Annotated in this window: 41 protein-coding genes (2 of these 41 cut by a window edge); 18 read left to right on the top strand and 23 right to left on the bottom strand. The window is 65.5% G+C overall.

Going from position 1 to position 57,671, the window contains the following annotated elements; all coding sequences use genetic code 11:
- From FRC98_RS15555 to FRC98_RS15535, 5 genes are all read left to right on the top strand, one after another.
- Positions 1 to 201: the 3' portion of a ribonuclease R family protein gene (locus FRC98_RS15555; protein WP_146982361.1), read on the top strand. The gene continues 1,923 nt to the left of window position 1, outside the view; only the last 201 of its 2,124 coding nucleotides appear in the window; its start codon lies beyond the left edge, outside the window; the stop codon is at positions 199 to 201.
- An 89-nt stretch (positions 202 to 290) separates the two neighbouring features.
- On the top strand, positions 291 to 635 hold the full coding sequence (locus FRC98_RS15550; protein WP_146982360.1) for a hypothetical protein: 345 nt from the start codon (positions 291 to 293) through the stop codon (positions 633 to 635).
- Positions 636 to 809: 174 nt separating this feature from the next.
- The gene (locus FRC98_RS15545; RefSeq protein WP_146982359.1) at positions 810 to 4,589 is read left to right on the top strand and encodes a serine/threonine-protein kinase; all 3,780 of its coding nucleotides are present in this window, start codon (positions 810 to 812) and stop codon (positions 4,587 to 4,589) included.
- Positions 4,590 to 4,681: 92 nt separating this feature from the next.
- Positions 4,682 to 5,500, top strand: a complete 819-nt coding sequence (locus FRC98_RS15540) for a 2-oxoacid:acceptor oxidoreductase family protein (RefSeq protein ID WP_146982358.1) — start codon at positions 4,682 to 4,684, stop codon at positions 5,498 to 5,500.
- On the top strand, positions 5,500 to 7,032 hold the full coding sequence (locus tag FRC98_RS15535; RefSeq protein WP_146982357.1) for a radical SAM protein: 1,533 nt from the start codon (positions 5,500 to 5,502) through the stop codon (positions 7,030 to 7,032). The genes FRC98_RS15540 and FRC98_RS15535 overlap by 1 nt, the downstream gene beginning before the upstream one ends.
- Before the next feature lie 20 nt (positions 7,033 to 7,052).
- Here the strand turns inward: FRC98_RS15535 and FRC98_RS15530 are convergent, their stop codons facing one another.
- From FRC98_RS15530 to FRC98_RS15490, 9 genes are all read right to left on the bottom strand, one after another.
- A complete protein-coding gene (locus FRC98_RS15530; RefSeq protein WP_146982356.1) occupies positions 7,053 to 7,838 on the bottom strand; it encodes a DUF3108 domain-containing protein in 786 nt (261 codons plus the stop codon).
- A gap of 104 nt (positions 7,839 to 7,942) precedes the next feature.
- Positions 7,943 to 8,275, bottom strand: a complete 333-nt coding sequence (locus tag FRC98_RS15525; RefSeq protein WP_146982355.1) for a hypothetical protein — start codon at positions 8,273 to 8,275, stop codon at positions 7,943 to 7,945.
- 23 nt (positions 8,276 to 8,298) lie between these two features.
- Positions 8,299 to 8,715, bottom strand: a complete 417-nt coding sequence (locus tag FRC98_RS15520) for a Bor/Iss family lipoprotein (RefSeq protein WP_146973101.1) — start codon at positions 8,713 to 8,715, stop codon at positions 8,299 to 8,301.
- A gap of 285 nt (positions 8,716 to 9,000) precedes the next feature.
- On the bottom strand, positions 9,001 to 9,687 hold the full coding sequence (locus FRC98_RS15515) for a superoxide dismutase family protein (RefSeq protein WP_146982354.1): 687 nt from the start codon (positions 9,685 to 9,687) through the stop codon (positions 9,001 to 9,003).
- Positions 9,688 to 9,799: 112 nt separating this feature from the next.
- Complete coding sequence (gene gshB / locus FRC98_RS15510; RefSeq protein WP_146982353.1) at positions 9,800 to 10,744, bottom strand: glutathione synthase; 945 nt, start codon at positions 10,742 to 10,744, stop codon at positions 9,800 to 9,802.
- Between the two features lie 81 nt (positions 10,745 to 10,825).
- Positions 10,826 to 12,199 (bottom strand): DUF4340 domain-containing protein, encoded by a 1,374-nt coding sequence (locus tag FRC98_RS15505; protein WP_230467671.1) that lies wholly within the window; start codon positions 12,197 to 12,199, stop codon positions 10,826 to 10,828.
- A 12-nt stretch (positions 12,200 to 12,211) separates the two neighbouring features.
- Complete coding sequence (locus FRC98_RS15500) at positions 12,212 to 13,945, bottom strand: GldG family protein (RefSeq protein WP_146982351.1); 1,734 nt, start codon at positions 13,943 to 13,945, stop codon at positions 12,212 to 12,214.
- 56 nt (positions 13,946 to 14,001) lie between these two features.
- Complete coding sequence (locus tag FRC98_RS15495) at positions 14,002 to 14,712, bottom strand: ABC transporter permease (protein WP_146982350.1); 711 nt, start codon at positions 14,710 to 14,712, stop codon at positions 14,002 to 14,004.
- A complete protein-coding gene (locus tag FRC98_RS15490; RefSeq protein ID WP_230467670.1) occupies positions 14,705 to 15,895 on the bottom strand; it encodes an ATP-binding cassette domain-containing protein in 1,191 nt (396 codons plus the stop codon). The genes FRC98_RS15495 and FRC98_RS15490 overlap by 8 nt, the downstream gene beginning before the upstream one ends.
- A 189-nt stretch (positions 15,896 to 16,084) precedes the next feature.
- Between FRC98_RS15490 and FRC98_RS15485 the strand changes: the two genes are divergently transcribed.
- Positions 16,085 to 16,642 (top strand): tetratricopeptide repeat protein, encoded by a 558-nt coding sequence (locus FRC98_RS15485; protein WP_146982349.1) that lies wholly within the window; start codon positions 16,085 to 16,087, stop codon positions 16,640 to 16,642.
- A gap of 95 nt (positions 16,643 to 16,737) precedes the next feature.
- Entirely contained in the window at positions 16,738 to 18,072 is a 1,335-nt protein-coding gene (locus FRC98_RS15480) for an ABC1 kinase family protein (protein WP_146982348.1), read from the top strand.
- Between the two features lie 71 nt (positions 18,073 to 18,143).
- Here FRC98_RS15480 and FRC98_RS15475 read toward each other — a convergent pair whose 3' ends face one another.
- Both FRC98_RS15475 and FRC98_RS15470 read right to left on the bottom strand, forming a co-directional pair.
- Positions 18,144 to 18,908 (bottom strand): MBL fold metallo-hydrolase, encoded by a 765-nt coding sequence (locus FRC98_RS15475; protein ID WP_146982347.1) that lies wholly within the window; start codon positions 18,906 to 18,908, stop codon positions 18,144 to 18,146.
- Positions 18,909 to 19,117: 209 nt separating this feature from the next.
- Positions 19,118 to 20,047, bottom strand: coding sequence for a hypothetical protein (locus FRC98_RS15470; protein ID WP_146982346.1), 930 nt, complete (start codon positions 20,045 to 20,047; stop codon positions 19,118 to 19,120).
- A 201-nt stretch (positions 20,048 to 20,248) separates the two neighbouring features.
- On the opposite strand from FRC98_RS15470, the gene FRC98_RS15465 reads away from it, so the two are divergent.
- Together FRC98_RS15465 and FRC98_RS15460 are read left to right on the top strand one after the other, a co-directional pair.
- On the top strand, positions 20,249 to 21,058 hold the full coding sequence (locus tag FRC98_RS15465) for an AAA family ATPase (protein WP_146982345.1): 810 nt from the start codon (positions 20,249 to 20,251) through the stop codon (positions 21,056 to 21,058).
- Between the two features lie 61 nt (positions 21,059 to 21,119).
- Positions 21,120 to 22,298 carry a vWA domain-containing protein gene (locus tag FRC98_RS15460; RefSeq protein WP_146982344.1) on the top strand — a complete coding sequence of 393 codons (1,179 nt, stop codon included), beginning with the start codon at positions 21,120 to 21,122 and terminating at the stop codon, positions 22,296 to 22,298.
- Between the two features lie 33 nt (positions 22,299 to 22,331).
- Here FRC98_RS15460 and FRC98_RS15455 read toward each other — a convergent pair whose 3' ends face one another.
- From FRC98_RS15455 to FRC98_RS15440, 4 genes are all read right to left on the bottom strand, one after another.
- Entirely contained in the window at positions 22,332 to 26,210 is a 3,879-nt protein-coding gene (locus tag FRC98_RS15455; protein WP_146982343.1) for a tetratricopeptide repeat protein, read from the bottom strand.
- On the bottom strand, positions 26,207 to 29,872 hold the full coding sequence (locus FRC98_RS15450) for a DUF3857 domain-containing protein (RefSeq protein ID WP_146982342.1): 3,666 nt from the start codon (positions 29,870 to 29,872) through the stop codon (positions 26,207 to 26,209). Before FRC98_RS15450 ends, FRC98_RS15455 begins: the two co-directional genes overlap by 4 nt.
- 188 nt (positions 29,873 to 30,060) lie before the next feature.
- Positions 30,061 to 30,705, bottom strand: a complete 645-nt coding sequence (locus tag FRC98_RS21640; protein ID WP_230467669.1) for a hypothetical protein — start codon at positions 30,703 to 30,705, stop codon at positions 30,061 to 30,063.
- 50 nt (positions 30,706 to 30,755) lie between these two features.
- A complete protein-coding gene (locus tag FRC98_RS15440; protein WP_146982341.1) occupies positions 30,756 to 35,978 on the bottom strand; it encodes a hypothetical protein in 5,223 nt (1,740 codons plus the stop codon).
- 296 nt (positions 35,979 to 36,274) lie between these two features.
- Between FRC98_RS15440 and FRC98_RS15435 the strand changes: the two genes are divergently transcribed.
- From FRC98_RS15435 to FRC98_RS15410, 6 genes are all read left to right on the top strand, one after another.
- Entirely contained in the window at positions 36,275 to 38,284 is a 2,010-nt protein-coding gene (locus FRC98_RS15435) for a zinc-dependent metalloprotease family protein (RefSeq protein WP_146982340.1), read from the top strand.
- A gap of 97 nt (positions 38,285 to 38,381) precedes the next feature.
- On the top strand, positions 38,382 to 39,080 hold the full coding sequence (locus FRC98_RS15430; protein WP_146982339.1) for a HEAT repeat domain-containing protein: 699 nt from the start codon (positions 38,382 to 38,384) through the stop codon (positions 39,078 to 39,080).
- A gap of 231 nt (positions 39,081 to 39,311) precedes the next feature.
- Entirely contained in the window at positions 39,312 to 40,259 is a 948-nt protein-coding gene (locus tag FRC98_RS15425; protein WP_146982338.1) for a GGDEF domain-containing protein, read from the top strand.
- Positions 40,260 to 40,807: 548 nt separating this feature from the next.
- The gene (locus FRC98_RS15420) at positions 40,808 to 41,782 is read left to right on the top strand and encodes a hypothetical protein (RefSeq protein ID WP_146982337.1); all 975 of its coding nucleotides are present in this window, start codon (positions 40,808 to 40,810) and stop codon (positions 41,780 to 41,782) included.
- A gap of 56 nt (positions 41,783 to 41,838) precedes the next feature.
- Positions 41,839 to 42,693: a formate dehydrogenase accessory sulfurtransferase FdhD gene (gene fdhD, locus FRC98_RS15415; protein ID WP_146982336.1), complete on the top strand. Its 855-nt coding sequence runs from the start codon at positions 41,839 to 41,841 to the stop codon at positions 42,691 to 42,693.
- Positions 42,694 to 42,737: 44 nt separating this feature from the next.
- Positions 42,738 to 45,026, top strand: coding sequence for an FdhF/YdeP family oxidoreductase (locus FRC98_RS15410; RefSeq protein WP_146982335.1), 2,289 nt, complete (start codon positions 42,738 to 42,740; stop codon positions 45,024 to 45,026).
- A gap of 43 nt (positions 45,027 to 45,069) precedes the next feature.
- Here the strand turns inward: FRC98_RS15410 and FRC98_RS15405 are convergent, their stop codons facing one another.
- Positions 45,070 to 45,609: a hypothetical protein gene (locus tag FRC98_RS15405; protein WP_146982334.1), complete on the bottom strand. Its 540-nt coding sequence runs from the start codon at positions 45,607 to 45,609 to the stop codon at positions 45,070 to 45,072.
- A 456-nt stretch (positions 45,610 to 46,065) separates the two neighbouring features.
- Between FRC98_RS15405 and FRC98_RS15400 the strand changes: the two genes are divergently transcribed.
- From FRC98_RS15400 to FRC98_RS15390, 3 genes are all read left to right on the top strand, one after another.
- The gene (locus FRC98_RS15400) at positions 46,066 to 47,034 is read left to right on the top strand and encodes a sigma-70 family RNA polymerase sigma factor (RefSeq protein ID WP_146982333.1); all 969 of its coding nucleotides are present in this window, start codon (positions 46,066 to 46,068) and stop codon (positions 47,032 to 47,034) included.
- Between the two features lie 285 nt (positions 47,035 to 47,319).
- Positions 47,320 to 48,330: a sensor histidine kinase gene (locus tag FRC98_RS15395; protein WP_230467684.1), complete on the top strand. Its 1,011-nt coding sequence runs from the start codon at positions 47,320 to 47,322 to the stop codon at positions 48,328 to 48,330.
- Between the two features lie 115 nt (positions 48,331 to 48,445).
- A complete protein-coding gene (locus FRC98_RS15390; protein ID WP_230467668.1) occupies positions 48,446 to 51,589 on the top strand; it encodes a penicillin acylase family protein in 3,144 nt (1,047 codons plus the stop codon).
- A gap of 178 nt (positions 51,590 to 51,767) precedes the next feature.
- Here FRC98_RS15390 and FRC98_RS15385 read toward each other — a convergent pair whose 3' ends face one another.
- The 7 genes from FRC98_RS15385 to FRC98_RS21635 form a co-directional block, all read right to left on the bottom strand.
- Positions 51,768 to 52,739: a hypothetical protein gene (locus tag FRC98_RS15385; protein WP_146982330.1), complete on the bottom strand. Its 972-nt coding sequence runs from the start codon at positions 52,737 to 52,739 to the stop codon at positions 51,768 to 51,770.
- A 295-nt stretch (positions 52,740 to 53,034) separates the two neighbouring features.
- The gene (locus FRC98_RS15380; protein ID WP_146982329.1) at positions 53,035 to 54,114 is read right to left on the bottom strand and encodes a hypothetical protein; all 1,080 of its coding nucleotides are present in this window, start codon (positions 54,112 to 54,114) and stop codon (positions 53,035 to 53,037) included.
- Positions 54,111 to 54,536 (bottom strand): hypothetical protein, encoded by a 426-nt coding sequence (locus FRC98_RS15375; protein WP_146982328.1) that lies wholly within the window; start codon positions 54,534 to 54,536, stop codon positions 54,111 to 54,113. Before FRC98_RS15375 ends, FRC98_RS15380 begins: the two co-directional genes overlap by 4 nt.
- Before the next feature lie 84 nt (positions 54,537 to 54,620).
- Complete coding sequence (locus tag FRC98_RS15370) at positions 54,621 to 55,484, bottom strand: hypothetical protein (protein ID WP_146982327.1); 864 nt, start codon at positions 55,482 to 55,484, stop codon at positions 54,621 to 54,623.
- Between the two features lie 129 nt (positions 55,485 to 55,613).
- Positions 55,614 to 55,928 carry a rhodanese-like domain-containing protein gene (locus FRC98_RS15365; protein ID WP_146982326.1) on the bottom strand — a complete coding sequence of 105 codons (315 nt, stop codon included), beginning with the start codon at positions 55,926 to 55,928 and terminating at the stop codon, positions 55,614 to 55,616.
- A gap of 43 nt (positions 55,929 to 55,971) precedes the next feature.
- Positions 55,972 to 57,366 (bottom strand): 30S ribosomal protein S12 methylthiotransferase RimO, encoded by a 1,395-nt coding sequence (gene rimO / locus FRC98_RS15360; RefSeq protein ID WP_230467667.1) that lies wholly within the window; start codon positions 57,364 to 57,366, stop codon positions 55,972 to 55,974.
- A gap of 118 nt (positions 57,367 to 57,484) precedes the next feature.
- Positions 57,485 to 57,671 carry the final stretch of a flagellar basal body L-ring protein FlgH gene (locus tag FRC98_RS21635; protein WP_230467666.1) on the bottom strand. 329 nt of this gene lie beyond the right edge of the window, so the window shows 187 of its 516 coding nt (coding positions 330-516); its start codon lies off the right edge, out of view; it ends in the stop codon at positions 57,485 to 57,487.

The raw sequence follows: 57,671 nt of genomic DNA, 5'->3' as shown, positions 1-57,671 counted from the left end.
GAAATAAAAGACGAACGGGCCGGACGAGCTTCTGTCTTTGTCGAAGAGTGTGCTTACAGATCCAATTGTAGCCTGAAGCAGAAGGCCGCCGTCGGCGATCGCATCGAAGTGGTCGCTGATCGGGTGGACGCACGTGGCGATCGACTCTCGCTTCGCCAGCACATCCCGCCCGTCGAGTCTCAGGAAGCAAGCGCCGACTGAGGCTTAGGGCCCGGTGTCCTGACGCTTCTTCACCGCGCGAGGTCCAGCAGTCATCGCGTCTTACCATCGTCTCCTACGGAGGTTCGACCATGACGTATCAAAACAGCTACGAGCTGGAGCTCGACATCGGCTTCGCCCTGCTCGAACAACTCGAAGGCCCCCAGGGCGCAGCGCGCTACCGCTCTGCGCCTGACGAAGACGCCTTCACCTCCCTGATGCTCAGCGGCGTCTACGGCGGTCAAATCGACCCGGATCGCTCCCAGGAGTTCTGGGTCTACAACATCGTGCTGCCCGAAGACCTTGATGAGCTCGACGAAGACCTTAAATCTGTGCTTCGCGAGGAGCTCGACAGCCTCTTTGAGGGCTGGGTCTTCGACGAGCGCCGCGGCAAAGTCTACATCCTGGCCGACGGGGAGTCGGCCACCCTCTCCTGAGCTCGCCACGCCATCTTCGCCGCCGCTTCTGCCCGCGCGCGGGCCGACGGCGGCGCATTCTTTACGGGTGAAAAAAACTCCGCGATGGGTTAGTGTTGCCTGGACTTAATTTCCACCTGAGCTGACGCCTGCGCACCCGTGCGTCAGCCTCCAACCGCGGCATGCTCGACGTTCATGGCCATTCTCACTGAAGGAACTGAAGTCGCCGGACGTTTTGTCATCGCCGAGAGGATCGGTGAGGGCGGCATGGGCGCGGTTTACCGCGCGTTGCAGACCTCGCTCGATCGCGAGGTCGCGCTCAAAGTGCTGCACTCCGATGCGGCCTTCACGCCGCGCGCGCGCCGACGCTTTGGTCGAGAAGCCCGGGCGGTCGCCCGCCTCAACCACCCGCACATCGCCAGCGTCTTTGACTTTGGCACCGACAACGATGACCAGACCCTGTGGCTGGCCATGGAGCTGGTCGATGGCCACGGGCTCTCGCCACTCAAACGCGAGCCCATCGACATCCTGCGCATCGTCTCGCTCAGCGATCAGATCTTAAGCGCGCTCAGCGCTGCCCACGCACGCGGCATCATTCACCGCGACTTAAAACCCTCCAACATCCTGGTCACCCGCGACGACGCCGGCCGCGAGATCATCAAGCTGGTCGACTTCGGCCTGGCCGCCACCCGCTCCGGCGACGACAGCGGCCTGGGCCTGGCCGGCGCCCCCGGCGGCCTCGACGACGAGGACAGCGAAACCGCCGCCGGAAAACGCGTCATCCTGGGCACCCCGCGCTACATGGCCCCGGAGCTCTTCCGCCGCCAGCCGGTGGAACCCCGCGTCGATCTTTACGCCCTGGGCATCATCCTCTTTGAGATCTTCTCGGGCATGCCCCCCTACCCCGGCGATGAGCCCCGCGAGGTGATGCGCGGCCACCTGCGCGCGCCCATCCCCCGGCTGCGCTCCCGCGAGGGCGACCTCCCCGCAGAGCTTGAGCGCACCATCTACCGTCTGCTCGCCAAGAACCCCGCCGAGCGCTACCAGACCGCCGCCGAGGTGCGCGACGCGCTGCAGGCGGTCATCAACGAGTTCAGCTACGTGCCCTGGATGGTCACCGGCCCCAGGCTCGGTGATCCGGGCCTGGGCGCCCACCCCGGCAACCTCTCCCACGCCGGCTTTTTGAGCGGCTACGGCGGTCAGACCATCCCCCCCTCCCACCTCCTCGCCGGCGACACCTCCCGCCACGGCCCCGGCGGCGTGCCCCAGGCCCCGCTGGTCGGCCGCGAACGCGAGCGACGCCTCATCGAGCGCCAGGTCCGACAGACCGTCAGCGTCGGCCAGGGCGGCGTCCTCTTTCTGGAGGGCGAAGCCGGCATCGGCAAAAGCCGCCTGCTGGAGTGGGCCCGCGTGCGTATCGAAGAAGCCGGCGTCATGCGCGTGGCCTCCGGCTCCCACGCCCGGGGTAACGCCAACTTCGGCGGCATGCGCCAGATCCTGCAGACCATCCTGCAGACCACCGACATCCCCGTCGACAACCTCGCCGAACACCTCGCCGCCCGCCTGGGCCCCTGGGGTTTCTCGGCCGAAGAAGCCGACCTCTGCCTCCAGCTGATGAGCCCCGGCGGCGAGAGCGCCATCTTCGAAGAACGCGACTCTGGCGAGCGCCGCCTCTCCGTGCAGGAGCGCGTCTTCGCCATGATCGAGCGCGTGCTGCGCGAGGCCGGCAAAGAAAAACCCTGGCTCCTCGTCCTCGAAGATCTACATTACAGCGGCGATGAGACCTTCGCCTTTCTGCAGCACCTCGCCGTCGGCATGCACCTCGATCCGATGCCCGTGCTCATCGTCGCCACCCTGCGCGCCGAAGAGGTCGACCAGGTCCCCGAGATGCGTTACGCGCTGGAGCGCCTGGAGCGCCTCGGCCCCGAAAACGTCCTGCGCATCCCGCTCACCCACCTCGACCCCTCCGACGCCAGCTCGCTGGTGCTCAAGATCGCCCCGGTCGACGACGCCCTGGCCCGCCAGATCGCCCGCCGCGCCAGCGGCAACCCCCTGCACATCACCCAGATCCTGGGCTACCTCCAGGAGAGCGGCAAACTGCAATGGGAGAGCGGCGAGTGGAAGTTGGCCCCCGGCGTCGACATCCAGCACGAGCTCCCCGAAGAGCTCGCCGAGCTGATGCGCTACCGCCTCAACCGCCTGGCCACACGCAGCGAAGACGCCGAGGCCACCCGCGCCATCCTCGACCGCGCCGCCATCCTCGGCGCCGGCTTCGACTACGCCCTGCTGCGCGCCTTCCTCGGCGCCGAAGACAACGCCCCCTGGCTGGGCCGCCTCGACGACGTCCTCGAAGCGCTGGTCGAAAAGGGATTTCTGCGCGAAGTCGGCAAAGGCGGCCGCGACGTCCTCGAATTCGCTCACGTGGTCATGCGCGACGTGCTCCTCAAAGAGATGGAAGGCCGCCGCAGCCTGCGTCACCTCCACCGCCTGGCCGCCGCCGCCAAAAAGACCTACTACGGAAAGCGCGCCCGCGAGCGCGCCATGGAACTCGTCGACCACTACCGCCACGCTCGCGAGCCCTCCGGCGTCTACGCCTTCACCGTCAAGGCCGCCCGCGCCGCCGCCGAAGGCGCTGACCTCAAACGCGCCATGGCCCTTTACCGCGACGCCAAACAGCTCGCCGACACCGACCAGATCTCCATCGAGAGCCCGCTGATCCAGGACGTCTCCGGGGTCTTAAGCTCCGAAGAAGTCGCCCTGGAGGTCGCCCACCTGGAACGCCGCGTCGGCGAGTACGACTCCGCCCGCGAGCACTACCGACGCCTGCTCGGCGACCAGAGCCCCGCCGTCGCCCTCTGGGCCCGCTGGGGTTTGGGCGAGCTCGGCCGCCTGCAAGGCGACCTCGACGAGGCCCGCACCTGGTTTGAAGCCGCGCGCCGCGAAGTCAAAGACATCTGGCAGACCCTTCGCACCCGCGACATCCGCCAGACCCTCCAGATCGTCGACACCTACGCCCTCTTCGGCCTGGGCCGCCTGGCCCACGCCCAGGGACTTCTGCCCGAAGCCCAGCGTCTTCTCGAAGACGGCCTGGAGCGCGCCCAGAAGATCCAGCACCGCGTGCTCGAAGCCTCCATGCTCCGCCTGCTCACCGACGTCTTCTGGCGCCAGGGCAACGCGCGCCGCGCCGAGGTCTTCTTCCGCCGCGCAGCCATCCTCGAAGAGAGCCTGGGCGACGTCGAAGCCATCTCCTTCGGTCAGCGCCTGGCGGCCGACTTCTTGCGCGAGGTCGGCCAACCCAAAAAAGCCCTCGACCTGGCCACCCGCGCCCTGGAGCAGGCCGAGAGCCTCGGCCAACGCCACGACGCCGCCTACTGCCAGCTCACGCTTGGCAAACTCGCTTACTCCCGCGCCGACTTCAAAGCCGCCGCCAAACACCTGCGCCACGCCCACACCACCTTCGAGGCCATGCGCGACCGCCACGGCATCGCCCACTGCAACCGCGCCCTCGCCATGCTCGCGTTTGCCGTCGACCGCCACCGCGAAACCCACACCCTGATCAGCGAAGCGATGGAAGGCTACCGCGCCTTAAGCGATCGCCACGGCCTGACCTGCGCCCGCCTGCTCCTTGGTCGCCTGGAGCTCGCTGTCGACAAACCCGATCGCGCGCTCAAAACACTCACCGACGCCGTTCAGCACTTTGATCGCATCGGCGAGCGTCGCCTGGTGAACTGCGCGCGCGCCTTCTACGCCCTGGCCCTCCTGCAGAACGGCGTCAACGGTGAGGCCATGCTCGTCGTCGACCAGCTCCTCAACGACGCCCCCGAGCTCGCGCTCGCCGAGGAGAGCTTCGCCGACGCTTTTGACAAAATCGCCCCCCTCATCGAAGATGAGCGCCCCGATCTGGCCGCGCGCCTGCGCGAGCTCGCCACCGAGACCTCCCAACGTCTGGGACGACCGGTCGCCGCCACGGTCTAAATCACCCTCGCACTCCTCGCCATGATGCAGCCCCCCTCGTCTCCGATCTCTACGGCGACGTTTCCTTTTGTTTTGACCTGAGAGCACCCCCGATGAATCAGGATCAGCTCGAACACAAGCTCATCCCCTACGTGCTCACCACCGCGCGTAACCTCCCCTTCCTCGATCTGGAAGTCGACATCGGCCGCCCCCTCGAGGTGCTCCGCGTCGAAGACGATCAAAATGGCGAGTTTTGCTCGATCCTCAACCGCTCCAACCAGGAGGCCTTTGGCGGACCCGACTCCATGGGCATGCCCCTGTGGGTGATGCTCGACTGCGCCATCCTCCCCTCGGCCGTCATCGGCTTTATGCTGCCCCGCGCCGACACCCCTCCCTCCATCCTCGAAAAACTCGACGTCGACGATGACTACGAGGGTTTTGTCCCCATCTCCGAATACTGCGCCTGCCCCACCGTTGAGGCCGACTGCGTCAGCGGCTTCTCGCTGCACAGCCACCTGATGGGCCAGGGCATCGCCACCCGCACCAAAGCGCTGGCGCTGGCCATCTACAAAGCCCGCTACCAGGTCGGCGTGACCCAGTTCTACAACCCGGCCATCCGCGTGCACGTGCGTTTTGGCGCCATGGAGATGTCCATCCACCGCCCCAGCGTGCACACCTACCCCGAAGACAGCTTCGTCTACCGCCTGGAGCTGCCCTCGCGCGAAGTCCTCATCAACATGGCCCGCGGCGCCGACGTCTTCGGACAGAGCAAGATCCCCGAAGGCGTACGTTGGGAGTTTGATCCCAATAACGAAATGATGCAGGGCCGCCTTGCCCGCCATCTTCAGGAGGGTGGCCGCGCCTGGCTGATTCCGCCGGGCTGGCGCGCCAGCGACGACGGCTGCGAGCTTCACATGGTCCTGGACGCTTAATGGCCACCAGCTACGAACTTAAGCAACACGTCGAAACCCTGCTCGATGACGAGCGCGGCACCATCTTCAAAGAGGCGCCGCACCGCGTCGCGCTCGTCTACCCCTCGCCATACCGCGTGGGCATGAGCTCACTGGGCTTTCAGACGATCTACCGCGTGCTCAACCAGCGCGAAGACATCGTCTGCGAGCGCAGCTTTTTGCCCGACGATCCCGACCTCTACCGCCAGTCCAACACCCCGCTCTTCACCTACGAGTCGGAGACTCCGGTGGGCGACTGCGACGTCATCGCCTTCTCGCTCTCCTACGAGCTCGAGCTCATCGGCATCATGACCTGCCTGGAGCTCGCCGCCATCCCGGTGCGCGCCGCCGACCGCGGCGAAAACTGGCCGCTCGTGATCATCGGCGGCCCCATCACCTTCTCCAACCCCTTGCCGGCCGGTCCCTTCGCCGACGTCATTGTGATGGGCGAGGGCGAAGAGCTCATCAACGTGCTCATCGACTGGTGGAAAGACTACGACGATCGCGAACGCTACCTGCGCGACGTCGCCGCTCTGCCCGGCGTCTACGTGCCCTCGATCCACGGCGAAACCTTCCGCACCGTGGCCCAGGCCCGCGACACCTGCCTGCCGGCCTACAGCCCCATCATCACGCCGCATACCGAGCTCAGCTCGATGCACCTCGTCGAAAACGGACGCGGCTGCCACCGCGGCTGCTCCTTCTGCGTGATGCGCCGCACCACCAACGGCGGCATGCGCCCGGTCGCCCCCGAACGTGTGCTCGCTACCGTCCCCGACTACGCCACGCGTGTGGGTCTTGTGGGCGCGGCGACCAGCGACCACCCCAAGATTCTTGATATTTTATGCGCACTTGTAGACTCCGGCCGCGAAGTCGGCCTCTCCAGCCTGCGCGCCGATCGCCTCAACGACGACTTCATCGCCCTGCTCGCAAAAGGCGGCGCCCGCACCCTGACTGTGGCCAGCGACGGCTCCAGCCAGCGCATGCGCGACCTGGCCAAAAAACACATCAAAGAAAAACATCTTCGCCGCTGCGCCGAGCTTGTGCGCGACCACAACATGAAGCTGCTCAAGCTCTACATGGTCATCGGCTACCCCGGCGAAACCCTCGACGATATGGACGAGATGATCGACTTCATGCTCGAACTCTCCTCTATCTGCAAAGTCGCACTCGGCATGAGCCCGCTCGTCGCCAAGAAGAACACCCCCCTCGACGGCTCACCTTTCGAAGACCACAAGAGCCTGGAGACCAAGATCAAACACGTTCACAAAAAGCTCGGCCGCAAGGTCGACATCCGGGCCACCTCGGTGCGCTGGTCCTGGATCGAGCACGAGATCTCCCAGGGTGGTTTTGATATGGCCGACGCCGCCGAAGCCGCCTACCGCAATGGCGCAGGCTACAGCGCCTGGAAGCGCGCCATCCGCGACCACAAAAAGGGCATCACCCCGCTGCGCATCCCCGAGAGCGAACGCCTCCAGCCCGGCGCCATCCTCCCCGACGAGCTCGCCAGCATCTGAGCGCAAATAAGCGCAGAGCCTCACTCGCAGCCTGCGTCCTGATGCGCCTGCAACGCGATACGCACCCGACCGATCGGCGCCTCAAAGGCCATCTCCACCGGCAACGCACGCTCCGAGAGCTCGATCCAGATCGCTCCCAGCTCCTCCGCCCCCTGACCCGAGGGCCGCGCGACCTGCTCGGCGCCATGACTTAAATACGTCCGCCGCAGCTCAAAACGCTGCGCCCGCACCGCCCCCACAGGCGTCCAGCGCTCCTCCACCTCGGCCGGGAGCGCATCCAGGTACACGAGCTTCCAGCCGTCCCACACCACAAAACGCTGCCGCGCCTCCAACGCCTCCCCACGCCCCACCCTCTCCCGCAACGCCAGCATCCAGCTCAACAAGTCGTGGCCACGCCCCGGCAAGAGCGCCTCCTCGCGCCGCGTCACCCCCCGAAACTCCCACTCCGTGCGCACCCGCGGCTCCTCGCCAAAACGACTGCGGTAGCGCCGCGGCACCCCATCTTCTTCAATGAACGTCTGCGCCTTAAGCGACCCGGCTCCCTTCGCCCGGACCGTATCCAACTGCACCCGAAAGGGATGCACCTGGCTCGCCATCCCCCGGCTGCGCGCAAAAAGCCGCCCCCGCTCCTCCTCCGCCCCCTCACACCCCACCTCCAGCGAAAGATCCGCCAGATGCGCCGGCCCGTAACTCACCCGGTAGCGCGCCCTCTCCCCGGGCTCCGCCCCTTCAGCAACGCTCGGAGGCAACACCCAGCACGCCAGCAGCGCCAACGCCCCGATCACCGCACCCCGCCTTGCTCTCATCCACGTCTCTGAGCGCACACTTCGCCTCACTGCCCAACAAAAAAGCGGGCAAGCCCGCGAGAAACTCGCCGCTTGCCCGCTCCTACTTCAGACGAACATATCGCTCAGTTCTTCAACGCCGCCAGCGTATCCGCCGAATCTGCGCCGGCATCCGCCGCAACCGTGTTGCAGTAGACGCGGGTCTGGGAGAACGTCAAAAACTGGATCCCGAAGAGCATCCGGCTCTCCAGCACGCCGGCCCCGTTGGGGCAGGTCGCCTCAAGATCGACTGGACCGTTTATCGAGAAGAGCCCCAGGATGTGAATACGAAGCTCTTCGGCATCCGGCGTCGACTTCGACGGGTTATAATCCGGCGAGGTCACGATGCGGTTGTGGAAACACCCCGTGGAGGGGAAGGCCAGAGCCGCGACGAGCGCAAGCATAACAAAACGTGCCATGATACTACCTCCTCGATGGTGGGTTAGATGAAGTCCGACTTGAACTCGCTCTGCATGACTTCGCCGGTGTCGCCATCGACGACCTCATGTCCGACGACGGCGTCGTCTTCATCGAGGTAGAAGTTGTGCGCGGTGCCCGAAGCGCAGGTCACCCGCACGGTATTCGGCGTGTAGATCGAAAGCGTGATGCAGCCGATGCACTGGTTCCCGAAGGTGTGCACCGTCTCCACGCTCTTCACCGGACCGTTGCAGAGCTCATGGCCCACCACAGGACGATCGTTGCGATCAACCAGCCCGTAAATCAGGAAGGTGCGCGACTCTTCCATCACGCGACCATCGGCCTGACGGCTGGGGTAATCAAAGGTGTTGCTGTAACACCCGGTGGAGCCGACGAGCAAAAGCGCCAGCATCGCCACCATCATCAGAACATTTCGATTCATGGTGCCCTCATTTCATCGTGGACGACAGATCGAGCAGGCTCGATCCAACTTCAACATCAGAGAAGACGCCGCGCCCGAACTCGGACCTCGCGCGCTTCGTCTTCGATTCCCAAACACTGCGTACTTACAGGTCGCGTTGATACCATGCGGGTGATCGGGGTGTCAAACTGGCCCCTCCCACATCGCCTTCGCCCAAACAAAACGCGCCCCACCCCTTCCAGGGTGCGGCGCGTTTGCATGTCAAAAGCAGCATCGAGAGGAAAACCTCCCGACACGCTTCAGGTCTTACTCAACCAGCGTGATCACCGCACAGCCCGCACGCGCGCCGGCGGCACCGGTGGGCTGGCTGACCAGGTCATCTTCGCCTTCGTGCACGATCATCGCCTGACCGACCACGTTGTTCTCGCCCTCGCTCAGGCTGATCATCGTGTCGACAAAGCTGAACTCCGCCACGCCATCTTCGTTGGCGGTGATGTTGCCAAAGTCGCCGGCATGGCGTGCGCTATGCTCGTTGGCCGGCCCACCATGCTCGTGCGAGGCCGGGTTGAAGTGACCACCGGCCGAGGTGAAGTCGGGCGCCTCGCACACGGTGTTCTCGTGCACGTGGAAGCCATGCAGCCCGGGGGTCAGACCGCTGACCATGCCCGAGACCTGCACGCCGCCGCCGGCAACTTCTTTAAACATCACCTGGCCAATCTCTTCGCCTTCGCCATTGATCACGCGGGCGGTGGCTTCAATCAGCTCGCCTTCGGCGGCCTCTTCCTCGGCGGGCGCCTCGGCCATCGCGCCGTGGTCGTCGCCCTCGGCGTGCTCCATCTCACCACCTTGCACACCTTCTTCAGTGGCGCTCTCCTCGGTGGCAGGCTGCTCGCTCACGCTCTCATCTTCGGTGGGCTGCGAAGAGCTGCACGCCGCGCTCGCAAACACGCCGGCGCTCAGAAGGCTCATCATCAAAAGTCGCATCATCTTCATACTTACCTCTCCAGGTCATGGGTACTTCGATGGTTCATCATCATCAATTGCGGGCGCACCTGTTGTTAAACGCCTACTCACATAAAGCAAGTCGTGCGCCCTGGCGCTCGTCTCAAGTCGCAAGCCTATCTTCGATCCAGCGCATCACCACGTCGGGCCCGTCGATGCCGTCCAGCCGGCTCATCTCCTGAATGCCGGTGGGGCTGGTGACGTTGACCTCCGTCAGGCGCTCGCCAATCAGATCAAGCCCCACAAAGTAGAGCCCGTCTTGTTTGAGGCGCGGTCCCACCGCCTCGCAGATCTCGCGCTCTTTCGCGCTGAGCGTCGTCTTCTCCACCCGCCCCCCCACGTGAATATTGCTGCGATGCTCCTGCTCCAGAGGCACGCGCAGAATCGCGCCGAGCGGCTCTCCGTTGAGCAGGATCACGCGCTTGTCGCCCTGGCGCGCCGCCGGCAAATACTCCTGCACCATCACCCGTTTCGTGCCCCCGGCGGTGGAGACTTCGATCATCGCGTTGAGGTTGCGATCCTCGCTGCCGATCACAAAAATCCCCGAGCCACCGTGCCCGTCCAGAGGCTTGAGCACCGCGCGCCCGCCCGTCTCCTCGGCGAACTTCTTGATCGCCTCGGCGTGGCTCGACACCAGCGTTTTGGGCGTATGATCGCTGAAATGCAGCGCGTAGAGCTTCTCATTGGCGTCACGCAACCCACGTGGGCGGTTGAGTACCAGCGTTCCGCGCTCCTCGGCCAGCTCCAGCAGCATCGCCTCATAAAGGTACGTGTCATCAAAGGGCGGATCTTTGCGCATCCACACCGCATCGACCTCATCGAGCGAGACGTGGCGCGCCTCCCCAAAACTCACGGCGTTGCCGGGCTCCTGACGCAGCTCCACCGGCTGAATGGTCGCAAACGCCTCATCGCCACGCGCCTCCAGCGACTCCGGGCGCACATAAAAGACCTCGTGGCCGCGGGACTGAGCGCCCAGCATCAACGCAAAGGTCGTGTCCGCAAAGACGTTGACCTGGCTTAAAGGGTCCATCACATAGGCGATCTTCATAGATCCTCGTGTCTGCGCATCGCGCGCCCGTTGAAGGCGCGTGGGAAGTCGGGGCGAACGTATCGCCCCAAAGAGTTAGACTTAGCCATCGCTCGGCGCCGCAAAGGCGTCGGCGTCTTGCGTAAGACGCCGCAACGCGCTCTCGGGTAACACAAAGATCGCCGGGCTCGAAGCCACACGCGCATAACGCCCACCGCTGAGATCATCGACCGAGGCGCCCAGATAAAGAACCTCTTCGCCATCGGCCGCGCTCACCCGCACCGAGCTTCGCTGCCCCGGGCTCAGGCCCGCCTCGCGCTCTTCCACATCCTCCACCCAGCGCTCCGCGCGCAGCGCCCCCAGCCAGCTGGCCATCGCCGACGCCTCATCCTGGTCGACCTCCACCCCGGCGGGGCGCGCCATCGTCCACTGGCCTCCCTCGTCTTTGACCAGCCGCACACGATCGTCGCCCGCGAGCTCAATGCTCGTCATCGCGTCGGAGGCAATCGGCATCACCGCGCGATCCTTCACGTCGAGCATCCGCGCCAGAAGCGCTGTACGTGCGCTGCCGGCTACTTCAAAGACCTGCCCATCACCCGCGCGGCGAACATAGAGTTTTGCCTGATCCCCCTCCCCCTGGCGCACCACCTGAAGCTCCGCCTGCTTCGAGCCCGTCTCCAGAGTTACAGTGACCGCCGGCGCATCGAAGTCCAACGCCTCAAGCTGCGCATCGCCCTCATCCACAAAATCACGCGCGTTCAGCCTCGACAGCGTGTTCACAAAACGCCCCACACTCGCCGCATCCAGCGCCATCTCGACCTGCGGACTGGCCAGTTTCCAACGTGTCTCACTGCTATCCGCTGCCGGCTCGATCTTTAGAAGATGCCCGTCGACATGCGACCACTGCACCGAACGCAGCTCCTCATCGCCCAGAGAGACGATGCTGCGCGAGCGAAGATCATCGACCCGCCGGCGCACAAGATCGCCCAGCGCTGCCTGCAGGCGGTAAATCTTCTCTTTACCCTCAACCTGCGCAAAGGTGCGCGCCACCCCGGTTCCCGGCACCTGAATCTCCTCACCGATCCTCAGCCGTGTGGTCGGATCACTTTGACCTGCCCCGAAGATCGCGACGTTTACCGCCTCATCTTCTGCAAGCCCAAAGGTGCGATCGTCGCTCATCTCAAAACGAAGATCATCGGATTTGAGCGTCTGGCCAAACGCCCACTCAACCTCATCGCCCACCTGCCGACTTAGCGGCGCCTCCACAGGTGAGGTCAGCCACCAGCCGCTCTCCCTCGACTCCAGCACCACGCGATCGTCTCCGGGCCGCTCCCACTCCAGCCGCCCCAACGTTGTGGGCGCCTCCAGCACCAACGCCGAATCCACCTGCGTCGGCGGCTTGTCGCGAGTCACGAAAAACGCCCCCACCAGAAGCACCAACACCCCGGCGGCAATCCACACATGTTTCTGTACCATCATCGACCTCCCTTACGACTCGGAGCTCATCCACTGGCTCAGCGCCTCTTTACGACGCCGACGCCGCCCCATCATGAAGATGCCCAGAAGCGCAAAGAAACAGGGCACGATCACGATGTTGGCAAACTGAATCGAGCGCTGCTGCTCCCGGCTCACCTCCCCGATAAGCCGGGGCATCGCCTTGCCGCGAATCTCCGAGAGCGCGCTGTCCTGCACCAGCCACTCCACCGAGCTCAAAAAGAACTGCGCTCCCAGCCCGGCCAGCCGCTCATCGAAACCCGTCTCGCGCTGCGGCCCTAAGAAGTCGCCACTTCCCACCACCAGCACGCGCCCCGCCTGCGTCTCACTCACAAGATCCGACTCCGCGCGTCCCTCCGGCAGCGGGTTATCCGAATAATAACTCGGAAGCTCCCCCTGCGCGGTCGCCGCCACCACAAAAGGCCCGGCCTCCTCGCTGGCCGCGGGCTCCATAAAGGTCTCATAGCTCATATCGCTCGGCGGCGAAGGCAGGCGCGTCGAGCCCGGCGAGGTGCGTAGAACCTCGTGAAACTCCAGGTCTTCGTTGCCGCGCAGCGCCTCGTCGATCACAAGGCTCGAAGGCACCGGCAGCGCCATCGTCGAGAAGCCGCGCATAAAGGGCAGGCTCGTATCGATGTCGGTGATCGAAAAACTCCCCGGGTGACTCACCCGCGCCAGCCCCTGGGGCGTGGCCACAAGGCTAAAGGAGAGCGCGCGCTCCCGGTCGATCACCGTGTCGGCGCGCAGCGTGATGCCGTAATGCGAAAAAAGCTCAATGAGGTTCGAGTCAAAACGCTTGCGCATCGTGGGCAGCTGACCGGCAAACTGCGGGTTCTGCTGCAGCTGCTGCATCAACTGGCGCTGCATCGCCTCATCGACCACCGAGCTGCTCTGGAACCACCCCACGCTGCCCCCACGCTGCAGAAACTGGTCGATGGCAAAGAGCGCCTCCTCGCTCACATCCCCCTGCACGTTGAGCAGCACCAGCGCGTGCACATCGTCCGGCACCAGCTCACCGCTGCTCAGATCGTAGGTCGTCGCCTCAATGAGGCTCCCGTAAAGCTGCGAAAAGACCTGCTCCAGACTCTGCACAAAACCCGGCTGCGCCACCGGGCCACCCGCGCCGCTGGCAAAGGCCACGCGCCGGGGCTCAGGCCGCTGCAGGTTGAGCAGGGCCTTGGTGAACTCATACTCGAAGTTGTCGAGCTCGGGCTGGCCGGTGGTCTGAAGATCGCGAATCACCTCGCTCTGATCGCCCTTAATAAAAGCCACGCCTTTGTAAATGGCGCGCAGCGACATCTCCGACTCGCTCTGCTGACCGATCGCCACCTGCTCAATCCCAAAGCCGGCGGCGGCCTCCTCACTCTCCGCGCTGTCTTCGGGCGCGATGATCTTGAAAGAAAGCTGCCCGCCGCTGGCCGCCTCGTACTCCGAGAGCAGATCGGCCACATCCTGGCTCAAGTTATGAAAAGGCGCCGGAAGATCCGGCGAGATAAACGCCCGCACCTCCACCGGCTCATCGAGGTCTTCGACGGCGGCCAGGCTCGGCTCACTCAGGGTGTAGATCTGATTTTCGGTAAGATCGATCCGCCAGAAGGTCTGGCTCATCAGGGCGTTGGCGGCCACCGCGATCAGCACCAGCAGCACGCCCATCACCACCGCGTTGGCCCCGCTCACCGCGCGCCGGCGCTGGCCCGGGGCGTTGGATTTGGATTTCGATTCACGCATCGTATCGCTCCTCAACCATCTCAAAGTTGCTTAAATACTCGTCCTCACCACCCTTCTCACCAGCGACGAGCGCCCACGCTCAGCGTGGCCACGCCCAGGCTCACCGCCATCAGCGAGAGGTAGTAAAAGACGTCGCGCATATCGACGACCCCGCGGGCGATGTTCTCAAAGTGGTAGCTCGTCGAGAGGTACTCCGCGGTGCGCGCCGCAACGCCGGAGGCCTGCCCCACAAGCTGATCGATGAGGTAGAGGAAAAAGCAGATCGAAAAGGCCACGAGAATCGCCACGACCTGGTCGCGCGTAAAACTCGACGCCATCAGCCCCACCGCCGCATAGCTCCCGCCCAGCAGCATCAGCCCGATGTAGCCCGCGGCCACCGCGCCCCAGTCCAGATCGCCCAGCATCGAGAGGGTCAGCGGATAGACCAGCGTCATCAGAAAGACGACCGCCAGCAGCCCCAGCGCCGCCAGGAACTTACCGACCACGATCTGAAGATCGCTCACCGGCATCGTCATCAAAAGCTCCAGCGTGCCCGAGCGCTTCTCGCTGGCCAGCAGCCCCATCGTGATCGCCGGCGCAAAAAACGCCAGAAAGAGCGGCGCCTGCGAGAAGAAGCCGCGCAACGACACCACGCTGATTTCTTGGAAGAAGTTCAGCCAGAAGAGCGCCCCGGTGATCACGAGAAACAAGATCACCACAATATAGGCCACCACCGAGTTAAAATACGTCCCCAGCTCTCGCCGGGTCACCATCCAGATCTTATCCACGGGAGACCTCCTCCGGCTCAGATGTTTCGTCCATGGCCGCCGCGTCCTCGGCCATGCTCTCCGCAACCTCCGCGTCGCTCGCGTTGAGGTTTTCTGCCGAAGCCTCAACAGGCGCTTCGCCGCGCTGCGCAACGACTTCGTCGCCTTTAACCGAAGCCGCCGAAGCGCTTACCGGCACGCTCAAAAGGCTCGCCCCCTCCTCGGTCTCCCCGCCGGTATAGAGCCGAAAAATCGCCTCCAGCGTGGGCTCGGCCTCGCGCAGCTCCAACAGCTCACGGGCCACCCCGGGCTCTCCGGCCAGCAGCGCGCGCCGCGTGGTGGCCTTGTCGAGGGTTTTGAGCCGGTAGGTGCAGCTCCCCGGCCGGCCGCCTACCGGCGCCACGCCCTCCACGCCGGCCAGGCCTGCAAGCCAGGCATAGAGCGCATCGGTGGCCTCCCCCTCATACCTGACCACAAGCCCCGGCTCGGCGTTGGCCACCCGCTCTTCAAGCTCGTGCAACGAGCCGTCGGCCACGATCTGCCCGCGGTTGATGATGATGATGCGATCACAGACCGCGGTGACTTCCTGCAAAATATGGGTGGAGAAGATGATCGTCTTCTCCTTTCCGATCGTCTTAATGACGTCGCGAATCTCGATGATCTGATTGGGGTCGAGGCCGGTGGTGGGCTCATCGAGCACGATCACATCGGGCTCATGAATGATCGCCTGGGCCAGCCCCACCCGCTGGCGGTAACCCTTGGAAAGTTCGCTGATGGTGCGCCCCATCACCTGCCCCAGCCCGGTGAGCTCGGCCACCGCGCGGATGCGCTCCTCGCGCCGACCTTTTGCAACGCCGCGCAACTCTGCGACAAAACGCAGGTAGTCAAAAACGATCATCTCGTCATAAAGAGGCACGTTCTCGGGCAGGTACCCCACGCGCCGGCGCACCTCGGTGGAGTCCTTCTGCACATCGAAGCCGGCCACGCGCGCGCTGCCGCCCGAGGCCGACATAAAGCAGGTCAGGATCTTCATCGTGGTCGTCTTGCCGGCGCCGTTCGGCCCCAGAAAACCCACGATCTCCCCGGGTTTGATCGAAAAGCTGATGCCGCTCAGCGCCTCAAAGTCGCCGTAGCGCTTTTGCAGGTTCTCCACCACGATACTCTCAGCGCCTGTGGCGCCGCTCGTCGAGCTCGTCTCCATCATCATCCTCAATACTTACAGGTCCATGAAACGATCGCGTTCGTCGATAGAGTTTTTCGGGCGTCCGCCTTGCCGCGAACGCCTGCTGGCGCGACATTCCGCCGCGCGCTAAGGGTGTGCAGGCCGCGTAATTTCGACGCCGCACTTTTTTATTCCAGACGATCATCTCTACCCTGACCTTAAAGCCCGCTCATGTCGATCCCCACCTTTTTTGAGCCCGACGCGCTCCGTGAGATGCCCGGTGATGAGGCTCAGCTCCAGCGCGTGCTCAGCGAGCTTGAGACCACCGCCCGGGCCATGCGCGACAACCTCCATGGCGAGCCCTCCGAAGAGAACGTCGCCCACCTGGGCCGCGCGCTGCAGAAGTTGAGCGAGGCGCAACGCCTGGCCAACCGCTTTGAAGAGGCCCGCGCCTCGAAAGCCGAAGCCATCGCCATATGGCAAAAACTCGGCCGCGCAAAAGCCCACTTTTTATGCCGGATGAAACTCGCCATGATCGACCATCAGGCCGGCGAGTTTGAGCGGGCCGCCACTGCGCTCGAAGCGCTGGAAGATGAGCTTGATCAGGGCTTTACGATATACACCGACTTCCTGGCCGAAGCCCGCGCGCGTTGCTACCACGCGCTGGGCCGCCGCGATGCAGCGACCGCGCAGATCCAGCGCGCGCTCAAGGTGCGCCTTGCCCGCGGCAACGCTCGCCACATCGAGGTAACTCGCAACATCGAGGCGATCATCACCTCCGGCGGATGAAACCTGCACGCTTACCCGTTACCCTGCCGGCATCGCCTCAAGCGCGCAGCGCCCGCACCTTGCACCCACCGCACCTCCCCTGATTGAGCCGTACCATGTCTGAAAATAAAGGCCCCGTCTCCCGCTCCAAACGCTTCGCGCGCCTGGCCACGATGACCGCCCAGGTCGCCTCGAACTACACCCGCGAGCGCGTCTCCTCGGTGTTTCGCAACGAGGAGGCCAACGAACAGGCCCGCCAGGCCACCAACCTCGCCAATGGCGAGCTCATCGCCAAAACGTTAGGCGACCTTAAGGGGGCGGTGATGAAGATCGGCCAGATGGCCTCGGCCGGCTCCGATCTTCTGCCCAAAGAGCTCTCCGAGCCTCTAAAAGCGCTGCAAAAAGACGCCCCGCCGATGCCCTACGAGGTCATCGCCGAGCAGATCGAGCGCGAGCTGGGCCAACCTCCCGAGCTTCTTTTTAAGAGCTTTGAGAAAGAACCTTTTGCCTCGGCCTCGATCGGCCAGGTCCACCGCGCGGTCACCGACGATGGCCGCGATGTCGTGGTCAAAGTCCAGTACCCGGGCGTCGATGAGGCCTGCGACTCCGACTTAAAGCAGCTCAAATTTGTCCTGAAACTGACCGGCATCAACCGCAACCACCGCCGTGCTTTCGATGCGCTTTTTGAGGAGATCAGCGACCGCCTCCACGAAGAGCTCGACTACTGCAACGAGGCCGATAACGTGCGCCTCTTCGCCGAGCTACATAAAGACGACGACTACATCGTGGTCCCGCAGGTCGTCGGCGAACGCAGCTCGCAGCGCGTGCTCACCCTGACCTTTGAGGGCGGCGACCGCCTCGAAGAGCTCGCGGCCTACCCGCAGGAAACACGCGACCAGATTGGCGAGCGCCTCTACCGGATGTCCCTCTCCCAGATCTTCCGCCACCGCGCGGTGCACGCCGACCCCAACCCGGGCAACTACGCCTTTCGCCCCGACGGCACGATCGTGCTCTACGACTTCGGCTGCGTAAAACACGTCTCCGAAGACGTCGCCCGCGACTTTGCCGACATCATCGCCGCCGGCATGAACGAAGACTACGACGCGATGGAAGACGCCATGGTGCGCATCGGCGCCCGCCAGGTCGATGGCCCCCCGGTCCCGCAGGATTTTTACGTGGCCTGGCGCGAAGACATGATGACCCCCTGCGTCAAAGAACATATCTACGACTTCGCCAGCGCCGACCTGCACGAGCGCGCCCCGAAGCGTCTGCGCGCCTCCATCAAATACATCAACAGCTTCCAGCCACCGGTGCAGATCGCGTATCTCAACCGCGTCGTCGGCGGCTACTACGACCACCTGCGCACCTTCACCCCGCGGGTACCCTGGCGCGATCTCGTGGCGGATTACGTCTTTGAGGTCTCCTCGCTGGAGCGAAAGACGGCCTGGTGAGACGTTTTACTGAGATCATAAAAAAAACGCCGAGAGCGCCTTTTTTTATGCCCGTCACATCCCGGCTCTTCTCACCCCACCTGAATCACCTGCCCCTGCCTCGCAAAGGTCAGCTCCTCGATCTCCAACCCCACAAGATCGTCGGGATAATGCACCACCAGCATCTTCTCCCGCACCTCTGCCGGAAGCTCCATCAGCTTATAAAGCGGCGTATGCGCCGGCCCCAGGCTCGTCTCGTGCAGGATCAGATCGCAGTCTTTGAGCCAGTCGTTCAAACCCTCGTCAAAAGCCGTATCGCACGAATACCCCAGGGTCACATCCCCATCGCTGATGCGCAGCGCCGTGGTGGGAAGATGATGAATCGTCCGGCGAGTCTCCACCTCAAAAGGCCCCACCGCGCTGGACGCATCGGCTGCAAGTTCGCGCAGGTCGAAGTAGGTCTCCGGCCCGTAATGGATGTACTGCGTCCCGTCCCACATCACCCCCAGGGAGACCGCCAGGCGGCGATCCCAGAGGTCCTTTAGCACGGCCTCGCTCGCGTGCAGCGGCAGCACGCCCCCGCGCACAAAACGCCGGTAGGCTGCCACCATCTCCAACCCGTTGACGTGATCGCCGTGCAGGTGCGTGAGGATCATCGCGCTGATGCTGTCCACATCCAGATACTCCCCCTCGGCACTCGCCAGGGGCGCAAAGGCATTCTCGGCCAGCGCACGGCGGTAGAGATCGGGGCAGTCCACCGCCAGCACAAAGTCGCCGCGCCGCACCAGAAAGTTGGTGCCAAAATGGCGGGTGGAAAACGCATCACCCACCCCGTTGATACAGAGTTCAAAGGCCATCACACACCTCCCGGTTCGTCTGCGAAACGCCCTTTCACAACCGCCAAAATCGCGTTCGGAAGTTCATAACAAGGGCATCACAAGCATCACATAAACCACTGAAAACACTCGACTTTTAGCCTGATACAAACAAAAAAAAACCGGCCTTCCGGCCGGTTTTTTTCAATCATTCTATCTCGCGTTGTCCTTCTTCATCTCGCCAGATCCACTCAGCGTTGGCTGAGCTCAAAACGGTCGGCGGTGGTAAAGAAAAAGTCCGTCTCATCGAGCCCCTCGAGCTGCACGGGCTGATGACGCACGCGGCGCACGACCATCTCCAGCGTACCGGCCTCCTCCCACAGGGGCGCCAGCGAGGTCTGCGGCACACTGAAAGCACCGTCATCACCGGTGCGACACTGCACCCGCAGGCGATCCGGGCCGTAGCCCGCGCTCACATCGATGTACACATCGGTGCTCTGCGGGTTCACCGCCACGTCCCAGACAAGCTCCACGGGAAGGCTGCCATCGACCGCGGCGCCGGCCTGATCGCGCAGCTCCTGGCCGTTAAGGCCCACGAGCACCATCGGATCGGGAGCCTCCAGCGTCACATCAAACGCGCCGGCCAGCGGGCCACCGGGGGCGGCGAAGCGGTAGGTGGCGCCGGGGAAGTAGTCGAGCAGCTCACCGTCGCTCTCCCAGCTGTATTCGCTGCCGTAGACCACACCGTAGAAGGCGTTGAGAAGATCGGGCAGCCGCCTGGGCGGCAGGCTTGCGTCGGCCACGGGCGCCTCAACGGCGATCGGTCCCACATCGAGAAGATGCAGCGAGGCAGCCTCATCGCTCATCGGAGCGCGGCTCACATCGACCCGCTCGCAGCTCCCCGAGCGCAAGCCGCGCACCGGTCGCCACATCTCCAGCGCGTCGAGCGCCGGGCCCACGGCCACGCCGCGCGCGTCCATGAAATGCGCCTGCACCGCCACGCCCTCGCTCTCCCAGGCGCGCGGGTAGAGGAACTCGGCGGTCAACGCCCCGTAGCGCACCTCTTGCGTGAACTGATCCTCAACCGGAGCGCCGATCTCGGCGCCCGGCTCCTCGTCGGAGCAGCCCACCAGCAGAAAAAGCGCCAGCGCGCTGGCGGCGATGTGTCGACTCGTTGTCATGCTCAAAAAAGTCCTTTTGGTACAACGTCTCGTAGCTTCGCCAACCCTAACATGAGCCCGCCCGAGGTCAAGACCGCCGGGCTCACCACCGCGCCCGCTGCGCGAGGCTGGCGCCCACCACAAAGGCTGCGCTAAAGTTCAGACGCAGCGCGCCCCGGCGCGATTCACCCCCGCTTCCCGATCCCCCTCCCCAAGATCCTTATGAGCACCTCCTTTGAAGGCACCCACAGCTACATCGCCAGCCCCGAGCTTCGTCAGGTCGTCGACATCGCCTCGGCCCTGCAAAAACCCCTTCTGATCCGCGGGGAGCCCGGCACCGGCAAAACGCTCCTGGCCTATGCGGTGGCCGAAGCCCTGGGGCTGAACCTCTTGCGCTGGCACGTCAAATCGACCACCCGCGCCCAGGACGGCCTCTACCACTACGACACCGTCCAGCGCCTCAACGACTCGCGTTTTGGCGAAGGCGACGTCAGCGATATCGAGCACTACATCCGCCTCGGCGCTCTGGGACAGGCCTTTGAGAGCGAAGAGCGCGCCGTGGTCCTCATCGACGAAATCGATAAGGCCGATGTCGAATTCCCAAACGATCTTCTCCATGAGCTCGACCAGATGCGCTTTACGATCAGCGAGACCGGCCGCGAAGTTATCGCGCGCCACCGCCCGCTGATCATCATCACCTCCAACGCCGAAAAAGAGCTGCCCGATGCATTCTTGCGCCGCTGCATCTTCCACTACATCGACTTTCCCGATCCCGAGCTGATGCGCTCGATTGTTGAAGTTCACCACCCCGGCCTCGATCGCCAGCTGCTCGACGCCTGCCTCAAGAAGTTCTACTGGCTGCGCGAGCAACCCCAGCTGCGAAAACGCCCCTCCACAAGCGAGCTCGTCGACTGGATCGGCGCGATGCTGCGCGCCGGCCTCAGCCCCGATGTACTCGACAAAGAGATCCCCTTTCTGGGCGTCCTTTTGAAAAAAGAAGCCGACCTGACGCGTTTCACCCGCGGCCGCTGAGCGCGCGCTCCCCCCCGCCCGCTCGCCAGCCCCCACACGTCTCACTCGCCAGACGATCCCGATGTTCATCGACTTCTTCTTTCTGCTGCGCCGCGCCGGGGTGCCGGTCTCTACCACCGAGTTTCTGGCGCTCTGCCAGGGGCTTAAAGCCGGCCTGGCCCGCAATAGCCTCCACGGCTTCTACGTGCTGGCGCGCGCCACGCTCATCAAACGCGCCGAACATTTCGACCTCTACGACCAGGTCTTTGCGGCCTATTTTAAAGACCGCCCCTTCCAGCCCGAGCGCACCAGCAGCCAACTTCATGACGATCTACTCGCCTGGCTCGAAGAGGCCGCCGATCTGCCCGTGCCCACCGCCGAGGAGCTCGCGAAGCTGGAGCGTATGAACCTCGACGAGCTGCGCCAGGCCTTTGAAGATCGCCTGGCCGAGCAGGACGAGCGCCACGACGGCGGCAACCGCTGGATCGGCACCGGCGGCACCAGCCCCTTTGGGCATTCCGGCCACAACCCGGCCGGCATCCGCGTGGGCGGCGCCAGCCAGAACCGCTCGGCGGTGCAGGTGGCCACCGAGCGCCGCTTTCGCAACCTGCGCACCGACCTTGTGCTCGATACCCGCCAGATCAGCCTCGCGCTGCGCAAACTTCGCGATCTGGCGCGCGAAGGCCGCGCCGACGAGCTCGATCTCGATGCCACCATCGAGGCCACCGGCAAAAACGCCGGCGACATCGAGCTCGTCTTTCGTCCCCCGCGCCACAACCGCCTCAAACTTCTGCTGCTGATGGACGTCGGCGGCTCGATGACCCCGCACACCCACCTCACAAGCCTGCTCTTCTCGGCGGCCAACCGCGCGCATCACTTCCAGGCCTTTGAAGCCTATTATTTTCATAACTGCTTTTACGAGACGCTCTACACCGACATGGAGCGCCGCCAGGGCAAACCCACCGCCGAGGTCTTAGCGGCGGTCGACGACTCCTGGCGCTGCGTGGTCGTGGGCGACGCGGCCATGGCCCCCACCGAGCTCACCGCCCCCGGGGGCGCCATCGACTATTACCACTTCAACGAAGAGTCAGGTTGGACCTGGCTCAACCGCCTGGCCGAGCGCGTGCCCCGCACCGCCTGGATCAACCCCGACGATCCGCGCTGGTGGGGAAGCTACACCACCCGCCAGATTGGCCAGCTTTTTGAGATGTTTCCCCTCACACTCGAAGGGCTCGATCAGGCCATTTCAGCCATTCGTTGATCCTCCTGCGATCAACAAATGGCCAGGGTGGTATCAATAACGCACCACCACCCCCGCGCTCTGCTCCACAGCGGTGGCCCAGCTGCGGAACTCCGGGTACGCCTCGGGCATCACCCGCTGACGCGGCAGCGCCACCTCAGCCTCCACCCGAAGCTCCCCACCCTCCAGCCAACTCCGACGCGCGTAGCTGCCGTTCGCACCCTCCAGATTAAGATCGGTGGCACGCAGCGTCGCCTCGTCGAGGTTAGCCCCCTCGGGCAGGCGCAGCCGTAAATCGTAGGTCTGGTAGCGCTCGTACCCCACGCGCATCGTCAACACTCGCCGGTCACGGGAGGCGTAGATGCTGGCGAGCTCCTCGCCAAAGAGCGTCGTGTCGATCACCCACGCATCATCGACCTGTCGGGCAAACCCCTCGCGGCTCAGCGAGATCTGCAGGCGCAGAGGCGCATCGACCTCCGAGGCATTTTGCACCTCGTACGCTTCGACCCGAGCGCCGCTGAAGAGCTCCTGCGCGATCGCGTCGATGTACTGATCGCGATCGGCCTCATCCTGGCGAGCACGCAACGCCCCGCGCACCCGCACCGCGCGCATGCCACCGTAGGTGTAGGTGGCCACCGCCCGCAGAGTGCCCTCCGCGTCGACCTCCCCCTCCACCGCGATCGCCCGCGAGGGGCGACGCTCCGCATCGCCCTCCACCCGCACCTCCTCGTAGTCGGCGCAGCTTACGCAGAGCGCCGGCTGGCCCTCCACATCTCCGTCGACCGTCCCGAACATCGCGTCGGGCCCGGCGGCCTCCAGCCACACCACAGCCTCACTCTCCGGGAGCACCACCCGCAGAAGTGGGCGCCGGTAGCGGCCAAAGTCCCCGACCGGATGGCGAGCATCGGGCTGCTCCTGGGCGCGCGCCAGATAGATCTCGGCATCAACGCCCATACGCTGATAGATCGTGCGCAGCACGACCAGCGGGCTGCCGCGGCCCAGCAGCACGGCGTGGTTCGCGTCGGTGGTCAGCGCCAGAGGGCTGGGCTGCGCAAACGCCTCCGATGCCTGGTAGAAGAGCTTCTCCACCTCCGCATCGCTGGCGTTTTCCTGCGCGTAAAGCGGGCGCCCCAGCCAGCGCGCGGCCTGCGTTTGAAGCGCCGCACCCACACGATCGCTGGCCATCAGCGCGTTGACCACGTAGCGGCGATCCGACTCGATCGCCCCGCCCTCCACGCCAACCCGGTACTCCTGCACCCAGGGCAGAAACTCCTCGCTCGACACACTGAGTGGCTCCGGGGTGGGCCGGCGCTGGTCGGTGGCCACAAAACGCACGCCCTTCACCCCGCCAATCTCCACCGGCTCGGAGCCGGGAGCCCCGTTGGCCGAAATGAACTCCAGGTCTTCGGACCCCAGAATCACGTATTCGCTGTGGCGTGTGGAGATATCGGCCATCCTGAAGAAGAAACGCATGCCCTCCACGTGGGTGCGAAACACCCCGGGGCCGTCGTGCTGCAGGTAGGCGACCTCGATCATATCGCCCGGCTCAAGCCCGGGCATACTCAGCGTGCCCTTGCCGGCGACCTCCTCGGGCACGCGCACCGCCCCCGACGCTTTGATCGTGCGCACGAGCACCTGGCGCGCCCCTCGCGGAAGCTCCACCTCGGCGTAGCGGTCGATCGCCCCGCGCGTCATCAGGCGCACCACCGTGTGGGTCAGCGTCCAGCTCGACCCATCCGGGAAGTAGCGCCGCGCGGCATAATCGAGCACGTAATACGCCTCATCGAGCGCCATGGCACCGGGCTCTCCCCCGCTCGGCAGGCCAACTTCCTGCCCCTCCCCTGCCGGAGCAACCGGCGCGCGGGCAAATTCGGCGCGCGCCGCGGCCAGCCCGTCGGGCATCGCCTCCTGGAGGGGAAGCTCCCCGTCGATCTCATGGATCATCCAGTCCACGCGGGCTGTCGATCCGTAGCGCTCGCGATCGCGGGAGAGCGCTGCGCGGGCCTCGTCGGTGCGCCCCAGGCTTAAGAGCAGGTCGGCCTCGGCGAGCCAAAGCCGCGTCTCCCAGGGCTGCGCCTTTCGAGCCGCGGCCAGCACCTCAAGCGCCCGCTCCTCCTGGCCAACGCCGCGTAAGAATCGCGCGAGCTCCACCTGCCGGGACACCTCCAGAGGCTGGCGAGCGGCCTGGAGTTCCAGCCAGGCCAGCTGCTCGTCGAAGGCGTCGCCGCGCGCCTGCACCCACTCCCCGTAAAGCGCGGGGCATGCCTCCCAACCTTCGGAGATCTCGGAGGGGTGCGGCGCATAGGAGCGCAGCGCATAGAGATCCTGCAACTTCTCGGCAGCCTCACAGTCGGCCGGATCAACCTCAATCACCTCGCGCCAGGCCTCTTCGGCCACCGCGCGCACGCCCTGGCCGGCCACATAGGCCGCCCAGGCCTTGAGCGGGCCGATATCGCGCAACCTCCCCTGCGCATCGATCGCCTGATCGCGGGCGGCCTCCAGCACCCGGCGGCGCTCCTCGTCGCTTCCGCCGCGGCGCAACCTCTGCTCCAGCGCCACGAGCACGCTTAAGAGCTGCGGTCGGAGCGCGTGGGCGCGGCGCACCGCCATCAGAGCTTCGGCGTCGCGCAAGTCGCCGGGAAGATCCCAGCGTGTGAGCACCTGCTCGGCCCTCAGCAACTCCGCCGGCGCCGGCAGCTCCCCCTCAAAACGAGCCTGCAGCGCACCTATAAGAGCCTCAAACGCCTCCGGCTCACCCGACTCCAGCGCGCTGACCGCCGCCCACCACAAACCCGAAACGCCGGCCTTACCGGGCGCGTTCGCCACGGCCCGAAGGGGCTCCACCTCCCAGCTTCGCTGCATCTTGCCAGCCACTTCGACAGGCTTCAGCTCCGGCCGCTCCCGCACCGGCGGCGTCTCCACAAAACGCACCCGCTCCTCCCCCAAAACCTTGCCCGCCGCAGGCACCACGCGCAGATCGAGCCGGTCGCGGTAGCCTGCCTCATAGGCCATCTTCACCAGCACCCGATGTTTGCCCGGCTTGAGCTTCAACGGGCGCACGTAGCGCCCCGACGCGTAGTCCTCTTCGCGATGCTCAAGCACGGGTGTTGTGCCAACCCAGACCTTCGTGGCCGCCGAGAAGTCCCCAAACATGGCGACTTCTTGCACATCCGCCCCGGCGACCTCGAGCGTTGCCTCCAGGTAATAGACGCCGCTCTCACCAAGCTCCAACCCCTGGCCAGAACGCTCCAGCGCCACGCGCTGCGTGGGCCGCCAGTTGGCCGGCGAGGGCCGCGCGATCTGCGGGCTGCGGTACTGATCGCCAAGCCAGCCGCTCTGCTCGGGCGAATACACCTCATCAAAATCCAGGAGCCGCCAGGGCGACATCAGCGGGCTGACGCGCCAGGCCATCGGCACCCCGGCCGCGCTCAGCGCAAAAGGCGCCATCGCATCACTTCGCTCCCAGCGCGCGTGCGCCACCTCCCAGGCCAGGCGGCTGAGCTCCACGCGCGTGAGCAACCCCTGCCCCTCGTAGCGCACCTGGCCCAGCCAGGCCTCCAGACGCTGTGGCCCCTCCACCACCTCATCGACCAGCTCCACAAGGCGCAGCGCCGCGTAGCGCTGCAGGGGGTGAGCCGGGTGGTCGCGCAGCATCGTCGAAAAGATGTCAAACGCTCGCTCTTTATCGCCCTCCCACAGCGCGATTTCCCCGGCGGTCAGCAGCGCCTCCACCCCGGCGTCGGCCTCAACCTCTCCAACCTCACTCGCCGCATCCGCGCCAGAAAGCCAGGTTTTGAGCGTCGCCTCCGCTGGCGAGCCGGCCTCAAAGCGCCACCCCTGCGGGGTGGCCGCTGGCGAGCTGGCGCAGCTCATCGCCAGCGCCGTCAGCATCGCGAGCACGAGCGCCCGCAGCATTCTCGAAGCGCTCTTCATCGCACACCTCCCTCACCCACAAGCCGAATCGTCTGATTGAGCGCCGTATGAAGTTCGCTCACAAAGGCGCGAAACGCCTCATACTCCTCGACCGGCACCCGCTGCACCTTGACGCTGAAATCCACCTCGACGACCAGATCGTCGCCGGCCGACGAATAACTCACCTGCATATCGCCGAACTTCGAGCGCACCTCCACATCCTCGGGCACCCGCTCCACCGCGCGGCCCGGGCCGAGCACATAGCGCACCTGGGTGCTCTCGGCGAAAGGCACGCGGAACATCCGATCCTGGCGCCGCGTGCTCTCGGCGGCGTACGCCCCCAGGGCATCTTCCGGTGCGGCCAGCGGATAGAGGTAGCCCTCACCATCGCCGCGCACCACATCGCCCAGCTCCGCCTCAAAACGCACCTTCGCCGGCGCGCCCAGAGTCTCAATGCCCTCGTAATCGGCGCGTGTGAGTGTGGCACCCGGGTAACGCCTGGCGAGCTCCCGCTCAAAGGCCTCATCGCGGCGTTGGGCATCTTCGAGAAGTTGGCGATAACGCACCGCCCGCGAGCCCACTGCCTCAACCTCTCCGCGCAGCACGGGGCGCTCCCCACGAAGATCGATCTCCAGACGCTGCGCGAGGTGATTTTGCTCCGGAGCATCGATCGGCATGGTCACCCAGCGGGTCTGACCGCCGTCTTCCACAATCAGCGCCTGGGCGCCCTGATCCATCGAGGTCAGCTCAAAGGCTCCGTTGTACTCGGCCGTCGCGTCCAGAAAGACATCGAGCCCGGGCACATAGGTCACCGCGTGGTTAAACACGTGCATGCTCGCCACCGACCCGTCGACTTCGCCTAAGCGACGCGTGCGCACGAGCACCATCTCGGCGTCGACGCCGGCCTCTTCGAGCATCACCTTGAGGAGCGCGGCCTTGTCTTTGCAGTCACCGTAACGGTTTTGCATCACCGCCGAGGTTCGGTAGGGCTTCCAGCCGTGAATGCCCAGCCCCACGTGCAGGTAGCGGGTGTTGCGGGCCACATAATCAAAGATCGCCTCGACCTTCGCCTCGTCGGTGCCCAGCCCCGAGGTCAGCCGGCCCACCTCTTCGCGGATGGCGTCGTCGACCACAAGCTGCTCCTCGATCAACTCCCACCACCAGCGCCCGATGGCGTCGTAGTCGGCTTTGTTGGAGACCATGATGTAGTCGTAAATCTCGGTATAACCGGGCTGATCTTGCTCGGTGTAGACCCGCGGCACCTCGCGCAGCTCAAAACTGCGCACCTTCATGCCCTCAACCGCCTCACCAGCCGGAGTGACGCCATCGCGAACCTCGTGGGCCAGCGCCGGCGGCCGAAAGTAGAGCTCCCAGCTCTCGGGGTAGAGCAGCGCGTAGCGCACCAGCGCGGCCGGTCGACCGTGCTGCACGTAGCGCACCGCCCCAAAATAGTCGCCGCGGAAGTTCTCATTGGCCACCTGGTGCACCACGTAGCGGTACTCCACCAGATCGCCCACCTCCACATTGCTGGCGCGCAGGTTGATCTGCTCGCGATCATTATACGTCGTCGACTGCTTGCGGGCCTGGCCGCTTCGCCACTCGTCGTAATCTTCGCTGAGCGTGCCGTCGGCCTTATGCACCCGCACGCCCACGACCTCCACGCGCTCATCGCCCGACTGAAAAGACACGCCCAGCTGCCGCGCGCTCTGGATGCCGCGCGCGTCGATCACCCGCTCCACGCGCTGCACAAAACGACGCGCAAGCCCGGTGGGGCCGACCTCGACGACAGCCTGGTCGATGAGGATGTCGTAGTCGTGGGGGCCGGGCGGGTGCGCCTCGGCCAGCGCGCGCACATCCTCCTCGATCCAGGCATCGTAGAAGTTCGCGCCGGGCGGGCGCATCAGCTCGGCGCGGGCGCGCAGAGCGCTGTCCTGGGGGCGCAGGCTCAAGGCCTGCTCCATCGCCTCGACCACCCCCGCCCGATCCTCCTGCAGAAGTCGCAGCTCGGCCTTACGCTCCCACAACGAGGCGTCGCCCGGGTCGCGGGCAATCAGCGTCTCGATGACACCTTCCGCCTCCCCCGGCTCACCGGAAACCTGCAGCGCCCGGGCCACCTGCAGCCCCCAGGCCGACGACCAGGGGTTTTTCGCCCAGCGCTCCCGGGCGATAGCCAGCGCCTCACTCAACTCCCCCTCGGCCATCGCCTCTTTCATCATCTCCCAGCGGTACGCGCCGGAGAATTGCGTGTGCTTAAGCACCGTCTCGCGCAGCGCGCGGGCAGCCCGACGATCGCCTGCGGCCTCCTGCGCATCGATCATCGCCCGCACCCAGGCCACAACCTCCTCGCGATCGCCCTCCTGAGGCCCCTCCCAGCCCTCCAGAAGCCTTAAAGCCTGCCCCTTAAGCCCACGAGCCTCATAGAGCTCAGCGAGGGCCAGGAGGGCTTTTAGCGAGCCCGGGCGCGCCTCCACAACTTCTTCGAGAATCGCGCGCTGGCGCTGCCACTCGGCGCGCGCGCTGCCCTCGCCATAGGCCGCGGCCAGCGCCAGCGAGACCCGCTCCCACAACGCTTCGCCCGAGGCCGTGAGCTCACGCGCGCGCTCCAGCAGGCTGACCTGCCGCCAGCGCTCCTCAAAGAGCGGCGAGGCCTCCAGCAGCACCTCGGCCTGCTGCACAGCGCTCAGCGTGCCGCGCTCCAACTCGGCGATCACCGAGCGGGCCACATCGCGCCATGGCGAGGCGCTATCGGCGGGTTGCAGACGCTGCCAGGCGGCCGCAGCGCGGATCCTGGCGAGCGGGCTCGCGCGCCGCGACGCCGTGGTTTCGCGTACAGCAACGAGTGCGCCGGCGCGCGCCTGGGGCGCAGTTTTGCTCATCGCCCCCGGCGCCACCTGCGGGGCCTCGGCACGATGCTCGACTCCGGCCACCGGCGTCCCCTGACCATCGAGCAGACGCGCCGACCACGCCAGGCTCCCCTGGCCGGTCGAGCCCAGCTTGACCACCACCTCGTGCTCCCCGGCGCTCAGGCGCACAGGCCAGCTCTGCACATCAAGCCCCGCGCCCCGCTCCCCATCATCGCCCCCCACCTCTCGTCCGTCGATCCACACCCGGTAGGCCCCGGCCGCCCCCACCACAAGCTCCCCGCGCAACGCCTCATCGAGCTGCACGCGGCTCGACAAAAACACCACCGCCGAGGTTGAAGGCGTCACAAAACTCCCCAGGCTGAACGCACAAAAATAATCGGCCGGCGCGAGCTCTCGCCAGGCCACCTCCCCAAAACGTCCGGCATAGGGTCCCTCAAGCTCCACCTGCGGCCCCACCTCCTCATAGAACCCCTGCATCGAGGGGTTCTCCAGCGGCCCGACCACAGACCAACGCGTCAGACACCCGGCCTCACTGGCCAAGGTCTCACCTCGCGCATCCCCGCGTTCTAAGCGGGCGCGAGCAAGCTCACGCTCGACCGCAAACGCCACCACCGGCCAGCGCGACGCCGCACGCGCTGCGCGCTCAAGCTCGGTCTCATAGACCTCAGGGGCCACCATCCCCCGCTCCTCGTCGAGCTGGTAGGCAAGCCCCAGCGCCTCCCCCTCAAAGCGGGTCGCCTCCAGCGCATCGACCCTGCGCGCAAGCTCCTGCGCTCCGCCCTCGGTTGCAGTCGCCTGCGCCCAAACCGTCGCGCTCAAAAGGCACAGAAGTGCCCCGCTCATCGTCGCCCCAACCCTCGTGCCAACTCTCATCGCCGCTCTCTCGATAGAACTTCGCAGGACTCGCTCACATGCACCTCGCCAGGCTGGCTGCAGGCCCACGCTCCTGGCCACAACCACACACCCTCCCCCGGATCTTCCAGCCCATCAACGCCCGGCCCGAAACCTTACTCCGCCGCGCGCCCCGCCCACCACGACACGCCCACGGCCACCACAGCGGCGATAAGCGCCGCCATCCAGCCCGTCAGCGTATCGTCACCGGGCGCGCCCCCGCCCGTCTTCGAGGTCTCCTCCGAGGCCACATCGACCTCCTCCACCCCCACGCCCTCCTCCACCGGGAGGTTCACCACATACGTCGGAAAAGACACATCAAAGACCATCGGCCAGACCCGGTCGCCGGCCTGCGCGCGCCCCACATGCCGATAGCCCCCGGGCCCCTCCATCATCACCCGGTTCTCCAGGGTGACGGCCAGCGCGCCCGGCTCACAGCGCGAAGCCACATGCAGATGCACCCGACCGTCCTGCCCCATAAGGTTCACAAAACGGGAGTCTTCCAATGTGCAGGGCGCCTCGTCGGCCCAGACGCGCAGCCGGCGAACCATATACGACTCCAACTCCTCGGCCCCCTCCTCAAGGTGCGCGCGCTCAACCTCCTCGCCATGCCCCACCCACCCCAGATGATGGGCCAGATCGCCTGCCGAGATGCTCACCAGCTGCTCGACGAGCCCGCTCTCCCTGTCGATCTCCACCAGGTGCGTGCTCTCATCGCTCTGGTGGGCGTACGCCGAGGGCATCCCAAGCAAGAGTCCCACCACCATCGCCCCACCCGCATAAACGCTTGCCCATCGGCTATTTTCAAGTCTCAACGTCTCCCCCGCTCCCTCTCAAAAATATACACTGCACCTCCCTCACATGCGCAGACCAGTCGTCGTGTTGAAAGCGTAAGCGCGTGAATCGGCGCCGGCACCTGCACCTCCTGCACCGGCTCGCCAACGCCGGGAGCGTAGATGAGCATGCGCCCGTCTTCGCCGCCGGTCACAAGGTAGCCGTCTTCGCGGTAGGCCAGCGCGCGCCCCTCGCCATGATGACCTTTAAGTTTGCGCGGGCGGCTGTCGCCCTGGCGCATCACGCGCACCGCCCCGCTGGCCTCCACCCAGGCGACTTCCCCCTCGAAGGTGGCCAGCGCCATCACGCGGCCCTGCCCTTCGAGCTGGTCGATCAAGAAGCCCTGCGGGTTCCAGAAACGCACCTGCCCGTCGGCGCTGGCGCTGATCACCCCGCGCGCCCCAAACGCCACCGCCGTCACCGGACTCGCGTGTGGGGCGAGCCTGCCCACGCACTGGCCGCGCTCCAGATTCCACACCCGGACGCGTCCCTCCTCATTGCCGGTGAGCACTCGGCGGGCGGCCACGTCCACGGCCGCACAGCGAAGCGCGCTGTCGCCGGTGGCAATGGTCGCCTCGGCCACACGCGAAGCTTTGCCCAGCGCGGCCCGGGGCAACATCCACATCCAGAGCTCGCCAGACTCGGCCACCCCGCAGAGTGAGGCCTCATCGACCAGAAACGAGAGCGCGACCAGCGGGCCTCTAACCTCGAACTTCGTCTCCAGCTCACCGCGGGCCTGCCACAGCGTCAGCTCCCGGCTCGCGCCGCAGAGCGCCATACGCCGGCCGCTCTCCACGCTGGCGAGCATCAGCGGGCCGCGCTCCTCAACGCGAAGCTGTCGGGCCGGCGCATAATCGCCCAGCGCGCCGACTTTGCGCTTCAAGATGGCCATGCCCGGCGCGGCCGCCGTGGCCCGATCCCAGAACTCTTCGAGCCCCAGGCTCAGCCGCTGTGCGCCTTCCTGTTGCGAGGCCGCCGCAACCTCAGGCACCACAAGCTCATCTTTGCGCGCGGCCTGCCCGGGCTGAAGGCGCGAGGAGACCTCCGAGTCGGCTGCGCCTATCAGGGCCTCCGGCACGCTCTGCGCGCTGGTTGAGGCGTCGCCCAGAGTCATCTCCGGCAGGGCCTCTTCGCCGCGCAAGATCCCGCGCACATGGTCGCTGACGTTGCTGCGCCTGGTCGCTTCCGCCTCACTCTTATGCTGACCCCGCCCCTGGGTCTTCTCTCGCCGCGCAAACGCGCTCAAATCCTGCGCGCGCGTCAGCTCTCGCTCAGGCCCCGGGTCGCGCACCCCACCGGGCGCGTTGAAAAGCCCGCCCCACATCTGCGTGGAGTTTCCATAGTTCTCATCGACCTCAGCCTCGCTCTCCTCGGCCACCGGATCGAGCGTGGGAGCGACTGGCTCATCTTCCTCAAAGACCGGCACCGTCCCCGGATCAAGCGCGGCGGGCTCAGAGACCTCGCGCGCAGGCACGCCGCGGCGGGCGGTGCGGTGGGAGCTGCGCTCCTCGGCCCATGGCGAGGAGCCGGCCACCGGAGGAAGCGCGTCGGCGTCGAGCATCTGCGTGGCCGCGTCGCCATCAAAAGACGCATCCTGCTGATTTTGCTCGACTTTTATCGACTCCGCCGCATCCCGCTTCGCCTCACTGGCGGCCGTCGGCCAGCGTGGCGCGTCGTCTTCGTCGCGTTCTTCGCGCTCGTCGCGCACCGCCGAGCCCAGAAAGGAGGTCAGCGTGCGCGCCCCGGAGACCTCCCCGGGCCGCTCGCTCACGGCGAGCTCTCCGGAGCGCTCCACCACCGGCGCCGCGTCCTCATCGTCCACCACCTCACTGCCCGGCGCGGCCTCATCAAGAGGCTCGGTCCCCGCGCCGACGGCCTCCTCCCCGCTGACGCTGGCGGCGACCTCCGGGTGCACCTCAATGCGCCCGGTGACGTCGTCCGCTCGCAGCGATTTAAGCCCTGGCGAGGTCACAGGCGCCTCATCCCCCACCTCCGAGGCGGCGGCCAGCGCTTCGACTTCGGCCACACGCAGCTCATGGGTGCTGTCCGCCCCCGAGGTTTCCGGCAAGTCCTCGTTCTCGTCCTCGACGGAAGGCTCGATACCCTCAGCCGACTCAGAATCTCCCGCGTCCCCGCCGCTCTCAGCCTCCTCCGGCGACGACGCCCCTGCGACCTCCGGCTCCGAGACATCTTCGTTCAACGCCGGCGCCGAGGCCGCGTTTGCCTCCTCGCCAGCCGACGCCTCATCGCCCTCATCCCCGCTTGCCATGCCAACTTCTGCGGCATCGCTCTCTGCCGGCGCCGGTTCAACCTCCGGCGAAGCAGTCTCCGCGGCGGGCGGCGCCTCCTGGCTTTCAACGTCACCAAAGGCCCCGAACACCTCGTCAAAAGCCAGGTCGTCGGGCACCAGATCGGCGATGGCGTCGCCCGGCTCAATGGGCACCGGGTTGTAGTCCGGATCCACCCCGACCGGTTTGGGTGCCTCATCGGCCTGCGCTTCACCGCGGGTTGAGGGCGCCGCGCTCCGGACCACCTCGGAGGGCAGATCAAAGGCCTCCCCCATAATATCCAGCGGATCGCTCTCGGCGTCGGCCGCGGCACCGACCTCGTTTTGCTCGGCTTGCTCGGCCTCCTCCTGCCTCAACTTCAGCGTGGCCGCTTTGAGCCGCGCGCGCAGCGAGCGTTTGACGGTCGATTTAATCTCAGGTTCGGGCTCGGGCTCAGGTTCAGGCTCCGACTCCGGTTCCCCATCCTCAGTGGCCGATGAGGCAGGCGCCGCCTCAACCTTTTCGACATGCTCAACCTTTTCCGCCACGTCCGGCTCGGAAGGCTCGACTTCCACGACCTCCGAGATCGCATCGCGCACCAGATTGCTCAGGCCGGCCCGCGACGCGTCCAGCACCACCGGCGCCTCGGGGGAGGGCTCAAAGATCGAGGAGAACACGCCTTCATCCACAAGATCGTCGGCCGCCCCTTCAAGCTCAATGCCTTCGGAGGGCTCGTCTTCCGCCCCTTCGGCCTCGTTCGCTTCAGCCTCCGCATCGTCCGCGCGCGGCGTGGCGAGCGCCGGCTCGGAGTGCTCTTCGAGGATGGCCAGGGAGGCGGCGTCCGCCGCGGCCAGCCGCTCTACGCTCTCCTCAAGATCGCCGGTGGCCTCGTCGAGCGCCGCGACCTCAACGTTTTCGTCGGGCTCGACAGGCATCTCCGCCGGAGGCGACGCTTCGGCCGAAGGCGCAGACTCGGAGTCGGCGCTCGCGCCCACAAGCCCCACCTCGGTGAGCTCCCCGCCGCCTTCGGGCTCACTGATTGGCCCGGACTCGCTGATCGCCGCGCCCGGCCCCATCGCCGGCGCGTCGCTCTCCCCCTCGAGTGAAGCTTCCGGTGAGGCCTCGATCTCCCCGCCATCCTCGGTGGGCGGAAAGACCTCGGGCTCGCTCAGCGCATCGGCCGCGTGCGGAGCCACCTCGGCTTCGCTCGCGCGTGGCGAGTTGGACGCTGGCGAGGTGGCGGGCCGCTCGAACATGCCGCTGTCGGGATGCTCGTTGCTCCAGCTGTTAAACCAGGAGTCGGAATCGCCGACCTCCCCCACCTCGCTGAGCGCGTCGAGGGCATCTTCCAGGGCGTCGAGCTCCGCGTCGAGATCGTCGAGGGGGTCGGGAGCATCGCTCGAAGGCGCCTCCCCACCACCGACAGATTCCCCTTTATCTTCAAACACATAACCCGACCCGGGGTCATCCAGAGAAGCCTCACCGGCGGCCTCCCCCTTCCCCTCGGAGCGCGCCGCACCCGGCGATGTAGGAGAGGCGTTGGAGACTTCCGAGGTCTCGGAGACTGCTGAGACTTCGGAGATCTTCGAGCCCTCGGAGCGCGCCTGAGCCCCCTCGGAGTCTTCGCCAAAAATACTGCGGGCCGAGGCCATCGCCTCGTCCATCATCGCCAGCGCGGTGCGGTGCACGCCGCTCTGCCAGCGCTCTCCGCGTCCGTCGAAGCGGCGCACCGTGGCGGTGGCCAGCTCCTCCTCATCGCCGGGTGCGCCGACGCGGGTGGTCTCGGCGCCCACCCCGAAGGAGGCCAGGTCGAAACTTCCACCCAGCTCGAAGCGCTCCACCGGCGCGCGTCCCAGCACCACCTCGCAGCGCATCGTCTTGAGCGACCACAGGCGAGCGGTGCCGTCGCTTGAGAGGCTCGCCAGACGCCCGCGCCCCAGCCACACCATCTCGGTGACCCAGTCGGCGTGCCCGCTGAGCACGCCTTCGAGCTGGCCCAGGGCCCAGTCCCAGACGGTCAACCGCCCGTCGTAGCTTGCGGCCACCACCAGGGTTGTGCGCGGCACAGCCATCAGGCGCACGACATAGTCGGTGTGAAAGCCCATCAAAAAGCGGGGCTTGAGCGGGGTGGCGCCAAAGACCCCCACGCAATTATCCCAGGAGGCGCTGACGATCACCGCGTCGCCGCCGGCCCAGCACACGTCGTCGACCCAGCCGGCGTGATCAAAACGCACGGCCTCCAGAGGCTCCTCGGCCTCCAGATCCCAGAGGTAGACGCCGTTATCCATGCACCCGCTGACCAGGCGGCGATGATCCTCGGAGAAGGCCAGCGCCAGGGGCCAGCCGCCCGAGCCGCGAAGCTCGCGCTGAGGTTTCAGCGTTTCGTCGTCGCCGAGCTCGGTGGACCAGATCACGATCAGGCGATCGCGGGCCGAGCTGGCCAGGCAGGCGTCGTCCTGCGAGAAGCTCAAGACCTCGATTTTATCGCGATGGACCGCGCCACGGGCCAACTTCGGGGCGCTCTCGCCATGGAGTTCCAGGAGCAGCACCTCGCCAGACTCGGCGCCCATGGCGAGCCGGGGGCGTTTCGAGTTACCCCGGTGGTGGGCCGCACAGACCAGCCTCAAGCCGGTCTCGATGCGCCATAACGAGCGCACGGTAGCCTCACTCCCCTCTTCAATCAGTCCGCCCAGATCCCAGCCGGCGACCTCCCCGCCGCTGAGCACGGTGACCAGCACCTGCCCCTCCAGCGCAAGCCCCACGACCTGGCCCACCCCGTCGAGGCGCAGCTCTCCGGCGGCCGCTTCTTCGCGGGGGCCGCTCTCGGCGCTCGCACCGGGCTTCGCTCTCCAGATCTGCACCGGCGAGGAGCCTATCGCGATGGCGAAAAGACTCGACTCGGGGTCGTGGGCGTACAAGGGGCGCTGCACCATATCCCTCTACCTTCTACTGCGACGACACGCGCTTCGACGGCGAAGCCACGCCCCCCACCCGACGCTGCCGGCGGTGCCAGGCGCTTTTAGCGCGTGGCCTACGCCGCCACACAGCTGTGGGGACGGCGAAACTCTACGACATCGCCCCCACGCTGAAAAGACCGCCGCAGCCCCGGGCTCTGCAACTCCCCCTCGACACCGGCCCCGCACTCCGCTTGAATAGGGCGCATCGCCCCACCGTCTATCGCTGACCATGACTCGCCACACACCTCCCCCCCGACGATCGAGCTTCCCCTATGTTTTATGCGCCCCGTCGGCATGTTCTTACCCCTTTGCATCTGCTGGCGCTGCTGTGCGCGCTGCTCACCTTAAGCGCCTGCGAGCAGCTCCAGCAGGTCGCCGAGTTTGTCGACTCCATCAGCACCGGCGCCCCCTGCGAGAGCGGCCTGGAGTGCCTGGGCGGCTATTGCCTCGACGAGCAAGATGGCTATCCGGGTGGCTACTGCTCCGAGCTCAGCTGCGAAGAGGAGGGCTGCCTGGGATTTTCATCGGAGTGTCTGGTGCTGCCCCTGGCTGGCGAGGCCGCCTGTTACGAGCGCTGCGATCGTGACAACAGCTGCGAGCGCGCCGGTGAGGGCTACGCCTGCACGCTGGTCGACGACACCCCGGTATGCCTTCCGGCCGACCTGGCTGTGGGCAGTGAGCCCGGCAAACCCGGCGCCCCCTGCACCAGCGATGTGGCCTGCGAGGAGGGCCTGACCTGCCTGACCAACCTCTACGGCGGCTACTGCGCCAGCATCGGCTGCAACCCCGACCAGGGCTGCGACGACGGCGCCTGCGTTACGCTCAACCCGGAGGCCGAGGCCGACGACGTGGTCTTCGCCTGCATGGCCGCCTGTGAGAGCGACCAGGACTGCCGCTTTGGCTACAGCTGCCTGGCTAATGACGAAAACGAGCCGGCCTACTGCCAGGAAAACGAGCAGTCCGAAGGCCCCCGCAACCCCGATGGCGCCGACGATGGCGAGCCCTGCGGCGCCAACCTGGGCTGCAAGGGCGGAAGTTGCATCCGCGAGGTTGAGAAAGACAATGGCGAGGTCTCGTTTCCGGGCGGCTACTGCACCACCCGCTACTGCAGCGATGATGAAGACTGCAACGGCGGCATCTGCCTGGTGCAAAACAACCATCCCACCTGCATGGCCGGCTGCGCCACCGACGCCGACTGCCGCCAGGGCTACAGCTGCCGCACGGGGCGCGAGGGCCGCTCCTTCTGCGACTCCACCACCGCCCCGCCCGAGATCGACACGAGCGGCGCCCCGGCGCTGGAGCTCGTCTGCGGCTCACAGAAAACCTACGACGTTGAGGTTGATGCCGGCGCGGTAGGATTTTTGCTCACCCCCTTTAACCCGGGCGGCCTGGCCATTGAGCCGCGCACGCTGCGCCGCCCCGATGGCTCCACCCTCAACATCCAGAACGACTATGCGTTTCACGCCATCAACCCGGCGATCCTCACAAGTCTCGCGCCGATGCTTTTCCCGGCCACCAACGACACAAGCCTGGCCAACACCTTTGGCGGGGGCACCTACCAGATGGGCGTGGCCTCCAACGCCTCGGAGACCTGCCACTACGTCATCGCCCAGCCCTCGGCCGGGCGCACCTTGCGGCTGCGTTTCTACCTCATAGGCGTGCCCGGCTTGAGCGCGGCGACCGCCGCTTCCAACCGCGATCTTCAGGAAGCCATCGCCACCATGGCCACCATCTACGATGCGATGAACATCGAGGTGGAGGTCGCCGCCTACGAAGAACTCTCCGACGAGCTCACCGACTCGTACAGCATCGTCCGCACCCTGGACGACGCCTTCGATCTGGTCGCCCTCTCGGAGGCGCCGGGCACCACGCTCGATGAGAATCTGGTGGTCAATGTCTTCCTCATCGACGACTTCGCCGTGGAAGACTCCCCGGGCTTGCTGGGCATCTCGGCGGGGCTTCCCGGAGCGGCCGGCCTGCACGCCAGCCCCGCCTCCGGCCTTGTCTTCTCGACGGCCGGCCTGGGCGAAGACAACGCCACCATCGGTCAGATCCTGGCGCATGAGGTCGGCCATTACCTGGGCCTTCGCCACACCACCGAACACCTGGGGAGCGCGCAGGATCCCATCACCGACACACCCAGCTGCCTCTTCCCCAACCTGGGCTATTTCTGCGACGACGCCGAAAACTTCATGTTCCCCTTCTCGCTCGGCCCCGACCAGCGCCTGACAACCTCCGGCCAGTCCTTTGTGCTGAGGCGAAACCCGCTGGTGCGTCCCTGAAGCCTCACCATTGAATGCGGAGCGCGTGCGGCCGGTCTTACCCTCGCTCGCCACGCGACCTCACCCTCTTGCCCACAGCCCTTCCCGGGGATCTTTTATGTATCCGACACCACGCCAGACACTCGCCACCCTGCTGCTCCTGGTCGCGACTCTACTGAGCGCTCCGGCCGCCGCGCAGTCCTCACCGACCCACGGCGACCACGACCAACCCGCCCGCCCCGGGCTCAATGACCCGGCGACCGACACACAAAACGCCCCCCACGCCCGGGGCGCTGAAAGGCTGGCGTTTTTACTCTCCGGTTTTGAACATGTTCCCGATCGCCGGGAGCTCGACCAGGTCGGAAGCCCCGCCGAAGTTGTCGGCTGGCTCAACGCCTTTCTGAACGATCCGGAGGAGCGCGCCGTGATCCGCCTGCGCGCCCTCGATCTCCTCAGCCTCTACGCCAGCGAGGAGGCCCGCGTGCCGCTCTCCAGGCTCGCCGCTGCCGACCACCGCGCCGACGACCACCCGCTCAACGCCTCGGTCCGCACCCGCGCTCAGGCGCGCCACCGCGCACTCACCGCCCTGGCCCGAAACGATCACCCGCAAGCCTTCGATATCTGGCGCGACGCCCTGAAAAGCGACGACATCCAGATCCGCATCACCGCCATCGGACTTTTGCGCCGCCACGCCCCCGAGCGCGCCCTGCCGCACCTTGAGCAGCTGGCCACCGAAGACACGCGTCCCGCCGTGCAACGCGCGTTAAATCGCCCGATCGGGGGAGCCTCTAACGCCCCCTCGCGTCTTATCCCCTGAACGCCCAACCTCCCAGAATGCTTTGAGCTTTATCACTCCGGCTGCCCCCTTTCCCCGGGCATAAGATCGACGCCCACCGGGTTGCCTGCACCGGGTAACTTCAGTATCCTCAACACCGCTGATGTCCCCCTTAGAATAATGTGTGATCTTCGCCCGTATCCTCCTCGTTGACGGGCCCGCGTGCCGCATAACCTCGGTGCGCCCCTTAAACCCGCTGCTGACGGCGACCTGATGACCGACGATCATCCCTACGACCACGACGATCTCTCGGAGAGCTCCGAGGCGACCATGATCGTCGACGCGAACACACTTCGACAGGCCCGCGCTCAACAAAAGCAGGGTCGGGACCAGGCCTACCTCATCGTCATCTCCGGCCCCCACACCGGCAAGATGTTCAAGGTCGACAAAGACCAGGCCACCCTGGGTCGCTCCTCCCGCGCCGAGCTCCACGTCAACGACGTGGGCATCTCGCGCAACCACGCCCGCATTATCACGTATGGCGAGGACGTCTTTGTGGAGGATCTCCAGAGCGCCAACGGCACCTACCTCAATGGGGACCGCCTCTTGAAGCGTCAGCAGCTCAAAGACGGCGACAAGATCACGCTCGGCTCCACCACCATCCTCAAGTTCACCTACCACGATGAGCTCGAGGAAAATTTTCAAAAGCAGATGCTCGACGCCGCCCTGCACGACGGGCTGACCGGCATCTACAACAAGAATTACCTGCTCAATCACCTCTCCACCGAGCTGCCCTTCGCGCTTCGCCACGGCACCTTTTTGAGCGTGGTCATGTTCGACGTCGACCACTTCAAGCCGGTCAACGACACCTACGGCCACCTCGCTGGCGACATGATCCTCAAGAACCTGGCTGAGATCACCTCCGGGGTCCTGCGCACCGAAGACGTCTTCGCCCGCTACGGCGGCGAAGAATTCACGATCGTCTGCCGCGGCACCCCCGTCGACCAGGCCCAGGCCCTGGCCGACCGCGTGCGCATGGTGATCGAGCGCCACGACTTCGTCTTTGAGGGCACGCGCATCCCCATCACCATCAGCCTGGGCGTGGCGGGCCTGCCCCACCACACCGCCCGCACCCCCGAGGAGCTCATCGGTCTTGCCGACCAGGCCCTCTACGACGCCAAACGCGGCGGTCGAAACCGGGTGGGGGTGGCGCCTTTTTGAGGGCGCTGCGCGCTAGATAACGCGATGAAGCAACGAAAAACGCCCGGGCGATAGCCCGGGCGTTTTTCGTTTAGCTTCAATAACTTACTACAGGCGTTTGGCCACTCACCTGCCTCACCGGCACCCTCGGCGGCGTAGGGTGGTTCGGAGCGTGGCGGGTTTATTATGAATCGCGACCACGAGCGTTGTTCGTCATATTCTGGGATATGTGGCGGACAAAACGTTTTGTCGCTCACGGGTGCGCGACAATGGCGTTTGTCACTCACAGAACCCGAAAGATGGCGGACAAATCTCGTTGTCTTCCATCGGTGAGCGACAAGCCCCTTTGTCACCCACGAAACGCAAAATGTGACGGTCAACGCGTTTTGTCGTTCATGGACGAACGACAAACGCGTTTGTCACTCACAAAACACGATCGATGACGGACAACACGTTTTGTTGCTCATATATGAGCGTCCAGGCGGCGGTGACGAACGCTCCCTGAACTCCGCCCGCCTCCCCACCCATTTTCTTGCCCCCCACCCACCTCCCGGTACTCTGCCGGGGCCATGCATCCTTTACTCGCACATATCCATCCGGCCCTTCGCACCGCACTGCTGGCCTGGCTGACAAGCCGGGCGGCGTTGTGGGCGGCGCTCTTGCATACGGGCACCTGGGAGACGCTGCGCCTCTCGGAGTCGTCGCCCATCTCCGGGGTGATCAGCCACGTCTTCAACGTCGCGCTGCAGACCGCGCCGGCCGGCGCCGGCACCGCCGCGCTCACGCTCGCCCCCTGGGTGCTGCTGGAGCTTGCAACGTTGTGGGCCGCGCTGTGCGTCTACCGTTTTGCCCGCAACACTGAGCTGCCCCAGGTCGCCGAGCGGGCGGTGTGGCTGTGGTGTTTTAATCCTCTGCTCGCGCTTAACGCCACCGACTGGACCACCTCGATGGCCGCCGCGCTGGGCGCCGGCGCCATCGCCTCGATGGTCACCTACGCGCCGCGTCGCGGAGCCTTTGCGGCGCTGGTGGCGATGGGACTGCGCCTGGAGTTTGTGGTGATGTGGCCGGCGATGATGATCGCCGGATGGAAGGCGCACCGCCCCGGAAAAGATCCTCAGGACACGCCCTGGCTGGGCGCGGTGGTGCCGCCTGTAGCCTTTGCGGGCTGGATGGCCGTGGCCTGGCATACCGGCCAGCTGCGCCATCTTCATGGCGATGCCGCCTGGCGCGACTTTGGCGCGCTGAGCTTGCCCGCAACACCGGAGGTGCTGCTGCTGGCCTGCGCGCTGGGCGCAGCACTGCTCGCCATGCGCTACGCCTCGCGCCACCCGGCCTGGTATCTGCTCGCTGCGCTCCCGGCGCTGGCCTGGCCCTTTTTGCAGGTGCCGGCGGCCTTTGCTGCGGTGACCTTCGCCTGGGCCCTTCCCACGGCGGTGCATCTGGCGCTGGCCACCGACGACCGCGCCGTGGAGCGCCCCCTCTTCGCCGGCTTGATCATTGCGTTTATGCTATGCTTGCCCGGCATCTCCATCGGGGCGATCTAGCCTTTTACGCGCGACAACCTTTTGCCGCGCCGCACTCCCCCCACCACCGAGGCCTTATGGCCACCGACCCCACCACTCGCCACCGCGCCATTGAGCGGGTGTTACGCTCTGGCGAGGAACAGCAACGCCAACACCTCGACGACCTCCTCGTCATTGAGGAGCCGATGGAGCTGCGCATCGACTACGCCATCGCCGGCAAACGCGCCTCGCGCAGCCTGGCGATCACGATGCGCACCCCCGGCGATGACGAAGATCTGGCCCGCGGATTCCTGCTCACCGAGGGCATCATCAACTCCGAGGCCGACCTTTTAAGCCTCAAGCGCTGCACCGACGGCCAGGGCGAAGAGAGCCCCAACATCTGGCGCGCCACGCTTGCGGAGGGCTGCAACTTTGATCCGGGCAAGCTGCAGCGCAACTTCTACAGCACGTCGAGCTGCGGGGTCTGCGGCAAGGCCTCGCTTGATGCCCTCCACCACCAGGGTGTGATGCCGGTAGCCGATGGCCCCGCCATCGACGCGGAGCTTCTTCTGCAACTTCCCGAGCAACTGTGCGCCGCCCAGGCAACCTTCGATCGCACCGGCGGCCTGCATGCCTGCGCCCTCTTCAACGCCCGGGGCGAACTTCTCGATCTTGCCGAAGATGTCGGCCGCCACAACGCGCTCGACAAACTTCTGGGCCGCGCGCTGCGCCGGGGCCAACTTCCCCTTGGCGATCGCATCCTGCTTTTGAGCGGTCGGGCGAGTTTTGAGCTGATTCAGAAGTCGCTCGTGGCGGGCATCGGGCTTGTGGCCGCCGTCGGCGCGCCCTCCTCGCTTGCCGTCGACCTCTCGGATACCTACGCTCAGACGCTGGTGGGCTTTCTGCGCGACGCGCGCTTTAACATCTACACCCACCCCCGGCGCCTGACCTGATCGTTTCGATCAGGAATCCCCCCCCAGCCAGAGAGAGCAGTACGATGAGCGACGACCCCACGTCCAAAAATCTGCCGGCCCCGACCACGTCGGACGACCTCACCGACTATAAAAAAGCCGCCGGCGGCCTCGACGCGCTCATCTCCACCACGCGCAAAGTCCTGGAGCAGCCGGGCCTGATTCGCGGCACGCGCGCGCTGGCCAGCCTCAATCAGACCGAGGGTTTTGATTGCCCGGGCTGCGCCTGGCCCGACCCCGACGACCGCTCCACCTTTGAGTTCTGCGAAAACGGCGCCAAAGCCGTCGCCGACGAGGCTACGCGTTTTAAAGTCGGCCCCGGTTTTTTCAACGAGCACAGCATCACGGAGCTCCGCGAGAAGTCGGATCACTGGCTCAACAAGCAGGGTCGCATCACCCACCCGGTGGTGCGCCGCGAGGGCTCTGACCATTATGAGCCCATTGAGTGGGACGAGGCGTTCGCCTTGATAGGAAAGTCACTCAAAGAGCTCGACCACCCCGACCAGGCGATCTTTTATACCTCGGGGCGCACCTCCAATGAGGCGGCCTTCCTCTACCAACTTCTGGCCCGCCAGCTTGGTACCAACAACCTGCCGGACTGCTCGAATATGTGCCACGAATCCAGCGGCACGGGCATGAACGAGTCACTGGGGGTGGGCAAAGGCACGGTCTCACTCGAAGATGTCGAGACCACCGACGCGCTCTTTATTTTCGGGCAAAATCCCGGCACCAACCACCCGCGCATGCTCAGCGCGCTGCAGGCCGCCAAACGCCGCGGCGCCACCATCGTGGCCATCAACCCGCTCAAAGAGCCCGGGCTTGTGGCTTTTCAGCACCCCAAAGAGCTCTACCGTCGCCCCACCGATCTGGCCGACCATTACCTGCAACTTCGCACCGGCAGCGACGTCGCCCTCCTGAAAGGCCTGATGAAATGCCTGCTCGCTGCCGAAGAGGAGCGCCCCGGCGAGGTCCTCGATCACGATTTTATCGCCCATCAGACCTCGGGCTTTGAGGCTCACCGCGCCGACCTTGAGGCCACCTCCTGGAAGACGATCCTCGAAGAGACCGGCCTGACGCGCGCCCAGATTGAGGCGGCGGCAAAGGTCGCGATTGAGGCAAAAAGCCTGATTGCCTGCTGGGCGATGGGGCTCACCCAGCACAAACACGGGGTGACCAACATCCAGCAGGTCGTCAACTTCCTGTTGATGCGCGGCTTTATGGGCCGCCCCGGCTCGGGCGCCTGCCCGGTGCGCGGTCACTCCAACGTGCAGGGCGACCGCACGATGGGCATCTGGGAAAAACCCACCGACGCTTTCCTCGACCGCCTGGGCACGCGCTTTGGTTTTGAGCCCCCGCGCGAGCATGGCTTTGATACCATTGCCGCCATTGAGGCGATGGAATCGGGCAAGGCCCGCGTCTTTATGGCCATGGGCGGCAACTTCGTGATGGCCGCCCCCGACACCGAGCGCACCGCCCGGGCGATGGAGCGCTGCGAGCTGACGGTGCAGATCTCCACCAAACTCAACCGCTCGCACCTGCGCACGGGAGGCACCGCGCTGATCCTGCCCTGCCTGGGCCGCACCGAGCGCGACATGCAGGCCGGCCGACCGCAATTTGTCACCGTCGAAGATTCGATGAGCGTGGTGCGCGCCTCCCGCGGCCATCTTCCCCCGGCCAGCGAAGCGCTCTTAAGTGAGCCCCGCATCGTCCAAAAAATCGCGAAGGCCTCCTTCGACGCCGAAACCTCGCCGGTCGACTGGAACCTCTTCGATGGCCCCTACGATCCCATCCGCGACGCCATCGCCGAGGTCATCCCCGGGTTTGAAAAGTTCAACCGCCGCATCCGAAAATACCCCACGGGCTTTTTGCTGCCCAACGGCGCGCGCGAGCGCGACTTCAAGACGAGCACCGGACGCGCAAATTTTGTGGTCAGCCCCATCGAGCCCATGGTGCTTGATGAAGGCCAGCTGATCATGATGACCATCCGCTCCCACGATCAGTACAACACCACCGTGTATGATCTGAACGACCGCTACCGCGGCATCGCCAACAAACGACGCGTGGTCTTACTCAACCCCGACGACATCAATGCGCGGGGGCTGAGGGTGGGGCAAAACGTCGACCTCTTCAGCCATTTTGAGGGGGAGGAGCGTCGCGCCGATGGGTTTGAAATCGTCGCCTACGACATCCCGCGCGGCTGTGCGGCGACCTACTTCCCCGAGGCCAACGCGCTGGTGCCTCTGGGGCAATACGCCCGAAAGAGCCGCACGCCGGCCTCCAAATCGGTGGTGATCAGCCTGAAGGCCCCGGCCTGATTCAAAGCCTGTTCAGTTCTTGAACAGGCTGCTTTTTCCCTCCTCAACGCGCCTCCTGGTTATCGATCATCTCGCGGGTCTCATCGTAGGCGCGCTCGGCGGCGGCCTGCGCCTTAAGACGCACCTCGCGGGCTTTCTGCGGCGAGATGCGCTCGAGCAGCCGCATCTCCATCTCCACGTCGCGCACCTCACGGGTGGCCTCCCCGCCGCGCTCCTCGCGCATAAACTGCCAGGCGCAGCGCTGCGCGCCGGCCGCCCGGCTGTACACCCCGTAGCGCTCCTCCATCAAGGGGCCGCGGGACCGCCAGCCGGTGCGCACCTCCAGCGCGCTCAAATCGATGCTCACCCCCTCGAAGCCCTCCTCCCAGAGGTGCTGCTCTGCCCAGGGCAGGAGCGCGCCGCAGCCCAGCGGGTAGACCATCGCACGCACTCCCTGTTCAAGGTGCGCCTGGTAGGTCTGATCGCGCACCTGGCGAGCGTAGCGCTCCGGGGCGCTCACACACCCCGACAATCCCACGACCACCATGGCGACGACCACCACCCACGCTGGCTGCCTGCGACTCTCACCTCCGACTGTCTTCATCACCCCTCCTCGCCGCCCCTGTTCAAAGCACTCAGGACCTGTTCAAGACCCCTGCAGCGCCTGCATACCGCCTATCACACCTGTTCATAAAGCTTTTCAAAATGCAAAATTTGGCGTTTGAACACCCCCTGCGATCGCATTTTTCGAAAACTATTAGGTAAATGACGCATCGTGTCTAAATTTTACAACATCGGCAAAAACGGCGTCTTTTCAACACCTTAACATATCCAACCCCTTCGTATCCGGGGGGAATGGGGGAGAATCTTTCGTTCTTCGCTGGGAATATCCGCGAGTTTTGACTATGTTATGAACAGGACATCGGGAACAGAGCCTGTTCATAAGGCTTTCAAAATTCGCAGACCGTTCAACCTCGGACACCTACCATGATGACGTAAGCGCAGTGACCACGACGTTTTTCGCACCCACTCACTTCTATTTAAGAACGGGATCTTGCACATGAACATCGAATCCAACGTCACTGAACGTCACCCCTCCAACCTGGCCCACCTCTCCGGAGACCTGAGCCTGCCGATGCTCTCCGAGAGCAAGCTCAACATCAGCGCGGATACCGACGCGACCAGCGCCTACCTGATGCGCCTCAACTACATCGAGCCCCTGCCCGCCGAAGAGCAGCAGCAGCTGGCCGAGCGCTACGTTAACGAAGATGACGGTGAAGCCGGCCGCATGCTGATTTTGACCAACCTACGCCTGGTCGTGAAGCTGGCCCGCGAATACTCGCGCCGCTGGTCCAACCTGCTCGACCTCATTCAAGAAGGTAACGTCGGGCTGGCTGAGGCGCTCAAACGTTATGACCCGTACCGCGGCGTCAAGTTCACCAGTTATGCCCAGTACTGGATCCGCGCGATGATCCTCAACTATCTGATGAACCACGTGCATCCGGTCAAAATCGGCAGCTCCCGCGCCGGCCGCAAGCTCTTCTACAACCTCAAGAAAGCCCGCCGCGCCCTGATCAAAGAAGGCCACGAGAAGCCCTCCCCGGCGCTGATTGCCGAGTACCTGGATGTGGATGAGAGCGAGGTGGTGCGCGTGGCCGCCCAGCTCGACGCGCCCCCGGTGCGCCTGGACGCCGAGGCCCCCGGCTTTGAAGCCACCACCATCGGTGAGCGCATGGAGTCGGATGCTGCCACCCCCGAAGAGCTCGCCAGCGACCGCGACCTGGCCACCCGCCTGCGCGGCGCCATCGACGCCTTCGGCAAGCAGATCGACACCGACCGCAAGCGCGCCATCTGGTTTGAGCGCATGATCGCCGAAGATCCCAAAACGCTCGTTACCCTGGGCGGCGAGTGGGATGTCTCCAAGGAGCGCATCCGTCAGGTGGAGGTGCAGATCCGCGAAGAGTTCCGCAACTTCCTCTTCGAGAACCTCGGCGAAACCGTCGAGCTGGAGTTTCTCGAAGCCATCTGAGCCGCACGCGCTCTCAAGCTCTCTCCCTCCCGCGTCCCGGGGTCGCCACCGGCGGCGCAGAACATCGGGAGAGCCATGACCGCCCCCACCCGGGGGCGGTCTTTTTTTTACTGTTGCCGGTCCGAGACCGGCAAAACCCTTTCGCATATGGCTCCGCATAGGGTAACCTTCCGGCATACTTAAGGCTTTTTGAGTTCGCCGGCTCCCTCTCCCTGTTTTCTGAGGAAGGCCCGGTGCGTAGTACTACCTCACGACGTTTCGTTGCCTGCGCCTGAGCCAGCCGTGATGCCTTCCTCCCTCAACGCCATCTTACGACCCGCCCGAATCGCCACGATGCTCTCGCTGGGCTACCTCCTGCCCTCGCTGTTCTACATCTTCGCGTCCTCAACGCTGACCTCCGATATCACCTCCGACCCCGAGACGGCTGCGAACATCGAGATGCTCAAGGGCTCGCTCTTTGTCATCGTCAGCGCGATGCTCATCGGGGGGCTCTCCTACTGGATGCTCAACCTGGTGCAGCGGCGCCAGTCCGACAGCCAGCGCCTGCGCGAGGCGCTGCTCAGCGCCGAGCGCCGCGCCACCACCGGGCTACTCTCGGCGTCGGTGGCCCATGATGCCCGCAACGAGCTGGCCGTGCTCAAGAGCAACCACCAGGTGCTGGTGCGAAACCCCAACCTCTCCCCCGAAGATCTCGAAGATCTCTACAACGACCAGGCCCTGGCCATTGAGCGCCTCGAAGCGCTCACCAATCGCCTGGTGCAGAACTGCCGCAGCAGCATCGGCAACAGCTCGCAGCAGGCCAATATCAGCGAGCTCATCCGCCAGGCCACCACCGCGCTGCGCACTCACACGAAGCTGCGCAACGTCGACCTTCGGCGCACCCTCCCCGATGAGCTCTTGCTGAAGACCTTTCCGATCCTCATTCACCAGATCGTTATCAACCTGGTGCTCAACGCCGCCGAAGCCATCGACGCTGCCGACGTCAAAGAGGGCGTCGTGGAGGTCATCGCCAGAAGCGAAGAGGATCAGGTCATCATCGAAGTTCATGATAACGGCCCGGGCATCCCCGAAGATCTGCGCGAGGCGATCTTCGACGCCTTCGTCTCCACCAAGGCCGAGGGCAACGGCCTGGGGCTGATCTCGGTGCGCGCCTGCGCATTGAGCCATGAGGGCGACGTCGAGATCGGGACCTCCCCGCTGGGCGGCGCGCTGGTACGGGTGACCCTCAACCCGGTGGGCGACGCCCCCTTTGACAGCTCCCGCTTTCGCCGGGCGATCCTGGCAGCCAGCGCCTGAACAGGCCCGGCTCTGCTGACGATCCACAGCCTCTTCTAAGCCGGCGCCCAAAGCGCTATGCTCCCGGCGATCCTTTTTGAGCCCAATGTTGCTCTTCACTGACCGGGAGTTAGTTATGCACACCCTTCGCACCCCTGCGCTCGCCATGTTGCTGGGCGCAGCGCTTCTGGGCCCTGTGGCCTGCCAGGATGACAATCCGACCACCGAGGCCGACACCGGCACCGATGTACCCATCGATGCCGGTGTCGACGCCGACGCCGACACCCTCACCGAGGAGCAGCGCGCGCTGCTCGAAGTCGACGAAGTTGAGCGCTGGGATCTTCCCGAACTCAGCGCCCCGGTGCACGTGATCCGTACCGAGGGGAACATCCCCCACATCTATGCCGAAAATGATGTGGATGCGGCCCGCGTCCAGGGCTTTGTCACCGCCCGCGATCGCTACTTCATGATGGATCTTACGCGCCGACTGGGTCTGGGTGAGGTCAGCGCGCTGCTCGGCGATGCCGCGCTGAGCATGGACGTTGAGACTCGCCTCAACGGCTCGCGCCACGTCGCCGAGCGCATCCTCGCGCAGGCCACCCCCGAGATGCGCCAGGTCATGGAGGCCTACGCCGAGGGCGTCAACGCCTACATCGCCCAGGTCGAGGCCGGAAACCTCCCCGCCCCCAGCGAGCTGGAACTTCTCGGCGGTATCCTCGGCGCCAGTGAGCCGGTCGAAGCGATGCAACCCTTTGAGGCCATCGACATCGCCGGGCTCTTTGCGACCTTCATCTACGAGTCGAGCTACGAGACCGGCGATATGGGCCGGGCCGCCGCATACGCTCAGCTCGAGACCCTCTTTGAGGGCGACGCCTACGCGGAGCTTCGCCGCGCCGGCGCGCTGGAAGACATCTGGCTCAACGCCCGCCCAGTCAAACCTCTGGCCGCCGGCACCTGGGGACCACCCAACACCACGCCCTCCACCGGCCTCACTCTGACCCCTCGCCCCGGCCAGACCCCGCGGGTGGAGAGCGGGCTGATGACGCGTCTCACTGAGAGCCTGGACGCCTTCCAGGAGCGCCGCGGGCTGCGCAGCCACGAGAAGGGCTTTGGCTCCAACGCCTGGGCGGTCAGCGCCGAGGCCTCCGCCACCGGCACGAGCCTCTTTGCTGCCGACGGGCACCTCTCGCTGGGCATCCCCTCGATCCTCTACCACGTCGGGCTCGACACCACGGTCTTTGGCGGCACCGAGCGCCCCCACCAGTTCGGCCTGGCCATCCCCGGGATGCCCGTGGTGCCGGTGGGCACCAACGGCCAGGTCGCCTGGAGCTTCACCCAGCTCTCCGGCGACATCACCGACTGGTACTCCGAACAGATCCGCCTCGATGAGAACGGACTCCCCGCCGAGACTTTCTTCGATGGCGAGTGGCGCGCGACCACACGCGTGGAGGAAGCCTACGAGATCGCCGACGTGCCCACGCTCGAGAGCGAGGGCCGCACTGAGACCATCGCCCGCTACCAGACCTTCGACGATCGCTGGATCATCGACATCGAGGGCATCCCGGCCGACCCCGACGACGAGCTTGAGGCGGGAACCTCGCTGGTTCGCACCCACTCCGGCTGGGTGATCCCGGCGGACGTTAACGAAGACGGCGTCATCGACGCCATCAGCTTCGCCTACGTCGGCCTGCAGATCGGTGACATCATCGGCACCTTCGATCGCATGGCCCGCGCCGGCGACATCGAAGACTTCCGCCAGGCCACCCGCGGGATGATCGCGACCTCGCTTAACTTCGTGGTCAGCGACGCCCAGGGCAGCGTGCTCTTCTCCGGCCACCAGGCCGTGCCCTGCCGCGACTACCTCCCCCGCTCCGAAGATGGCGTCTGGGGCGAGGGCGCGCACCCGGCGATGCTGCTCGATGGCACGACCTACGGGAACTTCCAGATCCCGCTCGTCGACGGCGTCATCGACAGCTCCCACCAGGACGATCCCTACCGCTGCGTGATCCCCCTCGACGAGAGCCCGGCGCTGGCCAACCCGCCTCAAGGGTTTGTGGCCACGGCCAACAACGACCCGGTCGGCGTCTCGCTCGACGGCAACCTCTTCAACGGCCAGCGCTACATCGGCGGCCCCTGGGATGTGGGCTTCCGCGCCGACCGCATCAGCCGCGAGCTCACCCGCTATATCGAGGAAAACAGCGCCGACATTGACGCGATGGCCGCCCTTCAGGCCAACACCCAGTCGGCCCTTGGCGAGCACTTCTCGCCAGCGATGATCGCGGCCATCGACACGATGGAGGCGCTGCGCGCGCTCGACCCCACCGAGCTTGAAGCCTGGGAGAGCCGCGCGCTCGCAAGCTACGAGCCCATCCGCGACAAGGCGCTCGACGTGCAGGCCCGCCTTGAGGCCTGGGGCCAGCGCGGCTTCTGGGCCCGCAGCGGCGTGGAGACCTTCTACAACTCGCCCACCGCAGACGATCGCATCGACGCGGTGGCCACCACCCTCTTCAACGTGTGGTTCGGCGACTTCCAGCGCGCGGTCTTCGACGATGAGGGCCTCCCCGGACTGTGGCAGAGCGGCGGCACCGGCGGACGCATTCGCCTGCTCTCCTCCATGCTGGAGGGCCGCGGCGAGGACAACCCGGCGGGCCTTGCGAGCTACAATGAGGAGAGCGGAGAGTCGATCTTCTTTGACGTGCGCGAGAGCGCGGAGCTTGAGCGCAGCGAAGAGATCCTGATCGCCGCCCTTGCCGACGCCCTCGACTTCCTGGCCAGCGAGCCCACCTCGGCGGGCCAGGGAGGCTTCGGCAACGAAGACTTTGATACCTACCTGTGGGGACTTCGCCACCACGCCAAGTTTGAGAGCCTGCTGGCCGACTTCCTGCGCGACCAGCCGGCGTTTGCGGCGCTGGCCGATCGCTTCTCTATCACCACCCGCAACCTTCCTCTGGCCGAAGATCTCGATCGCAACGATCCGCGCCGCGGCATCCAGTGGTTCCCCCGCGACGGCGACCAGTACAACGTCGACGCGGCCAACCCGGGCATCTCCGGGCGCTCGTTTACCTACGGCTCCGGTCCGGTCAACCGCCTGGTCGTCAGCCTGGGTGGTGATCGCGTGGAAGGACGTACGATCGTCCCCGGTGGCCAGTCCGGCCTGATCGACTCGGAGCATTTTGATGACCAGGCCGCGCTCTGGCTGGGCGACCAGGCCCTGCCCCTGCGCTTTGAGCCCGACGCCGTCGCCGCCGGCGCCACCGGCCGCGAGGTCTTCGAGCCCTGAGCCGTCGAGGCTGCGGGGATCGCAGAACTCCCGCAGCCTATGAGCAACAAAAAGGGCGCCCTGGCAGGGGCGCCCTTTTTATTTATTTCTCAACCACTTACACAACCAAACATTCATTCCAATCGCATCACTCACACAGCGTCATTCACTCAGCGTCATTCGCACACATCACTAAAAATCACCCGCTGATCTCGACCTGCAGCGTCTCGGCAAGGTCGGTGCCCGGCACGCTCAGGCTGATCTCACAGGCGCCCGCGCTCAAGCCCTGCACGTTCACCACGTGCAGCGCGAGACCGTAGGTGTAGTAGACCTCGCAGATCTCGGGGGTCTCGGAGACCAGCTCGATGATGCCCTCGGCGTCGCCGCACACCGTCTCACCGGCGGGGCCGGCCATGGCAAACACAGAGAGCGGCGAATCTTCGCCCGCGCCGATCGTGGTGATCGTCTCGCCATCGACCTGGTTGGCGACATCGAGGTCGGTGATGTCTGCGGCGGCGACAAGCTCCATCACGAAGGGCTCTTCCAGAAGGTCGGAGGTCAGGCTGATGGAGCCGGCCTCTTCGCCGGTCATGACCTGGATGCGGCCCAGGCTGCTGAACGCCGCATTGACCTCCCCGCCGGTCTGCGGCTCTACAGCTACCGGGTAGTAGCCGTAGCCGTTGAGCGAGTTGCTCATCGCGTCGCGCATCCGATAGCGAAACTCCGGGGCGCTGTTGACGGCGTAGACACTGCTCTCGTCGCAGATGGCCTCGATCTCGATGCTGTCGACCTCGGCCGCGCGCAGCTCCACGCTGTCGCTGAGACTGCCGCCTTCCGCCGTGGCGCTCACCGAGATGCGCGCCACGCCTTCACTCTCGGCGCGAAGGCTGAAGACCTGCCCGCTGGTCTCGCTGACCGCGATGACCTCTTCGGAGGAGCTCGTCGCCGACTCGATGGGCAAAAACTCACTCTCGGAGGTCTCGCGCACCTTCACGTCGATCATCGAGCCGACGGCCAGATCTTCACTGAACGCCCCGGAGAACGCGCTGTTGTCGTACTCAAAGCGCAGGTTGCCCTCCTCGCCCTCAATGGCCACACCACAGGCGCTGCTCATCGCGCCGAGGGCGACCATCCCACCCAGAACCATGCCTCGCTTCCACATCGACTTCATACGAACCTCATCAAAAGAACGTCAGGAACGTGAGGTGGCCAGACCGACCACCGGCGATCTCCGCAAGTCTACTCCGCTCGCGGTCAAAACATACTCCGATCCCGAGCCCTGCCCTGGCGCTTATCCGGACACATCATGCCGGAGCGGGCACCTCGAAGAGCGCGCGGGCACGGCTGCACCGGCAGCCCCGGTGCCGACGCGCCGGTCGGGATACGCCCGCACCATGTTGCAAACTCGGGGCCAGCGCAAACTTTCTTGAGCGGGATGCGAACTTCAGGGAAGGAAGATGCGAACTTCAGGGGAAGTTGGAGCGCGGCGACTCGGGCGCCCCTGGCGGGGCATCCGAGGAGCCGGGAGCGTCCTCAGGCGATGGCGGCGCCACGTCGACATCGTCGGGTGTGGCGGGAGGCACCACCTCGGCGGGAAGTTTCAGCACCTCGCGCGCGCGTTCATCCCCCTCGCGGTTGAGCTGCCAGTAGGGGAGGCGCTGGTGGCTGACCCGCTCAAAGACGCTGCCGTCGCCGGCGCCAAAACGCACGATGCCACGCGGCGCTTCGCGCTCGACCTCATAAAACCGGGCGCCGCCGGGCCAGGTCACTTCAAAACGCGTCAGCGCCTGCCCGTCTCGCTCCACGGTGGAGCGGGTGATGGTGGCCAGCACCACGCTCAACGCTTGATGCTCCACCCGCGCTCGCCATAACGATACCACCATCGGTCCGGTCCAGGTCGCCGCACCGTCCAGGAAAGGGCCGTCGAGCTCGCGCACCTGCAGAGGGAGCGCGTCGGCGTAGAGCGCGCCCATCTCAACATCCACAACCTCTTCCCGGTCGCCCTCCGACTCAAAATACGAGGTGAGACGGCTGAGATACTGCGAGCGCCCCGGCCACAACGCATGAAAGACCTGGCCGCACCACTCCTGCACGCCCATCGTGATCTTGACCGGGGAGTGGCGCTCACGCTCGGCGTCCCAGTGATCGACAGGCGCAAACACGCTGGTCATGACGCGGTAGGGGTAGACGCCGGTCTGAAAGTCGAGGAGCTGGTTGAGCTTGATGACCTCGGTGCGATGTTCGTCGGCCACCTCATCATCTTTGACCCAGGTGCGCCGGTCATGAGGCTCGGTCACAAAGATCAGCGTCGCCTGCGCGTCACGCAGCTCGCCATAACGCGCGATCTGGCCGCGGTACACGCTGACCTCGCCACGCCCATCGCCCCAATGCTCCCAGAAGGCCGATGAGGCTTTCTGGTGTGCCTCGCGGGGAAGATCGGCGATGGCCCCCACCGATGCGGGAACAGGAGGCTCCGGGGTGGTGCACGACATCACCCCGAGCATCACCAATGCCAGCGCAACACGCCAGACCACTCGCCACATCATCGTTTTCTCTGAGCACGCTCGGCCAACCACGCGAGCTCCGCGACGAGCTCATCGATCGAGCTATACCCGCGCTCCATCATCTGCACATGGACCGGCGTCTCCTCGGACTCGGGCTCGGTGGAGGCCGCCGGCTGCTGCTCGGCCTCCTGCTCGCGGTAGCCGCGCGCCCGAAAGGCGGCGACCTCCTCATGGAGTTCCTCCTGGCCGGCCGCCTCCAGCGACGCGCCCTCCAGTTCGGGACGGTCGACAAACTCCGCGCCCAGCGCCACGCGCAGGGTCGAAGACTCCGGCCGAATCTCGGCCAGGCGCCGCCGCGCCTGCACATGATTGACGCTCACCGCCCCCTCCACCGCCGAGACCTCAAAGGTCGTGTCGAGGGCCTCCTTCAATGCTTCTGCCAGTTGATCAGCCGAGCGGGTCATCGTTTGCTCCATCGCCATTATCCAGTGAACGGGAGGGCAAACCTGCGCACGGGCCGACGCCTTTCCAGCCAGGATCGAGAGCTCTTACAAGAAGTTGCGCTGCAGACTCACCCCCAGCCTCGGCCCCACCCCGCCGACGCGATAGGCCCCCAGCGGGCCGACCCAGTCGGTGAGAAGATGCGCGCCGAGCTCCCAGTCCGGGGCGCGCAGCATCCACGTACAAAAGATGCCGGCTTCCGCCCGAAGTTGCGGCCCCCGGCTGCGCAGACGCACGTTGGCGTTGAGCCCGGCGGCCCACCGCATCGCCTCCACCCGGGACCAGGAGACCCCGAACGCGGCCTCAGCGCTCCCGGCCCTGTAGCCCCCCTCCAGGCGCAGGCTCACCACGTCGCGGTAGGTCATGTACTTGAGCGCGCGCACGCCGGCGGACGCCCCCGGCGCATGGCCTGGCGAAGCCTCAAGCTCCTGCAAGACGGCCGGCGAGTCGTGGCGAAGGTGTGCGTACATCTCGAGATATGGGCGGCGGCTGGCGCGAAGGCTGCGATCAAAGCCCAGCTTCAAGTCCTCCAGAATCATCCAGCGCGCCCCCGCGCGCGCAGCTCCCAGAGGCGCCGCTCCTCCTGCCACGAGACTCAACCCGGCATCGGCGTGAAGTTGCAGCCGACGCAGCACCTCCCCGGAAAACTTAAACCCTCCACCCATCTGCAGCGTCGTCAGACCGAGCGCGGCGCCGTCTGGCTCAAAACGCCCCGCCCCATTGTAGCTTCCAAGCTTTATGCCGCTCTGAACCCCCGCCATCAGCACCGCGCGCTGGCAGGGTCCAGCCACCCCAAAGTCCAGCGCGGCGTTGGCGCTGCAGCCCCCCTGGGCCTGCGCCACACCGAGCCCCCCGAACCCCATCACCATCACCACCGCCATCGCGATGACCGCTCGCCAGGCTGGCCTCATCCCGCATCACCCTCACATCATTCGCTCGCCAGCGGGCGATTCAACCCACCCGAGCAAGCGTCACCACGACAAAGGGCCGGCACTCTCGCGCCGGCCCTTTTGCCTTTACTTTCAATCACTTGCAAAGCGTCAGCCGCGCTCTACGTGCTCCTCACCGGCCTCAATCGCCGCCAGCGTGCCGCCGGCCACGTTGATGCACTCTTTAAAGCCGGCGCCCTCAAAAACCTGGGCGGCCGCCGCGCTGCGCGCGCCGGAGCGGCAGATCACCGCGATCTCGCGCTCGTCTTCCTGCGGAAGCTCCCCGGCGCGAATCTCGGAGAGAGGAAAAAGCTCCGCACCTTTGACATGAACTTCGGCGAACTCATCTTTCTCACGCACATCGATCAGCCGCAGATTCTCGGCCTCGCGACGCGCGGCGAACTCTTTGTAGGTCAGCTCTTTCATCTTCTCCTCCGTGTTCACATCGCAGTCAAAGGACCGGACCGACTCAGCTGCGCAGGTTCAACTCGCCATCGCTCAGTCCCAACGGATCTTTCGGGATCACCACACCGGTCAGATCATAAGCGCCAGCCTGCTGAATCTCCACCTCCACAAACTCACCGGGCACGGGCACATCGCCGCCGTAATCAAAGGAGAGGTAGACGACCCCGTCGATATCGGGGGCCTGCCCGTAGTGGCGGCCCTCCAGCACAAGCTCATGCTCTTCGCTGACGCCGTCGACGATCACCTCGGTGGTCTGGCCGACCCACTCGGCGTTTTTGCGCTCGCTGATGCCCTGCTGAAGCTCCATCAGCGCGTCGCGACGCTCGACCTTCACGTGCTCCTCGACCTGATCATCCATCACACCGGCCGGGGTGCCTTCTTCGGGGCTGTAGACAAAGACGCCGACCCGGTCGAACTCCACCTCTTTGACCCAGTCGTAGAGCTCGCGGAACTCCGCGTCGGTCTCCCCGGGGTAGCCGGCGATCAGGCTTGTGCGCAGCACCAGATCGTCGATGCCGCGCAGCTTGTCGATAAGACGCGCCTGGGCGTCGCGCTGGATGTTGCGCTTCATCGACTTGAGGATGCGCCGGTTGATGTGCTGCAGCGGCATATCCACGTAAGGAACGAGCTTGTCGGAGGTCTGGAAAAACTCCACCAGATCGTCGGTGAAGTTCCAGGGGTACATATAAAGCAGGCGCACCCAGCTGATCTCATCGGCCTCTTCATCGAGGCGGCGCAACAGGCGCAGCAGGTAGTCGCGGTTATGTTTGGGGTCGAGGTCGATGCCGTAGCTGGTCATGTCCTGGGCGACGAGGATCACCTCGTTGACCCCGGCGCGGCCCAGCTTGCGGGCCTCAGCGACCACGTCGTCGATCGAGCGGCTCTTCTGGGTGCCGCGGATCGTGGGAATGATGCAGAAGCTGCACGAGCGCGAGCAGCCCTCGGCGATCTTCAAATACGCCGTGCCCCCGCGCACCGTGTTGGTGCGGGCGACCTCGTGATCCATGATGAAGCTGCCCGGCTGGATGTAGGTCTTCTGCGAGAGCCGACCGTGCAGCGCCTCATTGATCGAGGTGAAGGTCTGGGTGCCCAGGATCGCGTCGACCTCCGGGATCTCTTTCTCCAGCTCGCCGGAGTAACGCTGCGAGAGGCAGCCGGTGACCACGACTTTGCCCAGGCGACCGCGTTTTTTCAGGTCGACCATCTCCATGATCGTGTCGACCGACTCTTCTTTGGCCGCGTCGATGAACCCGCAGGTGTTGACGACCACAATCTCGGCGTCTTCGACATCGGCGACCATCTCAAAGGCGCCGTCGCCCTGGATCATGCCGACCATCACCTCGGAGTCGACCCGGTTTTTGGGGCAACCCAGCGAGATCATATGAACTTTTTTAACCATGTCCGGCTCGTTTTGAAGGTAGTGCGCTCGGCGCTGTGGGGCGGCTCCAAAGATGCCTCCATCGCATGCGCAACAAGCGTGAATTCCGCAGGCCTCATAGGTCAATCGACCCGATAAATCAACGCGCGCCCCAGATCGACTCGCCCATCCGCTCCAGAAACCCGCTCTGGACGAGCACCTGGCCGAACTCCGCGCACACCCGGGCGCTGCCTTCGGCAGCTGCTCTCCAGGTCTGCCGTGCCTCGGCCCCCGGAAAGCGGGTGGCTTCGACGATACGCCGGCAATCCTCCCGCGCGTTCCCGGGC

The organism is Lujinxingia vulgaris, from assembly GCF_007997015.1.
In the GTDB taxonomy this organism is placed as follows: Bacteria; Myxococcota_A; Bradymonadia; order Bradymonadales; family Bradymonadaceae; genus Lujinxingia; species Lujinxingia vulgaris.
The sequence above is the reverse complement of the archived record's forward strand: the minus strand, read 5'-3'. Positions and strand labels throughout refer to the sequence as shown.

Excerpts from the sequence above, each read along its gene's own strand:
- FRC98_RS15550 (WP_146982360.1), top strand. The coding sequence starts at position 291 with ATGACGTATCAAAACAGCTACGAGCTGGAGCTCGACATCGGCTTCGCC.
- FRC98_RS15545 (WP_146982359.1), top strand. The coding sequence starts at position 810 with ATGGCCATTCTCACTGAAGGAACTGAAGTCGCCGGACGTTTTGTCATC.
- FRC98_RS15540 (WP_146982358.1), top strand. The coding sequence starts at position 4,682 with ATGAATCAGGATCAGCTCGAACACAAGCTCATCCCCTACGTGCTCACC.
- FRC98_RS15535 (WP_146982357.1), top strand. The coding sequence starts at position 5,500 with ATGGCCACCAGCTACGAACTTAAGCAACACGTCGAAACCCTGCTCGAT.
- FRC98_RS15530 (WP_146982356.1), bottom strand. The coding sequence starts at position 7,838 with ATGAGAGCAAGGCGGGGTGCGGTGATCGGGGCGTTGGCGCTGCTGGCG.
- FRC98_RS15525 (WP_146982355.1), bottom strand. The coding sequence starts at position 8,275 with ATGGCACGTTTTGTTATGCTTGCGCTCGTCGCGGCTCTGGCCTTCCCC.
- FRC98_RS15520 (WP_146973101.1), bottom strand. The coding sequence starts at position 8,715 with ATGAATCGAAATGTTCTGATGATGGTGGCGATGCTGGCGCTTTTGCTC.
- FRC98_RS15515 (WP_146982354.1), bottom strand. The coding sequence starts at position 9,687 with ATGAAGATGATGCGACTTTTGATGATGAGCCTTCTGAGCGCCGGCGTG.
- gshB (WP_146982353.1), bottom strand. The coding sequence starts at position 10,744 with ATGAAGATCGCCTATGTGATGGACCCTTTAAGCCAGGTCAACGTCTTT.
- FRC98_RS15505 (WP_230467671.1), bottom strand. The coding sequence starts at position 12,199 with ATGGTACAGAAACATGTGTGGATTGCCGCCGGGGTGTTGGTGCTTCTG.
- FRC98_RS15500 (WP_146982351.1), bottom strand. The coding sequence starts at position 13,945 with ATGCGTGAATCGAAATCCAAATCCAACGCCCCGGGCCAGCGCCGGCGC.
- FRC98_RS15490 (WP_230467670.1), bottom strand. The coding sequence starts at position 15,895 with ATGATGGAGACGAGCTCGACGAGCGGCGCCACAGGCGCTGAGAGTATC.
- FRC98_RS15485 (WP_146982349.1), top strand. The coding sequence starts at position 16,085 with ATGTCGATCCCCACCTTTTTTGAGCCCGACGCGCTCCGTGAGATGCCC.
- FRC98_RS15480 (WP_146982348.1), top strand. The coding sequence starts at position 16,738 with ATGTCTGAAAATAAAGGCCCCGTCTCCCGCTCCAAACGCTTCGCGCGC.
- FRC98_RS15475 (WP_146982347.1), bottom strand. The coding sequence starts at position 18,908 with ATGGCCTTTGAACTCTGTATCAACGGGGTGGGTGATGCGTTTTCCACC.
- FRC98_RS15470 (WP_146982346.1), bottom strand. The coding sequence starts at position 20,047 with ATGACAACGAGTCGACACATCGCCGCCAGCGCGCTGGCGCTTTTTCTG.
- FRC98_RS15465 (WP_146982345.1), top strand. The coding sequence starts at position 20,249 with ATGAGCACCTCCTTTGAAGGCACCCACAGCTACATCGCCAGCCCCGAG.
- FRC98_RS15460 (WP_146982344.1), top strand. The coding sequence starts at position 21,120 with ATGTTCATCGACTTCTTCTTTCTGCTGCGCCGCGCCGGGGTGCCGGTC.
- FRC98_RS15455 (WP_146982343.1), bottom strand. The coding sequence starts at position 26,210 with ATGAAGAGCGCTTCGAGAATGCTGCGGGCGCTCGTGCTCGCGATGCTG.
- FRC98_RS15440 (WP_146982341.1), bottom strand. The coding sequence starts at position 35,978 with ATGGTGCAGCGCCCCTTGTACGCCCACGACCCCGAGTCGAGTCTTTTC.
- FRC98_RS15435 (WP_146982340.1), top strand. The coding sequence starts at position 36,275 with ATGTTTTATGCGCCCCGTCGGCATGTTCTTACCCCTTTGCATCTGCTG.
- FRC98_RS15430 (WP_146982339.1), top strand. The coding sequence starts at position 38,382 with ATGTATCCGACACCACGCCAGACACTCGCCACCCTGCTGCTCCTGGTC.
- FRC98_RS15425 (WP_146982338.1), top strand. The coding sequence starts at position 39,312 with ATGACCGACGATCATCCCTACGACCACGACGATCTCTCGGAGAGCTCC.
- FRC98_RS15420 (WP_146982337.1), top strand. The coding sequence starts at position 40,808 with ATGCATCCTTTACTCGCACATATCCATCCGGCCCTTCGCACCGCACTG.
- fdhD (WP_146982336.1), top strand. The coding sequence starts at position 41,839 with ATGGCCACCGACCCCACCACTCGCCACCGCGCCATTGAGCGGGTGTTA.
- FRC98_RS15410 (WP_146982335.1), top strand. The coding sequence starts at position 42,738 with ATGAGCGACGACCCCACGTCCAAAAATCTGCCGGCCCCGACCACGTCG.
- FRC98_RS15405 (WP_146982334.1), bottom strand. The coding sequence starts at position 45,609 with ATGAAGACAGTCGGAGGTGAGAGTCGCAGGCAGCCAGCGTGGGTGGTG.
- FRC98_RS15400 (WP_146982333.1), top strand. The coding sequence starts at position 46,066 with ATGAACATCGAATCCAACGTCACTGAACGTCACCCCTCCAACCTGGCC.
- FRC98_RS15395 (WP_230467684.1), top strand. The coding sequence starts at position 47,320 with ATGCCTTCCTCCCTCAACGCCATCTTACGACCCGCCCGAATCGCCACG.
- FRC98_RS15390 (WP_230467668.1), top strand. The coding sequence starts at position 48,446 with ATGCACACCCTTCGCACCCCTGCGCTCGCCATGTTGCTGGGCGCAGCG.
- FRC98_RS15385 (WP_146982330.1), bottom strand. The coding sequence starts at position 52,739 with ATGAAGTCGATGTGGAAGCGAGGCATGGTTCTGGGTGGGATGGTCGCC.
- FRC98_RS15380 (WP_146982329.1), bottom strand. The coding sequence starts at position 54,114 with ATGATGTGGCGAGTGGTCTGGCGTGTTGCGCTGGCATTGGTGATGCTC.
- FRC98_RS15375 (WP_146982328.1), bottom strand. The coding sequence starts at position 54,536 with ATGACCCGCTCGGCTGATCAACTGGCAGAAGCATTGAAGGAGGCCCTC.
- FRC98_RS15370 (WP_146982327.1), bottom strand. The coding sequence starts at position 55,484 with ATGAGGCCAGCCTGGCGAGCGGTCATCGCGATGGCGGTGGTGATGGTG.
- FRC98_RS15365 (WP_146982326.1), bottom strand. The coding sequence starts at position 55,928 with ATGAAAGAGCTGACCTACAAAGAGTTCGCCGCGCGTCGCGAGGCCGAG.
- rimO (WP_230467667.1), bottom strand. The coding sequence starts at position 57,366 with ATGGTTAAAAAAGTTCATATGATCTCGCTGGGTTGCCCCAAAAACCGG.